The sequence below is a fragment of the Brevundimonas sp. genome (assembly GCF_030656255.1).
In the GTDB taxonomy this organism is placed as follows: domain Bacteria; phylum Pseudomonadota; class Alphaproteobacteria; order Caulobacterales; family Caulobacteraceae; genus Brevundimonas.
In genome coordinates, this window is record NZ_JAUSOE010000120.1 from 1 (window position 1) to 42,252 (window position 42,252).

The 42,252-nt window shown below is 65.9% G+C and carries 40 protein-coding genes and 2 pseudogenes; 14 read left to right on the forward strand and 28 right to left on the reverse strand.

Translation table 11 applies throughout. The features are described 5' to 3' along the window. From Q7J26_RS12405 to Q7J26_RS12425, 5 genes and pseudogenes are all read left to right on the forward strand, one after another. Positions 1 to 400, forward strand: a pseudogene (locus tag Q7J26_RS12405) (chromosome partitioning protein ParB); the annotation flags it as partial. 154 nt (positions 401 to 554) lie between these two features. Further along, positions 555 to 1,505 carry a nucleotidyltransferase and HEPN domain-containing protein gene (locus Q7J26_RS12410; protein WP_304936720.1) on the forward strand — a complete coding sequence of 317 codons (951 nt, stop codon included), beginning with the start codon at positions 555 to 557 and terminating at the stop codon, positions 1,503 to 1,505. Between the two features lie 334 nt (positions 1,506 to 1,839). Next, entirely contained in the window at positions 1,840 to 2,565 is a 726-nt protein-coding gene (locus Q7J26_RS12415; RefSeq protein WP_304936721.1) for a hypothetical protein, read from the forward strand. A gap of 577 nt (positions 2,566 to 3,142) precedes the next feature. Continuing rightward, positions 3,143 to 3,436 carry a DUF736 domain-containing protein gene (locus Q7J26_RS12420; protein WP_304936722.1) on the forward strand — a complete coding sequence of 98 codons (294 nt, stop codon included), beginning with the start codon at positions 3,143 to 3,145 and terminating at the stop codon, positions 3,434 to 3,436. A gap of 72 nt (positions 3,437 to 3,508) precedes the next feature. After that, positions 3,509 to 4,399: an ArdC family protein gene (locus Q7J26_RS12425; RefSeq protein WP_304936723.1), complete on the forward strand. Its 891-nt coding sequence runs from the start codon at positions 3,509 to 3,511 to the stop codon at positions 4,397 to 4,399. A gap of 9 nt (positions 4,400 to 4,408) precedes the next feature. Here Q7J26_RS12425 and Q7J26_RS12430 read toward each other — a convergent pair whose 3' ends face one another. After that, positions 4,409 to 5,743: a hypothetical protein gene (locus Q7J26_RS12430; protein WP_304936724.1), complete on the reverse strand. Its 1,335-nt coding sequence runs from the start codon at positions 5,741 to 5,743 to the stop codon at positions 4,409 to 4,411. 228 nt (positions 5,744 to 5,971) lie between these two features. Here Q7J26_RS12430 and Q7J26_RS12435 point away from each other — a divergent pair, with 228 nt between their 5' ends. Together Q7J26_RS12435 and Q7J26_RS12440 are read left to right on the forward strand one after the other, a co-directional pair. Further along, positions 5,972 to 6,490, forward strand: a complete 519-nt coding sequence (locus tag Q7J26_RS12435; RefSeq protein WP_304936725.1) for a MobC family plasmid mobilization relaxosome protein — start codon at positions 5,972 to 5,974, stop codon at positions 6,488 to 6,490. Further along, a complete protein-coding gene (locus tag Q7J26_RS12440) occupies positions 6,490 to 7,509 on the forward strand; it encodes a relaxase/mobilization nuclease domain-containing protein (RefSeq protein ID WP_304936726.1) in 1,020 nt (339 codons plus the stop codon). The genes Q7J26_RS12435 and Q7J26_RS12440 overlap by 1 nt, the downstream gene beginning before the upstream one ends. A 257-nt stretch (positions 7,510 to 7,766) precedes the next feature. Here the strand turns inward: Q7J26_RS12440 and Q7J26_RS12445 are convergent, their stop codons facing one another. The 22 genes from Q7J26_RS12445 to Q7J26_RS12550 all read right to left on the reverse strand — a co-directional run bounded on the left by Q7J26_RS12445 (position 7,767) and on the right by Q7J26_RS12550 (position 29,179). Further along, a complete protein-coding gene (locus tag Q7J26_RS12445) occupies positions 7,767 to 9,650 on the reverse strand; it encodes a UvrD-helicase domain-containing protein (protein ID WP_304936727.1) in 1,884 nt (627 codons plus the stop codon). 2 nt (positions 9,651 to 9,652) lie between these two features. Next, positions 9,653 to 11,635 carry an ATP-dependent endonuclease gene (locus Q7J26_RS12450; protein WP_304936728.1) on the reverse strand — a complete coding sequence of 661 codons (1,983 nt, stop codon included), beginning with the start codon at positions 11,633 to 11,635 and terminating at the stop codon, positions 9,653 to 9,655. A 151-nt stretch (positions 11,636 to 11,786) separates the two neighbouring features. Continuing rightward, on the reverse strand, positions 11,787 to 12,440 hold the full coding sequence (locus tag Q7J26_RS12455; protein WP_304936729.1) for a hypothetical protein: 654 nt from the start codon (positions 12,438 to 12,440) through the stop codon (positions 11,787 to 11,789). Then, positions 12,440 to 15,538 (reverse strand): class I SAM-dependent DNA methyltransferase, encoded by a 3,099-nt coding sequence (locus tag Q7J26_RS12460; RefSeq protein ID WP_304936730.1) that lies wholly within the window; start codon positions 15,536 to 15,538, stop codon positions 12,440 to 12,442. Before Q7J26_RS12460 ends, Q7J26_RS12455 begins: the two co-directional genes overlap by 1 nt. Further along, complete coding sequence (locus Q7J26_RS12465) at positions 15,535 to 16,011, reverse strand: hypothetical protein (RefSeq protein ID WP_304936731.1); 477 nt, start codon at positions 16,009 to 16,011, stop codon at positions 15,535 to 15,537. The genes Q7J26_RS12460 and Q7J26_RS12465 overlap by 4 nt, the downstream gene beginning before the upstream one ends. Before the next feature lie 272 nt (positions 16,012 to 16,283). Further along, entirely contained in the window at positions 16,284 to 16,904 is a 621-nt protein-coding gene (locus Q7J26_RS12470; protein WP_304936732.1) for an LPD7 domain-containing protein, read from the reverse strand. After that, positions 16,901 to 18,757 (reverse strand): type IV secretory system conjugative DNA transfer family protein, encoded by a 1,857-nt coding sequence (locus Q7J26_RS12475; protein WP_304936733.1) that lies wholly within the window; start codon positions 18,755 to 18,757, stop codon positions 16,901 to 16,903. The genes Q7J26_RS12470 and Q7J26_RS12475 overlap by 4 nt, the downstream gene beginning before the upstream one ends. Beyond that, positions 18,723 to 19,730: a P-type DNA transfer ATPase VirB11 gene (virB11, locus tag Q7J26_RS12480; RefSeq protein WP_304936734.1), complete on the reverse strand. Its 1,008-nt coding sequence runs from the start codon at positions 19,728 to 19,730 to the stop codon at positions 18,723 to 18,725. The genes Q7J26_RS12475 and virB11 overlap by 35 nt, the downstream gene beginning before the upstream one ends. Then, complete coding sequence (virB10, locus tag Q7J26_RS12485) at positions 19,730 to 20,887, reverse strand: type IV secretion system protein VirB10 (protein ID WP_304936735.1); 1,158 nt, start codon at positions 20,885 to 20,887, stop codon at positions 19,730 to 19,732. Before virB10 ends, virB11 begins: the two co-directional genes overlap by 1 nt. Then, positions 20,884 to 21,669, reverse strand: coding sequence for a TrbG/VirB9 family P-type conjugative transfer protein (locus Q7J26_RS12490; protein ID WP_304936736.1), 786 nt, complete (start codon positions 21,667 to 21,669; stop codon positions 20,884 to 20,886). The genes virB10 and Q7J26_RS12490 overlap by 4 nt, the downstream gene beginning before the upstream one ends. 38 nt (positions 21,670 to 21,707) lie before the next feature. Continuing rightward, positions 21,708 to 22,391, reverse strand: coding sequence for a virB8 family protein (locus Q7J26_RS12495; protein ID WP_304936737.1), 684 nt, complete (start codon positions 22,389 to 22,391; stop codon positions 21,708 to 21,710). Then, the gene (locus Q7J26_RS12500) at positions 22,388 to 22,615 is read right to left on the reverse strand and encodes a hypothetical protein (RefSeq protein WP_304936738.1); all 228 of its coding nucleotides are present in this window, start codon (positions 22,613 to 22,615) and stop codon (positions 22,388 to 22,390) included. Before Q7J26_RS12500 ends, Q7J26_RS12495 begins: the two co-directional genes overlap by 4 nt. Then, on the reverse strand, positions 22,615 to 23,538 hold the full coding sequence (locus Q7J26_RS12505; protein ID WP_304936739.1) for a type IV secretion system protein: 924 nt from the start codon (positions 23,536 to 23,538) through the stop codon (positions 22,615 to 22,617). Before Q7J26_RS12505 ends, Q7J26_RS12500 begins: the two co-directional genes overlap by 1 nt. 9 nt (positions 23,539 to 23,547) lie before the next feature. After that, on the reverse strand, positions 23,548 to 23,760 hold the full coding sequence (locus Q7J26_RS12510) for a hypothetical protein (protein ID WP_304936740.1): 213 nt from the start codon (positions 23,758 to 23,760) through the stop codon (positions 23,548 to 23,550). Then, positions 23,757 to 24,461 carry a type IV secretion system protein gene (locus Q7J26_RS12515; protein WP_304936741.1) on the reverse strand — a complete coding sequence of 235 codons (705 nt, stop codon included), beginning with the start codon at positions 24,459 to 24,461 and terminating at the stop codon, positions 23,757 to 23,759. The genes Q7J26_RS12510 and Q7J26_RS12515 overlap by 4 nt, the downstream gene beginning before the upstream one ends. Then, the gene (locus Q7J26_RS12520) at positions 24,458 to 26,833 is read right to left on the reverse strand and encodes a VirB4 family type IV secretion/conjugal transfer ATPase (RefSeq protein ID WP_304936742.1); all 2,376 of its coding nucleotides are present in this window, start codon (positions 26,831 to 26,833) and stop codon (positions 24,458 to 24,460) included. The genes Q7J26_RS12515 and Q7J26_RS12520 overlap by 4 nt, the downstream gene beginning before the upstream one ends. Beyond that, entirely contained in the window at positions 26,826 to 27,161 is a 336-nt protein-coding gene (locus Q7J26_RS12525; RefSeq protein ID WP_304936743.1) for a type IV secretion system protein VirB3, read from the reverse strand. Before Q7J26_RS12525 ends, Q7J26_RS12520 begins: the two co-directional genes overlap by 8 nt. Continuing rightward, positions 27,154 to 27,333, reverse strand: a complete 180-nt coding sequence (locus Q7J26_RS12530) for a hypothetical protein (protein WP_304936744.1) — start codon at positions 27,331 to 27,333, stop codon at positions 27,154 to 27,156. The genes Q7J26_RS12525 and Q7J26_RS12530 overlap by 8 nt, the downstream gene beginning before the upstream one ends. Next, positions 27,333 to 27,632 carry a TrbC/VirB2 family protein gene (locus Q7J26_RS12535; RefSeq protein WP_304936745.1) on the reverse strand — a complete coding sequence of 100 codons (300 nt, stop codon included), beginning with the start codon at positions 27,630 to 27,632 and terminating at the stop codon, positions 27,333 to 27,335. Before Q7J26_RS12535 ends, Q7J26_RS12530 begins: the two co-directional genes overlap by 1 nt. Next, entirely contained in the window at positions 27,629 to 28,267 is a 639-nt protein-coding gene (locus Q7J26_RS12540) for a lytic transglycosylase domain-containing protein (RefSeq protein WP_304936746.1), read from the reverse strand. Before Q7J26_RS12540 ends, Q7J26_RS12535 begins: the two co-directional genes overlap by 4 nt. A 76-nt stretch (positions 28,268 to 28,343) precedes the next feature. Beyond that, positions 28,344 to 28,613, reverse strand: a complete 270-nt coding sequence (locus Q7J26_RS12545; RefSeq protein WP_304936747.1) for a helix-turn-helix transcriptional regulator — start codon at positions 28,611 to 28,613, stop codon at positions 28,344 to 28,346. Between the two features lie 83 nt (positions 28,614 to 28,696). After that, positions 28,697 to 29,179 carry a helix-turn-helix transcriptional regulator gene (locus Q7J26_RS12550; protein ID WP_304936748.1) on the reverse strand — a complete coding sequence of 161 codons (483 nt, stop codon included), beginning with the start codon at positions 29,177 to 29,179 and terminating at the stop codon, positions 28,697 to 28,699. Positions 29,180 to 29,444: 265 nt separating this feature from the next. Between Q7J26_RS12550 and Q7J26_RS12555 the strand changes: the two genes are divergently transcribed. The 5 genes and pseudogenes from Q7J26_RS12555 to Q7J26_RS12575 form a co-directional block, all read left to right on the forward strand. Further along, positions 29,445 to 30,041: a GntR family transcriptional regulator gene (locus Q7J26_RS12555; RefSeq protein WP_304936749.1), complete on the forward strand. Its 597-nt coding sequence runs from the start codon at positions 29,445 to 29,447 to the stop codon at positions 30,039 to 30,041. A gap of 88 nt (positions 30,042 to 30,129) precedes the next feature. Beyond that, positions 30,130 to 30,372, forward strand: coding sequence for a hypothetical protein (locus tag Q7J26_RS12560; protein ID WP_304936750.1), 243 nt, complete (start codon positions 30,130 to 30,132; stop codon positions 30,370 to 30,372). Positions 30,373 to 30,429: 57 nt separating this feature from the next. Continuing rightward, a complete protein-coding gene (locus Q7J26_RS12565) occupies positions 30,430 to 30,570 on the forward strand; it encodes a hypothetical protein (protein WP_304936751.1) in 141 nt (46 codons plus the stop codon). 26 nt (positions 30,571 to 30,596) lie between these two features. Then, the gene (locus Q7J26_RS12570) at positions 30,597 to 31,292 is read left to right on the forward strand and encodes a lasso peptide biosynthesis B2 protein (protein ID WP_304936752.1); all 696 of its coding nucleotides are present in this window, start codon (positions 30,597 to 30,599) and stop codon (positions 31,290 to 31,292) included. 134 nt (positions 31,293 to 31,426) lie between these two features. Beyond that, positions 31,427 to 32,908, forward strand: a pseudogene (locus Q7J26_RS12575) (asparagine synthase-related protein); the annotation flags it as partial. Between the two features lie 9 nt (positions 32,909 to 32,917). Here Q7J26_RS12575 and Q7J26_RS12580 read toward each other — a convergent pair. The 4 genes from Q7J26_RS12580 to Q7J26_RS12595 form a co-directional block, all read right to left on the reverse strand. Next, complete coding sequence (locus Q7J26_RS12580; protein WP_304936753.1) at positions 32,918 to 35,410, reverse strand: prolyl oligopeptidase family serine peptidase; 2,493 nt, start codon at positions 35,408 to 35,410, stop codon at positions 32,918 to 32,920. Next, a complete protein-coding gene (locus Q7J26_RS12585) occupies positions 35,410 to 38,364 on the reverse strand; it encodes a TonB-dependent receptor (protein WP_304936754.1) in 2,955 nt (984 codons plus the stop codon). The genes Q7J26_RS12580 and Q7J26_RS12585 overlap by 1 nt, the downstream gene beginning before the upstream one ends. A 71-nt stretch (positions 38,365 to 38,435) precedes the next feature. Continuing rightward, complete coding sequence (locus tag Q7J26_RS12590) at positions 38,436 to 39,431, reverse strand: FecR domain-containing protein (RefSeq protein WP_304936755.1); 996 nt, start codon at positions 39,429 to 39,431, stop codon at positions 38,436 to 38,438. A 10-nt stretch (positions 39,432 to 39,441) separates the two neighbouring features. Next, positions 39,442 to 39,924, reverse strand: a complete 483-nt coding sequence (locus Q7J26_RS12595) for an RNA polymerase sigma factor (protein WP_304936759.1) — start codon at positions 39,922 to 39,924, stop codon at positions 39,442 to 39,444. Between the two features lie 520 nt (positions 39,925 to 40,444). On the opposite strand from Q7J26_RS12595, the gene Q7J26_RS12600 reads away from it, so the two are divergent. Both Q7J26_RS12600 and Q7J26_RS12605 read left to right on the forward strand, forming a co-directional pair. Then, complete coding sequence (locus Q7J26_RS12600) at positions 40,445 to 40,684, forward strand: response regulator transcription factor (RefSeq protein ID WP_304936756.1); 240 nt, start codon at positions 40,445 to 40,447, stop codon at positions 40,682 to 40,684. 80 nt (positions 40,685 to 40,764) lie between these two features. Then, positions 40,765 to 41,163, forward strand: a complete 399-nt coding sequence (locus Q7J26_RS12605; protein ID WP_304936757.1) for a nuclear transport factor 2 family protein — start codon at positions 40,765 to 40,767, stop codon at positions 41,161 to 41,163. A 230-nt stretch (positions 41,164 to 41,393) separates the two neighbouring features. On the opposite strand, the gene Q7J26_RS12610 is transcribed toward Q7J26_RS12605, so the two are convergent. Further along, the coding region (locus Q7J26_RS12610) for a thioredoxin family protein (protein WP_304936758.1) at positions 41,394 to 42,252 on the reverse strand (859 nt) is incomplete at its 5' end.

Here is a 42,252-nt window from a genome sequence, read left to right on the forward strand (position 1 = left end):
GGACCAGTTGGACCTGATGGCCTGCTGCGCCGGGGTCGGCCTCTACGCCGTGCGTGACCCGCACGACCGGCGACCCGGCGCTCTGGCCCAGGCCGAGACGCTGGCGACGATGGTCGGCCTCGACATGACCCAGACGTGGTCGGCGACGGCGGCCAGCTACTTCACCCGCGTCCCAAAGACGCGGGTGCTGGAGGCGGTGACGGAGGCCGTCAACGCGGAGGAGGCGGGCCGGATCGCCGGGTTCAAGAAGGGCGACATGGCCGAGGCGGCGGAACGGCTGGTGGAGGGCAAGGGGTGGTTGCCCCCGGTCCTGCGGACGGTGTCCGATGCGGCGCAGCCGGAGGACGAGAGCGCGGACGAACCGCGCGATGACGACGCCTACGCGTTTGCGGCGGAATAGCCGTCGTTGAGAGACTGAAAACCTGCCGCGCGCCCTTTGGGGGCGCGCGGCTTTTTCATGGGCGCCGCCGTGCGGCGGCGAAGACCGCCATTAGGCACGGAACGACGCTCGCTCGCGAGGCGGACAGGTCGAAGACGGCGTATTCAGCCTTGCCGTGTGCGGCCGTATCGCGGAGACTCCAGCCATGAAGAAAAGTCTCGATCATCTGCCGCTGCGCAAACAGGCCGAACTCCGTCAGGTGGTCGAGACCGTGCGCGCGGCGTTCGAGGAGGCGATCTCGACCCGTCGCGCCGCGCGGCTCAAGGACGGCAAGATTCTCAAGGTCATCCTCTACGGCAGCTACGCGCGCGGCGACTGGGTGCATGACCCCGTCGGGCGCTACTTCTCGGATTTCGACCTGCTGATCGTCGTCGACCATGAAGACCTGACTGACGGCGAATTCTGGTACGAGGCCGAAAACCGGACCATGCCCATCGGGCCTGATATCCGCACCCCCGTCAGCCTGATCGTCCATTCGCTGGACGACGTGAATGAGCAACTCGATCGCGGCCGCTACTTCTTCGCCGACATCGTGCGCGAAGGCGTGCTGCTCTACGACACGCCGGGCGCCAAGCTGCACAAGCCGGCGGACCTCAAGGCGCGCGTGGCGCTGGAGGAGGCCGAGCGGCACTATGCGAAGTGGACGGCGAGCGCATTGGACTTTGCTGAGGTCGCGGCATTTTGCGTGAGCCAGCAGAAGAACAACTTAGCCGCCTTCAACCTTCATCAAGCCAGCGAGCACCTTTACCACTGCGTTCTGCTGGTCGTGACGCTCTACAGCGGCAAGGCCCATAACCTCGCCTTCCTGCGCAAGAAGGCCGAGGCCATCGACCCACGCCTCGCCGAGGCCTGGCCTCGCGAGACCAAGTTCGAACGCCGCTGTTTCGAGCTCCTTCGCGAGGCCTATGTGAAGGCGCGCTACTCCGAACACTACAAGATCAGCGCCGAGGAACTGGCTTGGCTGACCGAACGGGTTGATGTGCTGCGCGGGCTGACCGTGGCGGTCTGTCAGGAACGCCTTGGCCAGATGCGGGACGAAGCTGACGGCGCCGATGATCAGCCATAGGGCTTAGGCGCGTGTCCGGTCAGACTGAGCTTCCCCGCTACAGCGGTGCAGCCACGATCATTCGCTACGCCGTTTACGTTCATCGCGGGATCATCCCCGCCGAGGATTTTGTGAAACCTTCGACGGTGGCTCGGTCCTCGTCACCTCGTCTCCAGAACGCGCGATCGCGGAGGGGCTGCCGCCTGCGGCGCATCGGCCGCCCATCGGCTCGATTTTCGGCGGTCCGCTTCCGCCGGCCTGGAGCGCCGACATCGCGGTCGAACGACTGAGGGCGCGGCTTCGCTCGGGCGGCGCCGTCTGTATCCGTCTGGAGCGTGCGTGCAGCCAGGTCGACATGACACTGGGCTGGCGCGAGGCGGTCGGCCTCGGTTTTCCAATCGGCGCGACCGAGGCCGAAGTGGCCGATCTGGTTTCCGAAGAGACCCGGGTGCTCACCGCACTCTCCCTGAGCATCCCCGCTAACTATTCCCCCGAGTTCGGCCTGTTCGATCGTACCACCCTTGTGCGCATTCCGACGGACGACCGGCCTGTGAGCGTCGTGACAATCACGCCGCCTACGGCCAGCGCCTGGGTCGCGGGGCGCGAAAACACGGTCGATCGCGATCGTTTCCGACGCGTGCTCGCGGCTGAAACGCTGTCCGACCTGGGTCTCGTTCATACCGCTTTCGATCACAAGGTGAGCCCGCTGCCCGGCTTCCTGGCCGCGTGGGCGGCCATCGAACGGATCATCAACGGCGCGTTTCAGGCCAACCTTGCAAAGATCGAACGCGGAGCGCCGGGCATGATCCATCCTCTGATCGCCAAGGTGCTCGAGCGGCGCACGGCGGAAGACTACCGACCCAGCATCACCGACAACTTTTTGCTGACCTGTTTCGGCTGGGGATCGGACGATCTGGAGGCCGACGCGCGGACCTTCAAGCAGGTCAATCGCCTCAGACAGGGCATCTATCATCGCGGCGATCTGGCGGACCTCCACCGCGCGCGTGATGAGGCATCGAACCTGCTGCGACGTCTTCTGACCCTTCAGACGACCACCTCGACATCGCCTGAGGACTCCTGAAAAGTCGTTTCGACTGTCCCGCCGACGGCTCTTTTCGGCGACCTGATCAAGGATGGCGCCTGCGCCATGCCGATCACGGAGCGGGAGCGGATATCGTCCCTGCCACGGCGGCCGGATCGTGCTTCTGCGGCCCGCGGCGGGTGCGGCCTGGCTCGATCTTCAGCGACCCGGGTCTGATGCAGGGTCGGCTCTGCCCACAGGGCGCCTCGACGTCGAGACAGTCTTCCCGATCACGGCCTGAGCCTGAACGACCGAGGGGGCCTGAGCGACCGGTCGTGTGTCGCCAGCGGTGTCGGAGGTAAGACGGCGGCCACCGTCTCGCATCCTTTTCGCGCCAGCCGGCGCGGCCTCTCGATGAGGCGGATCTGACCGAAGCCCGGTCGGCTGGTGCAACCGCTTTCGCGACTTTCATCCCCGGCCTGACGGCCTTCCTCGCGAAACAAGAAAGTCTCTCATCGCGGTCCTTCGCTTCGCTGCGGGGGCTCGCTTCGCTCTCCCTGCGCGCCGCCCGAACTTCGGTCTGCCGATCGCCATCGAGGCCGCGGCAGGCGTGGCCCGAAGCAAAGGAGAGACTGACATGGCCACCATCGGCACCTTCACCGCCCAAGGCGACGGCTACACCGGTTCGATCAAGACCCTCACCCTCAACGTCAAGGCGGCGGTCCTGCGGCCCAACGAGAAGAGCGACGACAAGGCCCCCGACTACCGGATCTTCGCCGGCCAGACCGAGTTCGGCGCCGCCTGGAAGAAGACGAGCCAGCAGAACCGCGACTACCTCTCGGTCAAGCTCGACGATCCCAGCTTCCCGGCGCCGATCTACGCCTCCCTGGTGGAGGTCGAGGGCGGACACAGCCTGATCTGGTCCCGCTGACCCAAGAGCCGCGGCGGCGCGGAGATCGCGCCGCCGCTCCTTCTTCCAACAATCCGTTTCGAGGAGGCCGCGATGAAGCGCCCCGCCGATCCCGCACACCCGGACATCCACGCCCGGATCACCCAACAGATCATCAGTCAGCTCGAAGCCGGGGTCCGCCCCTGGACCCAGCCCTGGAAGACCAAGGCCTCCGTCAGCCGCCCCCTGCGCCATGACGGCACGCCCTACAACGGCATCAATGTCGTCCTGCTCTGGGGCGAGGCGGCAAGCCGCGGCTTCAGCCGGTCGACCTGGATGACCTTCCGCCAGGCGCTGGCCCTCGGCGCCCACGTCCGCAAGGGCGAGCGCGGAGCAACGGTCGTCTACGCCAACCAGATCGTCCGCGACGAGACCGACGATACGGGCGCGGATGTCCAGCAGCGCATCCCCTTCCTGAAGGCCTATACGGTCTTCAACGTCGACCAGATCGAAGGCCTGCCCGATCGCTACGACGAGCCCGAGACGGTCGAGATCAATCCGGATGAACGGATCGCCCGCATCGACGCCTTCTTCGAACACTGCGGCGCCGAGGTTCGCCACGGCGGAGGCAGCGCCTACTACGCGCCGGGTCCGGACCATGTGCAGATGCCGCCGTTCGAGTGCTTCGAGACGGCGGACGCCTACTACAGCACTCTCGGTCACGAGATGACCCACTGGACCCGGCATCCCACTCGCCTCGACCGGGACTTCGGTCGCCAACGCTTCGGGGGTGCTGGCTATGCGCGCGAGGAACTCGTCGCCGAACTGGGCGCGGCCTTCCTTTGCGCCGACCTTGGGTTGGCGCTCGAACCTCGGGAGGACCACGCCGCCTATATCGCCAGTTGGCTGCAGGTGCTGAAGGACGATGTGCGGTTCGTGGTCTCGGCCGCTTCCCATGCGCAGAAGGCTGTCGATCACCTCAAGGCGCTGCAGCCTCCGCCCTGAACTCGAATGCTAAACGTTCGCCGGTCGCGCGGCATCCCCGGCGACCGGCCCAACGCCCACGATGCGCCGGATGAGGGCGCGCATCAGATCGGCGAGCGCGATGAGCGTCTCGTCGTCTTCCTGGCTCGAATACGGAGACACGAGGTTTCCGTGCATGACCGCATGGCGGACTTTCTGCCAAGCCTTGACCTGATCTCGGGTGATCGCGGCGTCGGCGACGAGCGCGCGCATCGCGATGGCCGTCGTGACTTCGGCCGTTCTCTGCACGGCGCGGATGGCCGCCTCCTTCAAAGCGTGGTCCCCGGACCAGGCGCGGATGTGGCAGATCAGTTGTGTATTGGCGTCAAGATCGGCGTCCTCCCGCCGGGTTCCGCGAGAGTACAGCATCGAGACCAGGCCCTCGATGCTGCTGGCGAGGGTCATGGCCCAGACCCAACGTGACCCGCGCGCCGCCTGGATCACCTCCTCATGGAAGTGGGTGACCGGATTTGCCTCGAAGTTTCGTCCATCTCCCGTCCGCGCCGAGGCGACATGCGTCAGGAGCGCGGCGTACAGGGTCCAGAACCCGGCCTTGTCCCATCCCGCGGTCCCGTCGATCCACAAGGCCGTCCAGTCGGAGTCCCGTGTCCAGGGAGGGGAGGGCCTTACAGCGAGCATCGCGTGACCGTCCGATTGAACGCGGGCGACCATGCGTGGAAACACCAACTGGCCGAACAGGATACGCAGAGGTTCGCCCAGCCAGTTCTCCGTGTAGGTCAGCGGGAGCGACTCCGAGGCTGGCGTTGAAATCGTCAGCATGGACATGGCGCGATCGAACCTGAAGGTGACGGTCTGGCCCATCACCTCGAGGTCGAATCTCGGTTCTGGCGGCAGGCGGTCACGAGGGGTCGTGACGAAGTGCGCCAGCATTTGCGCGGCGTGATGCCTGGTCGGGATGAGGAAGCGAACTTCTGTCGATCCTGTCGGCGTCAGTTCAGAGCGACCGCCCCCCATGAAGGACTCGGTTTCGCCCTCGAAGGTCCAGGCGCCGTCGCCAGTGCGGAAGCTTGGGACGGTCCATCCGCCCGCGTACTCAGTTCCATCGTCGTCCTCGAGCACCAATCGGAACCGCGATAGGCCGTCATAGCGGTCAGCCTTCTGTCGCCGCATCTGTTCAAACACATAGGCGGGGTTCTCGGGCTCCCCGATCAGGGTGAACTCGAAGCGATTGCTGGTGACCACCCTGAGTTCGCCCGAACCGGCGACCAGATCCGGCTCATGGTCACGCGCCATCAACCGCATCTTCGGAAAGACGTGGACGCTCGAGATCGCGGAGAACCGGGAGAAGTCGTCGAGAAGCGACACGGGTGCGGTGATCCTGAGACAGGTTCGAGGGAGTGAAGGAGGTGGCGGTGGAATGCGCGGTTGTCCAGCACCCGCCCGGCTGGGGCGCCCTTCAGGGCGGAGGGCGAGCGGCCGGCTTCGGACGCCGAGGGGAGGGAGGACAGCACCGGAGGCCTACGGGGCGAGGATGGTGACGGTCTAGGGCAGGATAGGCTTTGCGCCGGCATTGTCAGACACACCACCTCGCTCATGGACCGCCTCACCGTACGCCTCCCGATCGATCTGATCCGACGCTTCGACGCCGCAGCGGCCGGGCGGGGCGGTCGGTCGCGTCTCCTGCGCAGTCTCATCGAGGCCGCTGCACAGGCCGCCCTTCCAGAGGTCGCCGCACCGTCCGTGGATCGGCTCGACGCCAAACTGTCTCTCCGTCTGACCTCTGACGACATGACGCTGCTGGAGCTCGAGGCGGCTCGCACGGGCCTGTCCCGCACCCAATGGACGGTCGCCTTGATCCGACGGCGCCTCCATGAGCGGCCTCACCTTTCGCCGTCCGAAGCCATCGCCTTCATAGGCATCCAGCGCGAGTTGCGGCGCATCGGCGTGAACGTGAACCAGATCGCCAGGGCGATGAACACCGCCGTCCTCGACGGCAAGGTGCTCGATCTGGAGGTCGCTCAACTCGCCGATTTTGCAGTCGAGATCCGCGCCCATCTCGGCGGGGTCCACGACGCCTTCAAGGGCAACCTCCACTATTGGTCGGACCGCTGATGGCGGACTTCGTCCAGGTTCGTGGGTTCGAGGAAGCGGTGCGCCCACCGGTCCGGCAAAAGCGCGCGCGCCTGACCGATCAGCCAGGGCAGATCGCACGGTCCCGCCCCGACATGGCCCCCCGCGCGCGGCTCGATCGGATCGCCCGACGCGTGCCGGAGGTGATGGTCAAGGTCACGGGGCGGACCCGCGACGGCGGTCACCTCCAAAACCATCTCGCCTATATCGGGCGGAACGGAAAACTTCCGCTTGAGGGGCCGGACGGCGAGCGGCTTCAGTCCCGGGCCCAGGTCAGGAGGCTCGTCGGAGATTGGATGGCGGAGGTAGAGGCGGATCCGCGTCGCCGCAAGGATAGCGCGGTCACCCTGTCCATTGTGCTCAGCATGCCGCCGGGCACGGACCCGTTCCGCATGCACGATGCGTCGCGGGCCTTCGCCGGCCAGACGTTCGGCGACAGCCATCCCTATGTCTTCGCCTTCCACACCGATGAGCGACATCCCCATGTCCATCTGACGGTTCGGACCCTTGGCCACGACGGACACAAGCTCAACCCGCGCAAGGCCGATCTCGAACAGTGGCGGCAGGCCTTTGCGGCCGCTCTGCGGGATCGCGGGGTTGAGGCTGAGGCGACGCCGAGGCGGACGCGAGGCGTCGTGCGCAAGGCGGAGCAGGGGGTTCTCCGGAGAATTCGGTCTCGCTTCAGCCAGGGCCAGGGCGAACCGCCCAATGTCGACGTGGCGGCTGCGCGGGAGGCGCTCGACAAAGCGAGAAAGACGCCGTGGGTCGAGGTGGGTCGCGCGAGACAGGCGGATGTCCGCCGCTATTTCGCTGCCCAGGCCGTGGCCTTGTCCCGTTCGGACCGAGACGAGGATTGTAAATTGAGTGCGGCGCTCGCGGCGTTCGTGAAAGACATGCCGTCCGTCCGGACGCGAGGCGAGGAGATTTCCGTGAAGATCGACCTCCGTCGGCAGCTTGAGGAGGACAGCGAGCGGCTCGCTGAACGATCGAGACAGCGCTGACGGAGAATCCGGCGTTCCCGGGCAGCAAACGCAAGGTGGATCTTGGCCGCGTCTCCTCCGAACAAAGGAGCATCAGCAAGCGCTTGATGATTTCCGCACTGGCGCGACCATCGCTGAACCACTGCGGTAGTTGAGAAGGTCTGCTCTAATATGTCGGAGTTGACTGAGATTGGTGGGCCAGCTGTACCGGAACTTACGCATAGGCACCTTGGCTCGTCCGTACGCAACGGTCAGGCTCCTGCGGCCGCAGCATCGGATTATACCGCAATCTCGGGCACACCGGCGGCCGTGAGGAGGTGATAGAGTTCAGCCACATTGTTTCGGTTTCCGCGTTGTTGGCAGAAGGCGAAGATGGCGCGCTGCTTCGCCCTTGAGAGGGCGACGAAAAACGCAGCGACTCCTTCGGAGTCGCCGGGGGTGTGAGACCACCAAGCCCGGTCATCGAGGCCGACGAAGATGATGGTGTCGTATTCCAGCCCCTTGCTCTTATGGACGGTCATCATCGGGATCTGATTCACCCCCTCGAAAGCGTCAAGGCACGACGTCCAGTCCGGCACGCCGTCGGCGCAACGGAAGAAGTGGATGCAGAACGCTTCGAGGATGATCTGGAGCTGGTCGCCGACGCCATATTCGGCAAAGGTTCGGGCGATCGTATCTAGGTCCAGATAGTCAAAAACTCTCGCGGCGAAGTCGGCGGCGCTTTGCTCCGACGGAGGCGTGGCGGCCATGTCGGCGCGCAGCGCGGCGAGGAAGGCGGTCAGGTCTGTCTCGACCTTTGCCGCGCGCACGTCATCGTCTTGCCCGACGGCGCGGAGCGCCAGAAGGGACGATGAGACCAACTGCCAGGCGGCCGGCGCGCGGCGGGACGCGCCAAGCCGGAAGATCGCGATCGCAAGCCGGCTCAACTCGTCCGAGAGCAGATCCTGGAGCGAGGTTTTCCCGAGAGTATGGCTCTCGTTACGAATCCGGAGACCCTGAGCGGCGAAGGCTCCAGCTAAGTCCTGCTCATAGTCATCGGACCTCTGCTTCACGAGTAGGGCGTAGTCGCGCGGTGCCCGGCTGCGCGCGGCCATGTCGTTGGCGATCCATTGCGCCAGGTGGGCGGCTTCGGCCGCCTTGGTCTGGCTGGACCAGACTTGCGCCACGTCGCCATCGACCTGGCGCGCGGTCTGGGCGACCGTTTGAGCGGTGTTCGGGTCGAGGGCGCGGGCGACGACGTGCTGGATGGCGACGAGGTCTGGCGAGGAACGGAAGTTGAAGAGGAGGGGGAAGCGGGCACCGCCGAAATCCGCCTGCAGCCGCTGAAAGGCATCTTGGCGCGCGCCGGCGAAGACCATGATCCGCTGCTTGTCATCACCGACGCCGGTGATGATGGTCTGTCCGCCCGAGAACGCCGAATGCAGGAAGTCGTATTGCGCGTAGGTCGTGTCTTGGAATTCGTCGACGAAGACGAAGGGGTAGGTGGCCACGAGCGCCCGGCGGATGTGGGGATTGGCGCGAATTAAAAGCTCGGCGAGGCGGTTGAGGCCCACGAAGGTCAGGCCGGACGGCTGCCCTGGCCGCAGCTGCGTCGCCCACCAGCGTGCGATGGTGAACTCGGCGGCGTTCTGGGGCGCGATAGGTCCCGTCGGCAGGCGGTAGCCGCCGACGATCTTGGGTTCAAAGTCGCTCGCGCTGTAGCCGGCGATCTCGGCCTGCCATTGCGGCGGCGCGCTGAGCCGGGCAAGCGTGAGGAAGCCTTCAATCGCCTTAGGTTTGGGAAAGGCGATCTCGTAAGGCCGGGTCGGGCGCCAATCGGCAGGGATGGCGTTGAGAAAGCGATCGACCAAGCTCTTGGTAAAGGCGTCAAAGGTGACGGAGACGAACCGGTAGGCGAATCCCGGAGGGCATCGTTTGCGGACGCGAGCGGCGAGATTGTTAGCGGCATCGCTTTTGAACGAAATCGCCAGCACGCGGTGCGGCGCCCGGCATAGTCCCGTCTCAAGGAGATAGTCGGCGCGCTGGGCTAGGAATTCAGTCTTGCCGGCGCCGGGACCTGCGACCACGCACGCCGATCCGGCGTGGCGCAGGGCGTTCCACGCTGAAGATTCGAGATCGTCGATGCCGGTGGGGCGCCAGTCCTCTGGCCGAATGAGGCGCATGGTCACAGGCCCGCAAGCGGCGGCGGCGGCGGCGGGGGTGGCGTCAGGCGCGCGACAATCGAGGTCAGGAGCGCGCGTAACTCTTCGGGCGCGCCCGCCGCGAGCGCGACGGGGTCTTGCGAGCTCAGCACCCGGACGTGGGTGCTCGGCTTGCCGCGCCCCAGGAACAGATAGCGATACCAACGCATCAAGACGTCCTGGTCCGCACCGTAAAGGTGAGGCAGGCCGTCGTCGCCCAGAACCGATGTGCGAGGTTCCCCGGCGGGTGACGGCCCTTGGCGGCCGGGTTCGACGACCTGATAGGCGACGGGAAACGCCTTCAGCATCGAATAGTCGAGATCGAGGGGCGTGCAGAAGAAGACGTTGAAGCGGCGCAGCCAATTCGCCCACTGGGTGAGATGCGCGAAATCTGTCGGCGGCAGAGCGTCAAAGGCCACCAAGTTCTCCGCTGGCCCCAGCGGGAGCAGGTGCGCTCCGAAAATGGCCTGAGGCGTGACGTTGTTCGCGAGCAGCTGCGTACAGGCTGTCTTGATACGGCCCCAGCCTCCTCCGGAACGGCCCCAGTCGAGATCCAGCAAGGTGGCGTAGGGAATGTCGAGGTCGGTAAGCAGTCGCCACAGGTGGTTTACATGGCGACCGCCCAGGGGAACCACCGCGACGAAGGATCGATCGATGTCGAGCCCCATGACGTCGGCGAGACGAGGAAGAACGACTTCCTCGGACGCGCCTTCCCCCAGCACGACGAAGCGCGCGAAATAGAGTTCGGGATAGGTGCGGACGGCCTCGCGGATGAATTTTGACGCTTCTTCCCCGCCGATGGGGAGGGTGATCGGACGGACGCGAGCCGTTCGATCTTGCGGGTCGAGGCGGAAGTGCCGGACTTGGGTAGGATCGACCCGGGCGAGGATGCTCGGGGAATGGCTGGAGACCACGGCCTGCGCCTGCGGCGACTTCGTCAGGTCTTGGATCTGCCGAATGATACGGGAGAGATAGAAGGGCGCGAGGTTGTTCTCGGGTTCTTCGATCGCGATGAGGGTCAGCGCTGGTAGCGGAACGCCGCCGGCCTGGAAACCAGCGCCTGCGGGATCGGCCACGATCCCGGCTTCGACATCCAGCGTCGCCGCGGTCATCGCCAGATGGAAGAGCGACCTCTGGCCGTCGCTGAGATCATCAAGCGCCCGCTCGCGGCCGGCTTCGTCGGGGCGAAAGACAACCTCAACCTTGCGGATGAAATGCTCAAACCGCAGATCGAGCGGACGGAAGACCGGCGTCGTGTCGGTCCCGGCTGTGTAAACTTCCTGCCATCGCCGCGTCACCGCTGCCGCGATCACGTCGACGGCCGGCTCCCCGGCGAAGGCGCCGTTCAATGTCGTACCGGCATTTGTGAACGTGTCGCGGACACCCTGCGACCAGTTGATAGCGCGCCACAGCCTGCCGCGCAGGAAAGCCGTCACCTGAGAGGCGCCATCCCGCGTGGCCGGCACGTAGATCATTTGGATCCGCGCCCGGTCGGTCGCTTTCAGCTCGGTGCAATCGGCGTCGGTGAATGCGCCGAAGGTCCGGATCGCCCAGTATTTATGCTCAATCGCGCCGTCGAGCGAACCGTCATCGGTCCAGGTCGCTTCGAGACGCAGGCGGCATTTCAGCTTGCCTGCGTCTTCAGCGGCCATCTGGTGGAAGAATTCGGGAATGGCCGCGCCGCCGGCGCCGTCAGCGTCCAGTTCCGGAAAGGCGACAATCGCCTCCAGCAAGAAAGTTCGCTGAAGCGGCGCGACCAGCTCGGCGGAGGGGACATGGAAATCCTGGCGCCGTAGGCGTCGCTGATCTCCGGTCACGCCGAACAGGCGCTGGAGGGCCTGCATCAGGGCAGTCTTGCCCGCGCCGTTGATGCCGACGAAGGTCGTAAAGCCCGAGGTTAGATCGACGCTTGTCACTTCAGGTCCAAAGCAACGGAAATTCGTCAGACTGAGCCGCTCAATAAACATGTATCCGACCTCCCCATATTGGTGGCCGATCGCGTCAAGTTTCCCTTGATTGGCAGTCGCGGCCTTCCATGATTACGTAACTTGTACTTCATGGATAAGTACAAGGCGCGCTTAAGCGTCAAAAAAGAGCCCCGCATTCGCGCCGCTTTCGTCAGGCGTTTGGCGCGGCCGCCGATGGCTTCGAAAATAGCGCGTGACGAAGCTCGATAGACGATCCGGCTGGGCGTGTGTGCCGCGTGCGGAAGCGCTCGATCGTTTGGATCGCGGCCAGGGGCGCAGGTCCCTCCGCCAACGCGAGAGGGACATGGCCGCCGATAGCGTCGGCAATGCGCGATTGGGCGAAGGGCACATCGCCGTCGAGCACATAGCCCAGCATGCACCCCACCGGCAGTTGCTCGGCATACTGCTCGGTGAGAAAACGCATCATGCCTTGGGTGACGTACACAGTGGCCAGGGAACTCCGGCTTCCGCCGTTGATCACGTTGAGCCGCTTGCACTCATAGGCGAGGTATCGCTGTCGATCCCAGTCGAAGAGCACGGCGATGTCGATGATGCCCTTGCTGAATTTCGACCCATCGGCCGCAAGACCGAATGGTTCGAACTGATATTCGACCCAATGGCACAACCGACGCACCACGACGTCTTTGGCCAGGCGATCGACGAGATTGATGGTGATGTCATCCTCCGCTGGCTGATCGGGAAGAACCGCCATGCACGCTGGCCAAGCCGCGGCGATCCTCTCCAGGAAGCGATCATCAAATGAAACGAAGTTGTCGACCCATCCCTGCACATCGCCGATCAGCATCAATCTGCGCCCCGCTGTTGGGGCAGGGCGGCGGCTTGCTGGAGGTCGAGCGCTATTCCGTCGGCGTCGGCGAGCGCGGTGGAGCGTAGCCAGAAGCGCATTTGCATGGGCTTGATGAGGTAGAGGCAGTCGCCGAGGAAAACGCGCAGGTCCGGCATGAGCTGGAAATTGCCGTTCAGGGGCCTGTGGATGTGGGCTGCGAGTTGCTCGAGTACGTCGCTGAGCTCGCCCCCCGCATCCTCGGCATAGTCTTCATGGCCGCCCAGATGCAGACGAAGTATCGCCAGGTCGGTACCGCGCGCGACGAGGCGAGCATCGATCTTTTTGCCTTTGAACCAGTCCGCGAGGCTGGCCGCCAATGTGTGGGCGTATTGCGCTCGCTGCCGTTCGTCCGGCGCGCCCCACAGTTTCGGAAAGTGGCCTTCATGGGGCTGAAGCGCAGGCAGGATCGCCTCGACGGTATCATCGATCAGGGCGATTTCATCGGGCGACAAGCAGAAGTATTGGTACGCAAGTCGGTCGATTGTCCGAAGGATGTCCCCCTCGTCGATCTGCATCGAGAAGGGTTCCTTGGAGCGTTCGTATGCGTCGTCGACGATCGCAATCAGCTCAAGGGCGGCGTGAGCGGCCGCAGCTTGGTCGGGGACATCGTCGGGTGACGGGAACGGCAATCGCAACAGGTCCGCTTGCTTGACTTCCGGGCGATCCGAACCGAACGACGCGGTGCCATGAAAGGCGTACCAGACCGCGATGCGACTATTGAGGATCGCCGTGAGAACCTTCGCGCGGTCGCTTTGGCCGACCGGCACCACGATCGCCTGCAAGATATCCTGGAAGGTCAGCGGCTGATCGCAGTATGCGGCCCGAAGGCGGTTTTGCGACGTCTCCACCCCACGCGGAACAAGGATGCGCGAGCCATCGAACCCGGACTCGAACCCGCGGCGGCGAACCGTTGATGACGGGGCCGGCAGCAAGCCTTCCGCCGCCTGAGCCAGGCGCGAATAGGCTGCGATCGGCAGGTCAGGCAGTCGACCGACATACTCGCTGGCGAGCGGAGGCGCATCGCTTGCGCTGGCCTCATTGAAAGGCTGATAGCCTTGCCCGATGACCCATCGATCGCCCGGTTTTTCGCGACGACGGCTCAGGCTGCCGTACTCGCTGATGAAGGCTCCTAGTTTGGGAAGCCTCGCGAGGTAGGCGAAGAGTTTGGCGTCCGGCTCGCGCATCCAGAGGCGCTGCTTGAAGATGAGCGGGTTATCTAGGACCGCGCCGACCCCGAGGGCCGCCTTGTCGGCGCTGCTCAGCGTGATGACGCGCTTGATGCGCAGATTAAGGTCAGCCTTTGGCGCCCAGTAGTCGAAGCGATACGGGAAATTATCCGGATTGGCGCTGCCGTAGATGATCAGAGCGGTGGGGCGATGGGCTTTCTCGAAAAGCTGAAATCGAAGGTCTGCGAAGTTGATGACGCGGCGGACCTGGGATTTTCGGAAGAACGAATCACGGGCTTCGATCGTATTTGAGGCGTGGTTATGCAGAAACCCCATCGCCGGCAGCAGGAAAGCGATCAGGCCGCCGTCGGCGAGATGCGATAGCGCCTTCCAGCTGAATGCCCAGGCGTCCTCGCCACCTGGCATGGGATGCCCTGTCTTCTTGCTCCACTGCACGGACGAACGCGCCGGACCGCGGCGGCTGGTCCATGGCGGATTGCCGATGATGACGTCGTATCGGGCGCCATCCGGCGATACTTCGAAGAAGTCGCGGCAGACAAGGGTCTTGCCCCAGAGTTCCGGGAGGAGTTTTCCCCGGGTGATGAGTTTGCGGATGTCGCGTGGCGACACCTCCTCGAGGAGGGCGACATAGAGTGAGAACACGGCGACCCGAACCGCGCCGCCGTTCAGATCCCAGCCATGGATCTGGCTTAGCAGCGACAGCAGCGTCTTCCAGGAAATCGTCTGCGTCTTGTGCTTGGCGCGCCAATGCTCACAGAGTCGCTGGAAGGAGCGGACGAGGAAAACGCCTGAACCGCAGGCGGGGTCGAGGAAGTTTCCTGTCGTCCTTGTCGCATCCGGCAACATCTCCCACGCTTGGGAAACGACGGTGTCGGCAAGGTACATGGGCGTGTAGTAGGCGCCGTTGGCGCGGCGCTCGGCCTCGCGCTCACCCAGGAAGCGATCGTAGACGGCGCTGACGAGCTCGATCGGGATATAGCGGAAGTCATAGCCCCAGAACCGCTGCTGTCCGGAATGGGCCATTTCTTCACGGCCTGACCGGAACCGCGCCAGGATCGTCAGATGGGCGGGCGTGACTTCCGGCGCCTCGCCCGTGGCCTCGAAGGAGCACGGCGCGACGAACAGATCGCCGTTAAAATCGGCATGAAGTGTCCGGAAGAAGGACCGGAAGAGATCGACGTCGCCCGTTTCCAAGAGCGCCGAAAAACTCTCTGAACTCTTCTCGGAGACGGCGGCAAAGTAGGCGGGCGTTACGATCTTCCGGTCTTCAAGGTAGGCGATAAACATCGCCTGTATGAGCAGGGCCTGCGCCGCATCGGGAGCGAGCGCGGCCTTTTGCAGGAGGTCGTGGGACGCATTCAGATTGTCGAGGAGAACCTGATCGATGCGCTCCTTCGGGGGGAAGTACTCGCCGTAGTCCTTCCAGAGGCGTCCGGATTCCGCGCCGTAGATCAGATTCTGAAACCGCAGCGCTTCGGTCGTCAGGCTGAGGCTATCGATGAGGCAGCGGCGCTCGAAGGCCTCGCCTGGATCGCTCAACGGAGTACGGGCGAGCGAAAACGCTCTGAGCGTATCGTCAGCGATCACCAGCAACAGGCTGGCCAGGCCCTGATTCCAGAGCGCGCCGTGAAGATCGATGATCGCAGCGCGGTCGTAGTTATCAGCTTCCAGAATCGCGACAGTCGGGACGCCTTGGACGCAGAAGATCGCCGATACGCCCATTTCGGTCAGGGCGGCTCGGATAGCCGGCGCGTGCGGCACGTCGCTGACGGCCTCGGCTGACTCGTAGAGTTCAGGCGAGCGCCGATGTGTGAGCCCCAAGCGGTCTTTCCACTCCGGCGCCAATGCGGATGCCAGGGTGGTGGTCATGCGCGTTTGCTGCGCCGTTCAGGCTGCATGCCCACGGAGGTTGGGGGGAACTGCAGATGTCCCTGCACTTGATCCACTTCGGTCGCCGTGAGTGCCGCGCGCAGGCGCGCTATGATTGGCGCGCACGGTACGCAGAGGGTGGAAGCGTCCGGCGAGCGGCGATGGGCAAGGCTTGCATCGACCAGGCGGAAGTTGTCGGCTTCGATCAAGGCGACGCAGTTTTCTAGTGAGAGCCAGGATTTCCCCCCGCACTCCTTGAAGAGCTGATCGAAACGATCGCCGACCGTCCCGACGCGCACGCCGAAGTCCCGGACAAGTTCGGCGACGATTGCCATGGCTACGACGTCCCCAGGGGTGAAGCTGGGGGCATGGCCTTTGTGCAGAGCTAGGGCGGGAATGGCATCCCGCCACGTGCGGAAAGCATCCACCGAGATGGAAAGCAGTTCGCGAGTCTGGCTCTGAGTGTAGCGCATTAGGATGTCCTAAATCGGAAATTCCCTCAGATCAATGCGGGGTCGACCCCGGGTCAGTCGGCGAAATTTTCGCTTTCGGCAATTAGATCAAAACTTCAATGACCAAGGCGCTTCCCCATGGTTGCCCACTAGTGCGAGGTTAGTACTGGAACAGGATATTGACCCTAGGGCCGCTCTGCGGCCGGAGCCAACGGCTCCTGCTGGCACATTCAGACTTCAGTGGAGCAATACGACCGCGTCGAAATGGACGTGAGTTCATGGGCGGGACATTTTCAAGAACGTCGGTCGCGTGAGCCGTCTCGATCTCGCGTACGGGCGGGGTCAACCAGGTTGTGCAGACGTTGGACAGCGCGCTCCATCAGCCGCGTCCGGGCATCCGGATCTTCGATCAACCGTTTGACCACGACCGAGGCCGCGCGAAGCCGGTCCTCCACGGCTCGTTCGTCGAGGTGTCGGCTTGACGGAGATCGGGCGACGGACGGTTCGCCGGCCGCCTGACGATCCCGATCGCGCGGCCGGTAACCCTTGACTTCGACCCCAAGAGACCGCGCCTGGATCCAGGCCTCGCGACGGAACCCTTCGTCTCCGGACACCCGCACTTCGGTCCAGCCACGATGCTGCGCGATCTTCAGCATGTCGGCGACGCTGTCAGGATAGGACTGCGTCGTCGTCAGCTTGCGGCCCTCGTCCCGAAACATCGGTTCGGTGGCGCGGTGATCGCGGTAGAAGCGCGCTGGGCGACCCTGACGGTCGCGTTCGATCAGATAGCGATCCAGTATGGCTTGAGGCGCGTCGCCCCGGGTACGAGATCGAGCGCCGCCCCCCTTCGCCGGGGTCGGCGCCACCGTGTTATCGGCGGACTGTTCTGGCGCTTTGGCAGGGCTTGGGCTCATCGGTCATCGTCCCGATCAGGGGCGGGCACGATGGCGTCGATGATCTGGTCCAGCCAGTCGGCGACTTCGGTCTCGGTGGCGCCGATCTCGGGCGGCGGGCAGCCCTGTTCGGTGAAGGCCTGAACCACGGACTCATAGCTCATATCAGTATCCTCTAGCGCAGGGGGCGGTGGGACGGGGATGGCGGAGGCGAGCTCGGCCGCCACGGGCCGTCTCGGCGGGATCGGCGCCGGCCGTTGCCGGCGAGTGAAGACCCGCTCGCGGAAGAACCGGATCTTCTCGCCGCGCGCCGGCGGCATTCCGGCCTTGAGGACGATCAGGGTCCGGTCAGGAAGCTGCATCAGCTCCTGGGGCATCATCAACGCCCGGCGTTGATCGGATGACGTCGTGCTGCGCCGGCCGGAACCGAGGCCCATCGGACGGCTGCGGCTGCGGGCCTGATAGGTGTAGTAGCCAAGCCGTTCGCTCAGTTCCTGCGCCACCTTCAGCTCCTTCGGCGCGAAGGCGACCTCGATCCCGCAGTTGGTCAGGATGTCTTCGGTCACGTCGGGTCCGTAGAGGGCGCGGAGCTGCGACGGGCTCTGGATCACCGGCAGAAGGCGAAAGCCGTAGCCGGCGAGGTAGGAGAAGGCGGCGGCGAGAACGGGAGCGCGGCCGAGCCGGGCGAACTCGTCCAGCAAGACCAGCACGGGGCGATCGTCAGGGCGGGGCAGCCCGCGGCTGTTCAGGTCGACGAGTTGCTGGAAGAGCAGGCTGTAGAGCGGGGCGACACGCAGCATGTTGTCGGGCGACGTCCCCAGATAGAGCGACAGCCCACCCCGGCGCAGATCGCGCAGATCGAAATCGCTGACGGCGGTCGCCGCGTCTACGGCGGGGTTCAACCACAGCCCCATGCGGCTGGTGATCGTCTGGCGGATGGATGCGAAGGTGTTTTCGCTCGAGCTGCAGAAATCCGTCAGGGCCGAGGCGCATCCGGTGGACAGCGGCGCTCCCGCCAGCGCCCGCGCCTTGATCAGGCCCGGGAATCGCTCCCTCGGATCGCCCTGGGTGAGTTGCCGGAAGATCTCACCGAGTGAAAAGGGCAGATCGGCTGTCTCCGCGACAAAAGCCCCGACGCCGATGAAGCCGGTGCGGGCGGCTTCCGACCAGAAAGGGTCAGCGTGATCGTGGCCCGGGAAGAGCATGACGGCCATGCGCTGGAGCTCGTCCAGGACGGCGGAGGTCGAGGATCGCTCGATGTGCGCCAGCGGGTTGAAACGCGCGGTACGGCCGTCCGGGGCGAGGGGGTCGAACAGCAGCACCGTCTGACCGGCGGCGGCCCGAAACCCCGCTGTCGCGGCGTGGTTTTCGCGCTTGATGTCGAGGACCACGACCGAGCCCGGCCAGGTCAGGAGATTGGGAATGACGATCCCGACTCCCTTGCCGGTCCGTGTCGGGGCGTAGAGCATCACATGCTCCGAGCCGCCGGCGATCAGCCATGAGCGACCGCGCCGACCGAGCAGGATGCCTTCGCGCGCGGCAAGTCCGGCCGCCTTCAGATCGCGTGAGGAGGCCCAGCGCGCCGCGCCATGAAGCGGGCGGCGAACGCCCAGCGCAACCGCCGCGACGATGATGAGGGCGAGCAGCGTACTGATCAGGCCGCCGATCCTAAGCCAGCGCTGAAGGTCGGGGTCGGCGCGGTAATGCCATAGCCAGGCGGGAACACGGACGGGATCGACCTCCGGGGACAGGCGCCCGACGCCGGCCAGCGCGATCATCGCGGTCGAGGTTCCGGCCAGAAAGAGCAGGACCAGGACACCGCCGACGACGAGCGTCGTCCTAGCGGCCGGGCTGGCGTTTTCGAACCGGGTCATGCCAGACCTCCGTCACCCGGAACCGACCATCGGTCTTGCGCATCTGGACGACGATATCGACGAGCAGGTGCAGCAGGGCTCGAATGTCTTCCCGCGGCAGATCGCGACCTCCCTCCGACTCGCGGACCAACAGCGTGAGTTGCTCGAAGGCCAGGGAGGCGCTGTCGGCATGGACGGTCGTGATCGAGCCGGGGTGGCCGGAGTTGACGTTGCGCAGATAGAAGAAGGCCGTGCCGTCCCGTAGTTCCTGCAACAGGATCCGGTCGGGCCGCATCCTGAGGGCGCTTTCGAGCAGAGATTTGGCGGTGACCTGCGCGAGACCCTGGCCTTCCTTGGAATAGGTCAGGTGGACGACGTTGCGGTGGGGCACAACGAGCTCGCGCGTGTCCTCGATCGTCAGCAGCCTCTCATGGTCGGGGATGGCCTCGACCAGACCCTTGGCGAAGGTGGTCTTGCCGGAGCCGGTGGCGCCCGAGACGAGGATGTTGCGCCGTGAGACCACGGCCAGTTTGAAGAAGGCCGACCAGTCTCCCGATCTTTTGAGGGCGAGGAGTTCGGCGTCGACTGGGTCGGCAGACGCGTCATCCGCCGCGACGACCGCGTCGAACAATCCTCCGGTCGCAAAGGCGTCGAGACCGAACTGCCGGCGCGAGGGCTTGCGGATGGTGAGGGACACCGTGCCGGTCGGGGCCGCAGGCGGAAGAACGATCTGGCATCGTTCGTCGCCGGGCAGGGTCGTCGAGCAGATCGGGCGGGCGTCGCTGACATCCTGTTTGGTGAAGGCGGCGGCGGCGACGGCGAGCGTCCTGAGCCAGGCCTCGGTGAGCAGCGGCTCTTCATGCCAGCGCCACCGGCCGCCGTGTTCGATCCCGACCTCGCCGGGGCGGTTGATCACCAGTTCGGTCACGTCATCTGGCGCGAGCAGGGGTCGCAGCGGCGCGAGGTAGTGTTCCAGCACGGCGGTGTCGTCCATCACCTTGCGCTCAGCCGATAGACACCGGCGAAGTTCAGGTCCTGGGCCACGAAAATAGAGACCTCGGCGCCCTGGGGTTTGCGCAGGGTCGCGGGGATGTCGACGGAGTTCTGCAACGCGACGCCGGCCGCGTCCGACGGAACCCGCGCGGTCTCGCGCACGGCGTCGTCACGTCCGACGGCGGCGTAGAGACCGTCGTCCACCAGCGACAGCAGGAGGGCGCCGCCAAACCGGTCCCAGAAATGGGTGTCCACGCGGCCGTCGAAGCCCGCGCGCCCGAGGGCGTCGGCGGCCGGAGACGCCAGGCCCACGGTGACGCCTGCGGGCGTGACGGCGCGGGTCCACAGAACGAAGAGCCGGTTGCGGCCCTGCTGCAGACCGCCCTGGTATTCACCGAGCACCCGGGTGCCGCGCTCCATCAGCACCACGGTTCCGCTCTCCGAGTAGACATCGCGCGGCAGGATGCAGCTGACAAATCCCGGGGTCGCGCTGTCCATCGCCGTCTGGAGGAGGCAGGGGATCGAGGCGCCCGCCGTCAGCAAGAGGTTGCGATCCCCCAACTGGCCGGCGCGCGCCTCACGGATCGGCGAGGTCTGGCGCAAGCCGTCGAGCGGCGTGACGCGGGCCTGGATCGGCGCAGGGGGCCCGGGCGCAACGGCCGTAGCGGTCAGGCTGCCGGTCGGTGCGACGCCGGAGCCTTGGCGGCTATAGGCGAGGACCGGGGACCGCCTCGCCTCGTCGATCAGGGTCTGGCGCCGTTCGGCTGCCGAGGGGCCGTTCGATGAAGAGGAGGGCGAGGTCTCGAGCGCCGGCATCTGTTCGCCCGACGACGTCAGGACCGGGGCGTCCGGATCGAGAGACTGATCCGTCAGCAGGGGCGGCTCGGCGTCACGGCGTGCCGGTTCGAACGGAACGACCTGCCGGGCCGGTTCGTCCGCCGCCGCCTTCTGGTCATCCCCCTCGCCACGATCCCATGTGGCGAAGAGGAAGACCGCGCAGCCGAGGCCCAGGGCGGCCAGGGTGACGACCTTGGACCCGCGGCCGCCGAAACGGCCGGCGATGGGCGATATGCCCCGGTCGGTCGTCGGCGGCAGACCCTGGCCTTCAGCACGGGCTTCCGCCGCGGCGTCGTCCGTTGGTTCAGGCGAGGCGGTCATGGTTGGGCTCCTTGCGTCACGCTCCGATCCACCATCGGCGAGGCCGTTCCGGTCCCGGTGGCGACACCGCGCGGTTCGTAGGCTTCGTTGAAGATGCACAGCACCGAAGCGCCGCGGCGCAGCCGCAGGCCCGGAACGACCGCGTGGATGACCACGAACTCGCCGCGTACATCGAAGGGGACCAGGCTTTCCTCGCCCTCGGCGGACACAGCGAAGATCGAGGGGATGGGCTGGTTGGCCGGAAACCTCAGCACGGTGAAGCGGCCGTTGTCGGTGACCTCGCTGGGTTGCAAGTCCGACGCGCCCTGGACGCTATAGGCGAGGTTGCGGGGGCCGGAGAGGGCCGCCTGGTCGAGCGCCAGATCGATCACGCGGTCTTCGATCGCCTCGGCGGCGGCGTCGAGCGACGCCACGGTCGCGGCCTGGAGGTCGGCCGGGTAGCGGAACCGGATCTGGTAGGCGATGGAGGATCGGTCGCGAGCGTCTCGCGCCGCCAGTTCAAACGCATAATGACGCGTCGCGCCTCTGCGTTCGGTGACCACAAGCAGATTGGTCGCCTGCAGGCGTTCGCGGGGTTTGAGGAAGAGGACGGACCCCTCGGCCGCGACCTCCCAGCTGACGCTGTCACCGATCGCGACATGGCGGATGGCTTCGTCCGGACCGAACACGATCTGGGTGGCGGTGCGGAAGGCCCCGGAGATGCGGTAGACGGCGCCCGGGGCGTAGTCGACCTCGACCATCCGGGCGTCGCGGTCTTCGGTCCAGGCCGGCCCCGACGTCATCAGCGCAAGGCCTGCGGCTAGGGCGATCAACTGGGCTCTCATCGGACCACCTCCGGGTCGGCGCGGTACGAGGTCACCTGGAATCCGAGCGGATTGCGCAGGCGATCCGGCTCCGACATCGGCGCGCGCGTATAGGTGAAGGCGATGGTGGCGATCCAATCGCTCTCGACGATCTGCTGGGCCTGACGCACCGTGCGGTGGAAGCGCACATTGGCGACGCCTTCGTTGATGAAGCCAATGGCGCGGATCGCGATCACGGCCTCCGCCTCAGGTCCGTAGAGATTCTGGGGACTGGTTGGGTTGGAGCCGCGATAGAGGTCGGCCCAGCGGCGTTGCTCCGTTGCGCCCGACAGGATCGACACCAGGGCAAAGCTTTCCTCGGCGGCGGGGTCGAGATAGCCCTCCCGGGCGCGGACGTACTGGCCGAGGAAATATTTGCTGACGGCCTCGTCATAGGTGGCCGGGCCTTCGGCCGAGGACAGACCCCGCACCACATCGACCGCGCCGGTGGTCTGGTCGACCCGCACGACGAAGGGTTCGGTGGTCTTGAGCGGGGTCAGCACCACCACCGCCGCGACGGCGACGACGGTCAGGCCGGCGGCCACAGCCGCCACGGTCCAGGCCAGCCGCCGCGATCGTATGGCGGCGCTGAGCCGGTCCTGATCCCATCGCCGCGCCTCGGCGAAATAGGCCTTCAGATCGGAGGAGGGAACGCCGGTCATACGCAGCCTCCTGCGCCAGGATCGATGGGCGAAGACGCGTCGGCCGCGGGCGCGGGCGTGTGCGGCGCTGCCGGGGAGAGGATCGAGCCGTAGGGATTGGCGGGTCGACGATGGCGGCCGTCGCAGACCGGCGGATCGGCGGTCCGGAAGGTGGCGCAGGCGGACAGGGCCTGGACCGCCAGGGCGATCGACACGACGCGGGACGATGTTCGTAGGGAAAGCATCAGCTGGCTCCTGTGGGACGGATGGATCCGCCGCCGCGCGGCGGTTGACGGCTGGCCTCGAGAGGACCGCGCGCGACGGCGCTGGGGCTGGATCCCAGGGAGGCGGCGTTGGCGAAGTCAGCGAGCCCGGCGCTGGCGCCACCGGCGATGCCGGCCGCGATCGCGGGCGTCTGCAGGAAGAAGATCGCGCCAAGCAAACAGAGGGCGATGAAGATCAGGCCGCCAACCATCGGGTCGCCGCCCTCTATCGCGCCCCACTGATCCCGGACCAGCGACAGGACGAGCTGGAAGATGGTGATGATCAGGGCGAACAGGACCAGGTAGTTCACCGCCTGGGACAGCCAGCCGAAGAAGAAGCGTCGCGTCGCATCGAACAGGGCGCAGGCGATGAAGATGGGGCCAAGGGTGACCAACAAGGCCAGAGCCAGTTTGGCGACGAGAACAACGCCGAAGCCGAGCGCGCAGGCCAGGGCGCCGACGATGAAAACGACCGCGGCGACGATCCAGGGCGACGGGTCGAAGGCCGAGCCCTCGCTGCCGATCTTCTCTCCGAGATAGCCGGCGTAGGCGAGGAACTGGTCGAAGGCCGCGCCGACGTTCGGCGTCTCCGCGCCGCTGATGGCCCGCGTCAGAAGGTTCGGCAGGTCGCGAAACAGGGGCTCGGTGACGAAGTCCGAATAGGCCGGGGTGGTGGCCAGCACATAGATGAAGAGAAGTTTGATCGCCCGGATCGCGAAGTCCATGACCGGTTCGCTGATGGCTCCCCGGAAAATCGCGAAGCCGTAGAGGACGATGTAGAGAACCAGGGCGATCCGCAGCGGGCCTTCGACCTCGGCGATCACCGCGCCCAGCCGGTCGCCGAGGAAGGCGTTCAGCCGTTCGTCGAGGAAGACATAGGCCGGCTCGAAGACCCGAAACGACATGGCGACCTCCTAAAAGCCCTGCCGGTAGGCGGCTATCCGGTCGGCGCGCCGGACCTCGGCGAGACGCGCCTGGGCGGCGTCACAGCCTTGCTGGCGGGCGCCGCGGTCGCAGTCCTCGACAGTCGCCTCGAGGGCGGCGCGATCCAGGCGCGGCTCAGCTCTGGGCGCTTCCGGCTCGCCGCAACCCGCGAGCAGGCCGAGCAGGATAAGGACGGCTTTCACTGAAAAGCCTGACGGTAGGCGTCCATGCGGGCCGACCGTTCCGCGGCGATCCGCTCCCGTGCCCGCTGGTCCTCGAGACGGGCTTCGGCCGCCTGGGTCAGGGCCAGGCCCTGCAGCCGGACCTGCTCGTTCTGGATCAGGGCCTGTTCCGCCGCGAGCCGGGCGTTCAGGTCCATCACGGCCCGCGCGTTCGGCGCGGTGTCGAGCGCGCGACGGAGCGTCTCCAGGCCTTCGAGACGATCGGTCGCCGATCGGTCGAGGGCCTCCCCGATCGCCAGATCACGGGCGGTCCGCGCGCCGGACCGCTCCAGGGCGTCGGCGGCGGCGGACGGCGCGTCAGGCGTGTAGGCACGGGTCTCTCTGCGGATCGCGTCGGCCCGCTCGGCCAGTTCGCCGAGCGCCGACAGATCCCCTTCGGCGGCCGACCGGAGCGTCGCCATGTCGGGCAGGGGATTGCGAATCTCGGGGAGGCCCAGCCTTTCAGCGATGGCGTTGACGTTGGACAGGTCGTTAAGGCTGGCGAACAGTTCCTGGCCCTGCTGGACCTGCGTCTTGAGGCTGTCGAGCTGTTCGATCGCGGTCCTCGCATCCTTGACCATCTGGGCGAAGGACGTTGGGTCGTAAACAACCTGCTGAGCGTGGGCCGGGACAGCGGTCGTCGCGGCCAGCGCGACGGCGATCGAAAGGATGGAGCGTCTCATGTCAGTCTCCTCTGGGAATGGAAGGGGCCCCGCCAGTCGACGTAGTCGTCCCCGGTCTCGGCTCTCAGCCGGTCGAGAAGGGCGACGGTTTCGGATCGTCCGGACAGGACGGCCAGCGCGTCATCCAGTCCCTTGAGGTCAAGTTCCACGACCACGCTGTCGTGACCCTGTTTGACCAGGAAGCGATGCGACTCCGGCGTCAGCTCGTCCCGGATCAGTCGGAACTCCTCCTCGCTCAGGCCGAAGCCTTCGACATAGTCGCGGGCCTGGCCGTGGGCGTTCGGCAGGAAAATCTTGGTCGCGCACTGTTCGAGGATGGTGTGGGCGATCGGCGAGCGCAGCGCGTCGGCCGGGGACTGGGTGCCGAACACCATCAGGGCGTTCTGCTTGCGCCAGGTCTTCAGGCCGTCCTGGGCCAGGTCGGTGAAGGCGGCGTCGCCCAGCACCTTCCAGAACTCATCGATGTCGAGGACGAGCCGACGTCCATCCACCCGCTGGGCGATGCGGTGGAAGAGGTAGAGCATCATCGGCGTGCGGACCTCGGGGTGGTCCAGAACATCGGTCATGTCGAAGCCGGCGAAGCGGGCGTCGAGCGACAGGGCGTCGTCGTCGCCGTCCAGAGCCCAGCCGAGCGGCCCGCCCCGGATCCAGCGCTCCAGCCGCGCCCCGACGCCGCCGACGTCCGATTGACCGAGCAGGCTGCGCAGGGCCGAAAGCGACCGTCGCGCGCGCGGGAGGGCCTCAAGCGCGGCGACGGCTTCGTCGATGGCGCGCGCTTCCGGGACCGACAGGGTCTCGTTCGGTCGGGCGACCAGGGTTCGCACCAGTCGGCTGAGGAAGGCGCGATTGGCGGGTGACGGCTCCAGCGCCTTGAAGGGGGCGAACCCCGTGGGCACGCCGTTGCGCAGGGCCAGATAGGTCCCGCCGCAGGCCCGAACGAAGATCTCGGCGCCCCGGTCCTTGTCGATGAACAGCTGCTGGGCGTCGAACCGCTCCAGCTGCGCCAACATGAAGTTCTGGACGACCGTCTTGCCCGACCCGGATGGTCCGCAGATGAAGGTGTGGCCGAGATCGCCGACGTGGAAGTTGAAGTAGAAGGGGGATCCGGCTGTCGTGCGCAGCGTCGCCACCGCCGGTCCCCAGTGATTGTCGTGTGGCTTTCCGACGGGATAGGCGTGGAAAGGCGCGAGGGCGGCGAAGTTGCGGGAGGTGATCGCGGCCGGACGCGTGCGCCGCGCGAAGCCGCCCGGAAACTGGGACCAGAAGGCCGCTTCGAGGCCGAGGTCCTCGCGGGCGACGACCAGGCCGGAGTCAGCCAGATGGGCCCGCGCTTTCGAAAGGTGGTCGGCCAGGGCGGCGGGCGTGTCGCCGTAGACCAGGACGGACGCCTGGTGTTCGCCGAGCACGAACCGGTTGCTGACGAGATCGTCCAGAGCGTCCGAAAGGCCGTCGATCTGGGAAGCGGCGCGGTCACGCGCGGAGACCATCTGGTTCTGCTTGCGCTCCATCACCGATCGCCCGGCCGCCTTGGACAGGAAGGCGAAGGACTGGGTCATGACGAACCCGAAGGGCGCGCTCAGCAGCGCGTTCCACAGTCCGGGCCGGGTCGAGGCCGGATATTCCTTGATGGCGAGGACGCCGGCGTAACGGCCTGCGTCGACGTCCCGAAGCTCCAGGCTTTCGCGTCCGAAGATGACCCGCACCGTATGAACCGCGGATCCGAGATGGCCGTAGACGATCGGGACGCGTCCCGGCCGGCCGGTGAGGACGAGCCGGACCAGCTCCGTCGGTTCGGAGCACCAGATGTCTCCGTGTTGGTACAGGCCAAGACGGCGCGGCGCATAGCGGCCGAGATACTGTTCAAGATCGCGCGCGGCGTCCTCGAGCCGCTTGATCTGTTCGGGGGCGACCTCCGTGTCCTGGCGGCGGGCGGTTTGCAGGCGACGCATGAGCGCCGCAGCGCGATCGCCGGGATCACGGCCGGGATGGAGCACCAGGGTGACAAAGAGTTCGTTGACGAACAGCCGCCGGCCTCCGAGCCGTGCTTCGTAGGCCTGGCTCAGATCGCGGGCGAAGCCGGAGCGGAACCCGTCCATGACCTCGGGCTGGACCTCGCGCCGGACGATGTGGTGCCAGACCGCCAACCGGTCGTCGGCCAGGTTGCGCCAGGTCTGGTTGAGCTTGACGTGCCAGTCGTTCAGGTCGCGCGGGTCGGCGGTCTCGAACGCCGCCCCCTGAAGCTGGAAGGCGATCATCAGCGCCCCGCTGTCGAGCGTGACGATGTGGTCCGAGGCGTGGCGCGCATAGGGCAGGCCGGCCAAGGCGTCGCCCTCCCTGCGCAGGCGCGACGGCGAGAGACGGAGCTCACCCACGGATCAACTCCCTTGCGTCGTAGCGCCGGACCAAAGGAAGAGGTGTCGCCGAGCTGCCGCCCCATAGGGCGCCGTTCCTGGACCGGCCCTTGGTGTCGACGAAGACCAGCAGAAGCCGGAAGGCGTTGTGGTCCACCTTGCAGATCGCCCGGAAGACCAGATGCAGGGCCGGGGCGATCAGCAGATAGAGCAGGCTGCCGCCGACGAGAAAGGCCAGGCCGGAGATCATGACATTGACGCCCATGGCTTCCATGGGCACGCCCAGGATCATCGCCGGCCGGGTGCAGGCCAGGAACAGAGGCTCTTCGATCAGTCGTTCCTCAGCCATGGTCCGCCCCGCTCAGGACGAGGGCGGCTTTCGCCACGGCGAGACCGACCAGACCGCCGCCCAGAGCCTGGGCGTAGCGGGCGGGCGAGATCAGCCGGACGCCGAGCATCAGCGTCAGCGCCAGGCCGCCGGCGATCCCCGCGACGATCAGACAGGCGTCGGCCCGGGCCATCAGGCGCCGCCCGTGATCAGGCCGACGATCTCGGCGGCGCCGAAGACCACGACGATGCCGAGAATGACGATGGCGGCGCGCCGCAGATCGAACAGGCCAAACATCCACAGGATGCCGACGATGACGACCGCCAGAATGGCCAACAGCCTGGCCGTATTGCCGGTCAGCATGTCGACGACGTTCTGCAGCAGGCCCTCGACATTGGCGGAGGCAGCGGCGGGCTGCACCGCCATCAGGGTGGTCGCCAGGGCGATTGCGCCGACCGCGCATTGGCGGCGTCGAATGGGGGACAGGGTCACGGGTTGACGCTCCAGGTCTGGGGCTGTGAGGCGGGGGTGAACAGGACGACGGCGCTCGCGCTGGCGCGCGCGAACACGTCCCAGGCGGCGGGTGGCGCGACGGGGTCGGGCGCCACCTGGTCGGGGAGTGAGTGTAATGCGGCTTCGGTGAGCGGCGGCACGGAGACGGCCAGGCCCAGGCGGGCGGCAGAGGCTTCGACGCGCGCGACATAGCCGTTGCGAAAGCCGCGATCCGGGTGGCCGGTATTGTAGCGTGACAGGGCCACGCGCAGGGCCTGTTGGCGGTCAGAGCCGGTCGATGCGGGATCGAAGCCGGCGCGCAGCACAATCCCTGCCGCGGTGAGGTTGCGGCAGGGGTCGAAGGCGTCCTCCACCGTAAGACGCAGCCATCCGAGATTGCTCGAATTGATCTGAGCGAGACCGAGATCGATGTTGGCGCCCGAGGCGATCAGCCGGCGCGCGACCCGCACCGCTTCGTCGCGCGTCCTGGGCTGGCGCACGGCGGCGCCGCGATTGACGCCGATCGCCAGGGTGTTGAAGCGGCTTTCCGTGTGCGCGATCGCGGCCAGGGTCTGGGGGGAAACGCCGGGCGCGCACTGGGCGGAAAGGGCGAGGACGAGGGCGAGATCGAGCAAGGCAGGGCTCCGTTGAGAGCCTTCAGCAGACCGCATCGGCCGCACACGTTCGATCCGTCAGGGCGCCACCGGAGATCTACGGGGTGAAACTACGGGGCTCGGCGGCGCGGCGATCGTCTCTCACCAGAAGCGCGACGGCCTGGACCCGGGTCCTGACCCCGAGCCACCGGCATCCCAGCAGGATGTGGTCGTCGACCGTGCGGGCCGACAGGCCGAGGCGACGCGCGATCTGACGCGATGACAGCCCCTGGCCGGCCAGGCGCAGACAGTCGGCCTGGCGATCAGACAGGCCGTCGCTGGAACGCGGTGGGGCGTGATCGGAAGGGAGGGAAAACGACTGGGTCATGGACTCAAGCCAGACCCGGATCCAAGTTTGCGGCAAGACCGCAAGGTTCGGACAGGAAATCTACGGTGTGAGGCGAACCCCGATCAGTCTTCCTCGTCCTTAGACGGCGTGACCAACCGCCCGATCCGTTCATCGAGCCAGGCCTTGGCCGCGTCATCCCGTCTCACAGCCTGCATTCCGAGATCCTTCAGGGTTCGGGTGAAGGCGTTGATGATCGAGCGTGTGTCGAGCTCCATGATCGCGTCGCCGACCTCCTCGTCGAACTCCTGTGTGACGACCCGAAGCGCGAGCATCGCCTTGTTGTCGGCGCAGCGGACGGCAAACTCAGGGGAGCCCAACGCCATGCAGTCGATAATGGCGTAAGGATCGCTGTCCGTGGCCTCCGCGAAGCGGTGGATCCGCTCGAGATTGATCTTTCCCTTCCCGGCCTCGAAGTGCTCGTAGGACCGCTTGGCCATGCCCATAGCCTCGGCGACCTCGGCCGGCTTCATCCGCCGATATAGCCGGATGAGGCGCAGCGCTGACGCCAGGATTTCGTTTTGAGAGCGGGGACGATCGCTTTCCATCTGCTCGGCTGCCTCGGGTTGTGGAGGTCAACGCGATTCTCAACGCCTTACTCCCGGTGGTTGAAAAATGCGGCAGTTGAGCATCAAATGAAAGACGGGAAGCTCACGGTGTCCCAAGTCTTGCGCAAGGTGCGCAAAGAACAGGCGGTGATCGTATGAAAACTGTTGGTCGGTTCTTGGCTGCTTATAATCTGTGGATGGAGTGGGTGGCGTCGGTGGCGAACGCACGAACCAATGGCCATGCGCCACGGCCGGTCGGCCTGTAATGCGTGAGCGGGATCAGTTCGCCGTGGCCCGAACCGCCTTGGCAGGGTACGCCGCAGCCGGGCGGTTCGGTTGGGGGCATCCGCTCGTGGCCACCAGCCTGGCCACCGAACTCGGCCTCAGCCCGACGCCCGTCCGTGAGGCCCTCGCCCACCTCGCCGGTGAAGGGATAATCGAGCATCGACCGGGCCGAGGTTATTTCGCGCCGAGCCCAACGGCGGCTGATATTGCTGGCTTATACGAGCTTCACCGTCAGTTCCTTCTTTGGTCCTCGACCACGGATGTCCCGCAAGAGGTGTCGCCCATGGACCCGCCGGTAGACGAGGTCCTGCGGATCGAAAGCGTCTTTGATTGGTTTGCCGCTAGAGGCGGTAACAGCGCGGTGCTCGAAGCCTACCGCCGGATTCGTCTCCAACTTAGGCCGATCCGTCGGATCGAAGTGTTGCTGCAGGATACCGGCTTGGACAGCGTTCTGCGGATTGAACGTCTTCGGCGAGAGGGGCAGTGGGACGCTATGGAAGAGACGCTCTACAAGTATCACGAACAAAGGATCGCCCTTTCGGCGTCTCTTGAGAAAGTGATGCGACAATCAGCGTAAAGTATATTACAAATATAGTTTGAAAATACGATGTTGGCGGCCCCTCCTGTAGTGACCGGTCATTCCGGCCGGATGAAGGAGGCAAGCCATGCTGAAGACAACGATGTCGAGCCTGATCGCACTGGGCTCTGCGCGGCGTGAAACCCGCGCCATTTCCGACGGGACTCACATGGAGCTCATCGGCGGCCAATTCTACACCAAGGCCGGTGTGGGATCCGAGGTCACGCGTCTGGGCTCCGCCCGGGAAGAAACCCGGGCGGTCGAGGACGGCAAACGGGCCGAACTCGTGCCCGAGCTTCGCTACGCCACGGCGGAAGTCCGCCTCAGCTGAGCGGTCGGCGGAGCCTCCGGCGGCGCCGGGGGCTCCGCTCGCCTCAAGGAGATGATTATGAAACTTCTCGCGTCGGGACTGATCCTTTGCGGCGCCGTTCGGCAAACGACCCGTGCCTGTGATTTCGGCGATCGAACCGAGCTGATCCCGCCCTATTTTTACAACCAGCCGACCTCGCTGCATGGGACGTCCCGCTGATGAGACCAAGAGCGCGGCTAACCGCCATGTCCGATAAAGCCTTGGGCCGAGAACCAGCGATCCCGCACGCTCTTCCAACGTCGCAGGACCAGACCGAGCGGTTTTTGAAAGCTGGCGTATACGGCGTGGCGGTTGGGGAAGATCTCGCCCTAATGGACATCGGCGCCGACGCCTATCTGTGTCTCCCGGGCGGCGCATCGGGGCTCGGCGGCGATGGCAGCGCCTTGCGCCTGTTCGGTCCGAACGCCGTCGCCGTCGTGGAAGCGGGGTTGGGGGCCGACCAAGCCGGCCCCGCAATCAGAACGCCGCCGGGCTTGCCGAGCCGGACCCTCATCCACGACACAGCCCCGACCGTCTCGCTGGGCGATGTGCTGAGGGGGCTTGGGGCTGTCCGGGACGTTCGTCGGGCGCTTCGCGGAGACGGGCTGCGCCCCATCCTCGCGGTCGCCTCAGATCATGATCGCGTGATGGACCGGGGGGCGGTCGCCCACGCGGCCAAAACATTCTGGCGCCTCTCGCCATGGCTGCCCATGGAGGGCGAATGTCTCGTTCGCTCGGCGCTGCTGATGAGCTATCTGCGGCGTGCGGGGCTATCAGCGGACTGGGTCTTCGGCGTTCGTCTTTGGCCGTTCGCGGCGCACTGCTGGGTCCAGGTCGACGATCTCTGCCTCAACGACGATATCGAACGTTTGGCGGCCTACACGCCGATCTATTGCCGATGAACGTCGCGACGCCCGATCGCCGGGGTTATGTGGTCATCGACCAGGATGGCGCCGATCGGGATCGCCCGGAGTGGGTCGAAGCCGTTCGCCAGCTTCTTGCTGCAGGGTGGCGCAAGGCGCTCGACATCAATGGGATGATCATCTTCCTGGGGCCGGACTCGCCCTTGAAGGTGACCCAGGTTCATCGGCAACACTTCCTGATTGGGGACTGGCGGGGAGGCGATGAGTTTCTATCGACTTTGATTGCGCTGCACCGATCTGACGCCGCCCTGGCGCAAGCCGTCGTGTCTCAGGGCTGGGGTCGTTACGTCCTCGTTTGGCGCGGCGATGACGGCGATCTGCGCCTTCTGCGCGATCCCAGTGGCGCGCTTGACTGCATCTGCTGGCGTTATGGCGCGAGCTGCGTCATCACCAGCCAACCTCCGGAGGCTTTGAACGCCGTCTTTCCAGACGACCTCGCGATCGATTGGACGGTTCTGGGCGAAATCATCGGCGCGGTGAACCTAGCCTCGGATCACCTCGCCCTGACGGGGCTGCACGCGGTGACGCCGGGGAGCCTGGCCCGGTTGGCTCACAGTTTCACTCAGGAGGCGATCTGGACGCCCGCCCGATTCGCGGCGACCGTCCGTGACTGGGACGACAGGCCGGAGGCCTTGGTGGGCGTCGTCGATCGGACCGTTGCGGCACTGGTTGAGGGCCACAATCGCATCGTCACCGAAATATCAGGCGGCCTGGATTCGGCGATTGTCGCCGCCAGCCTGGTGGCGAACGGTCGGGCCTCGAAGTCCAGATTCGTGAACTACTTTGACGACCAACCGGAAGGCGATGAGCGCGCCTTCGCCCGCGCGGCGGCTTACATGCTCGGCGTTGATCTCGAGGAGGTTCACAAGCCGGTTGCAGCCTTGACCCGACGGCAGTTTGATCCGCTCGGTCAAAGCGTTCGCCCAGCGCTCCACGGCATCGACATGGTCTATGACGCCGAGATGGCCGGCCGAGCGCGCAAGGTCCGCGCCACGGGGCTGCTCACGGGGCAAGGCGGTGACGCCGTCTTCTTCCAATCACCCGACCCCCTGGTCGTGGCGGACCGGTTCAAGCGCGAGGGCCTGAGAGGTTTGAAGCCGGGTTATGTGGCCTCCGTGGCGCGGTGGACCCGGCACTCCGTCTGGACCATCGCCAGACATAGCCTGTTTCCCAAGTCGCACCCGCCCGCCTCGACGCGACGCCATCGGTGGGTCGAAGGGGCGGAGGCGCTGCCGCCCGCGAAGGCGCGCCAGGTTCTGCAACTCGTCAACTGTCAAACCTTCTGGAGCGACTGCCTGCGCGCCCGCTCGGCGACCCTGCTGCATCCTCTGTTGACGCAGCCGGTCATGGAGCATTGTCTCGCCATCCCCACGGACTGTCTGACACGCGGCGCACGAGATCGCGGCCTGGCCAGGATTGCGTTTGTAGACCGGTTGCCGCCGTCGATCGTTGAGCGGCGTGACAAGGGCGATCTTAGCCGCTTCTATGCTTCGGTCGTGCGCCAGAGCGTGGATGTTGTGACCGACCTGCTCGTCGATGGACGGTTGGCGGAAAAGGGTTTGATCAGCGCAGACGACTTCGACAAGGCCCTCTCCGATGCCCATCTAATCTGGGATCCCGCGACCAATCGCTTCCTGATCCTCGGTGCGATCGAGGTTTGGGCGCGAAGCTGGGAGGGGCGTCTCGATCGGGTGCGACGGGCCAAGGTAGCGGTTGAGCCAGTCGAGAATGCGTAGGTGCAGGTCTCTAATGTTCGCAGGACTGGCGAATTCGTGGCTCTGCCCGAAGTAGGTGACGAGCTCCACTTCGCGATTGAGACGGTAGAGGGCGCCGAAGATCGAATCGAAGCGCGATCCGTCGAAGTCGCTTTGGAGAAGCAGGGTGGGCGTGTGGATCCGCTCCACCGCATAAAGCGGGCTGCGCTCGACGTAGCGGTTCGGATTCGTCCCCAGGGGCACGCCAAGGCCGCCCTGTCCGCCCTCCAGCCATCCGCTCTGGATGGCGACGCCCGCTTCTCCGCTCAATTGTGAATACAGGCGCGGCTCATAGGCTTCGCTGAGGTCGCCATAGCCGTTTGAGGCGATGATCGCCTTGAAGCCATCCGTCTGCGTCGCGGCGCGAAGGACGCCGTAGCCGCCGAAACTGTGGCCGATCAAGGCCGCGCGCGCGGCGTCGCAGCGGTCTGCCGCGCAGGCCAGCTGGACGATCGAGACGAGTTCAGGCCCAAGGTGATCGAGGTCCGAGGTGGGGGAGGCCTGCTGGGGCAAGCTGGGCATGAGCACGGCGTAGCCAGCTGCTGAAAGGATGGCCGGATTGATGTGCAGCTTGAGGGCGCCAGGCAGGAGTCGTCCGGGCGGCGTTGGGAAGGTCTGGCCGGGATAGGCGATAACGACCACCGGCGGAGGACTGGATGTCGGGACGGCGGGTAACAGTAACCAGCTGCGCAGCGGCTGCCCCTCCGAACCCGTGTGTTCTATGGGCACGACAGCGCCCCAGCTCCGGCGATCGAGTTCGTCATTGATAGAGGCCAGTTCGACCGCTCCGGTGTCAGTTCTTAGGCGGACCTGCGTCGCACCGCCCGCCGAACGGCGGCGGGTGACGACAAAGGTGGCGTCGGGGCTGGCCGCGACGACGGTCTCGTCGTCGTCGAGGGCGCCGATGCAGTGCGCCAGACCGCTGGCTCGTCGCAAACAGTCCTGCGCGTCCAGCAGGACAGACTGGCCGAGCCGCTCGGGCGCTGGATTTTGCGTGGCCCGCGCGCCGAGATCGCTCGCCGTCCCGGCATCGACAAGCCGTCCCTGAAGATCGACAGCAGAGGACTCTGTGCTGAGCGCCGTCAAACCTGTCGGCCGGGTGACGAAGGTTGCGCCGTCGAAGCGGACCAGGGCTTCGCCGTCATCGACCTGGGCAACGATCCGGCGTCGTCCGCGACGGTCGTTTGTCAGCCAGGCTTTCGAGCCGTCGGCCAGACGAACCTGAACGACGGGGCGACCGTCGTCCCAACTGGCCCGGGCGATGGGGATCGTCTGGCTATCGCCGTCGATCCACGGTGTGGTCGTGTCCAGATCGATCGCCTGTGCGGAGCCGCTGCGATCAAGCAGCCAGAACCGCCCGGCCTCGAAACGGCCCCCGGGCCGTCTCGCGAACGCGATCAGCCGGTCCGAGCGCGGCGACCAGGTCATCAGGTGGGATGTAAAATCCTGATCGGGCAAGGGCTCTACAGTCGACCCCGTTTCAAGGTCGGCCAGGAGGATCCGCCGAACCCGTTTCGGCGTTCCGGTGAAGAGCACCGTGTCCAGGCCGTACTGGATGTCCGCGCCGTCAAGCAGGGCCGCTGCCGTCCGTCCGTCCGGCGACAGCGAAACGTCGATGATGGCGCCTTCGACGAGGAGGGTCTCCCGCCCCGTTGTGAGATCGACCCGAAGGAGTTGAAGCGGCGTACCTTTGTCGCGGGTGTTGCGCGCCGGCCCACTCGAGATGGAAATTGACGATGGCGAATGTCCGGCCTCGGCCCGCCGCCAGAGTTCGGTCTGCTTCACGACCGACTGGGCGTAGACCCCGATGATATAGGGCAACACGCCATTTCGCCGGGCGACGACTAGGAGCTCGCTTTCCGAGCGCCAGACGACGGTTTCACCAAAGCGCGCCGGCTCCGGTGACAGGTCGAGCCACCGCACGGCGCCGGTGGCCAGCGTCATAACCCCAAGGCTCCAGCCGGTCTCAGAGAGCCGATAGACCACCATCTGCGCGCCGCTTGGCGAGAATGGCCCCGACACGAAGCCCTCCGAATGGCCTGGGTCCTCAAGGCTTTGACGAAGGACGCCGTCTGTCGCGGAGAAGACCTGCAGCCGGCTCAGAAGCGTCTCGGTGTAGAAGTCGTATTTGTAGGTGCTCGCCGTGTTCCACGGCGCTTGCCGCTCCAGAACAATCCAGCGACTGTCCGCCGAGATGCGAACATTGCCGATGCCTTCTTGTCCGACGAGGTCCTCAAGCGTGAAAGGCTGAGCGTCGCCGGATTGCGCCGAGGTTTGACAAAGGGACGGGCTTGCGGCGACCAGAAGGGTCGCCGCGGCCGCAAGGCCGAGGAACGGCTTCATCACCAGGCCCGCGTCAACTGGATGGAGATGAATCGGCCAAGAACATTGGTGTTTGCGGCGTCGTAGGCGACGCCCTCGGGAGCGTCGTAGAAGGGCGGATCGGTGTTGAGTAGGTTCTGCACGTTCACCGTCAACGTCGTCCCTTCGAGCGGTCCGCGCGTCGGCGCGTAGCGAAGCTGGACGTCCGCTGTCGTCCATGAGCCGATGGGGCGACCCGTGACGTCAGGGTAGCCCCCGACGTAGTTGGCCGCCGCCGAGGCGCCCCAGCCGCGACGGCTCCAACTCGCAGACGCGCGCGCCCGCAGGTCCACCGGCAAGTTGGGACTATTGATGCCGGACTGAACGGGCGCGGTCGGGGTCGCCTGCGTATCGAACCGGTCCAGATAGGTCAGGTTGGCGTCGAGGTCGAACGCATGGTCACCGATGTCGAAGGCGTAGCCGAGATTGGCGTCGATCCCTTCGAGCAGCACGCTGGACGTGTTCACAAACCGGGCGTCGACGATGGCGCCATAGGCCTCAGCGGGGAACAGATCGGCAAGCGCTGTCGTCGGCAGGTCCAGCAACGCCTGCATGTCGGCGCGGTCCTGCGCGTTGTTGATCGGATCGATGATACGAACGAAGGCGGACAGGGCGGGATTGGTGAGGGCGGTGGTCAGGGCCGTGAAGGCGGGCTGACCGATCTGGTTGTCGAAATCGATCCTGAACAAATTTAGCCCCACACGCAGGCCCGGAACGGCCGCTGGCCGATAGTCTCCGCCAAGCGTCCAGCTCTTGGCCTGTTCCGGTTCAAGGTCGGGATTGCCGCCGTACAAGATTTCGGCAAGCACCTGCTGCGATCCGCGCGGGAGGAACGTCGGGCTCTGGTCCGCCGTCTCGTTCAACTCGCGCAGCGCCGGCGCGCGAAAAGACTCGCCGTAGTTGGCGCGCAGCACCAGGTCGGAGTAGGGCTGCCACAGAACCCCGACCTTGGGGCTGGTCGTTTGACCGGCGTCGGAATAGTTCTCGAACCGTCCGGCGATCGATAGCTCAAGCCTCTCGAATCCAGCGCGGCGGTTTGCGGCAGTGAAGAAGGGGATGCGGACTTCCGCGAAGGCGGACGCCACCTCCCGGTCGAAAGCGACGGGGACGCCGACCGACGGCGCTACGCCTGATGTGAAGCTTGTGTCCTGACGTTCGAAGGTCTCGCGGCGGAAGGCGACGCCCGCGGCCAATTTGGCGTCCCCGGCAGGGAGGGTGAACAGGGACCCGTCCGCCAGGGCGTTGATGGATGAAACCGTCGTCTCCCCGACCCCGCGCGCCCAACCGGAGCCAATGAAGGCCAAGGCTGCCGGCGAGCTGTTCGAGCCATCGGCGAAGGGATTGAAGTATCCATCGCGCGGGGCGCTGTAGTTGGTCGCCGGATTATCGGCCATCGCGCCGAGCGCCTCGCGCAGGAAGGTGGAGTTCAGCTGATTGCTGCTCGAGTTTTCACCGTGTTCGCGCGCGTAGGCGGCATAAGTGTCCAGCCGCCAGCTTCCTGCCAGATCGATCTTGGCCCCGATCGAACCGCCCAGGCTTTCGGCGCGGCCTTCGATCCTTGGATTGCCGAGATCGCGGCCGAAATTATAGGCGATGATGTGTGATGTCGCGCCTGTCGGAGACACAAAATAGGGGTTCGCTGCGGTCACGGTGAAGGTCGTTGGAAACCCTTGAGACACCGCCTCGAACTCGCGCAGGCCATAGCGAACATCGGCGTTGACCGAGACGCGGTCGCCGAGGTCCTGATTGAGGACCAGATAGGCGCTGTGTCGGGTTTGCTCGGGCAGGACGTTCAGGCCTTCGCGGTGATTGTAGAGATTGCCCTGACCGGCGATGAAGTCGCTCGGGCTCAGGCCTTCGCCATTCTGCCCACTGGGGATGGCGTAGGTAGGGACATAGCCGCCGGCTGCGGCGTCGAAGACAACGATGTTGCCGGGGTTGCTGAAGATGCGACGCCGGTCGGAGCCTCCGAACCGCCGCAAGTCCGCGTCGTTCGCCCGGTCCCGCTCGGATGCCGCCAGGCGGCTGCGGTCATTGTATTCATAGGTGCCCAGGATCGAGCCTGACGACCAGCGGCTCCCGACGGTGTGGGCAATCTGGAGCTCGTCGCTCGCCCCATCCGAGGTGACGCCGTACCGGACCCGCGTCTCGGCGCCGTCATAGTCCTCACGAAGGATGATGTTGACCACGCCGCCCACGGCATCCGCTCCGTAAAGCGCTGACGCACCATCGAGCAGCACGTCGATGCGGGCCACGGCGCTGGTCGGTATTGTGGAGACATCGGCGAAGTCGCCCTTGTTTCCTGTGCCCGCCATTCGTCGCCCGTTGACCAGAACGAGAGTCGCATCGCTGCCCAAGCCGCGCAGATTGACGCCCGAGGCGTAAAAGCTGTTCGTACCCGTCCGGTCGCCGCCGTTGCTCATGGCGGCATCGTTACCGGTGCCGCCAAAGTTCTGGGGCAGGGCCGCAAGCGCTTGGGCGACCGTTCCATGTCCTTGCCGGTCGATATCGTCCCGGGTCACGGTGATGACCGGCGACGGGCCGTCAGCGACGCCGCGGATCAAACTGCCAGTAACGATCACTTCCGCGATCTCGACCGCCTCGTCCGTCGCCTCTGCACGGGCGGTGGGATCGAAGACGACAAGCGTGTTGGAGCTCGTCCGACGGGCCCTTAGTCCGGTGCCTTGCAGCAAGGCGGTGAGGGCTTGGTCCGTCCCAAGCGCGCCATTGACGCCGGGGGACTGGCGGCCTGCGACAAGGTCAGTGGAATAGAGAATTTGCTCTCCGCTCTGGGCCGCGAACAGGGGCAGTGCGGTTTGCAGCGGGCCGGCGGGAACGCGGAACTGCACGGCAGGGGATTGCGCCTGGGCGATGACAGGCGTCGCCGCCGCCAGCATCAATACGCCAAGCGCAGTGGAACAAGGACCGATACGCATAACACTCCCCCGAAATGGATACCCGCACAGACGCGGGTTGGGGAAGAGACGAAGGAGCGCGGTAAAACCCCTCAGCGCCCCGCCGCATTTTTCGCAGGAGCGTCGCGAATGACGATCTGACCAGTGGGTGTCCGCTCGGCGACGACGGGATAAAGCTCGACGAGCGCGGAGACGAACCCCTCGACATCGCCCGTGTTGAAGGCGCCGCTGACGGCGATGCGGGAGATGGCGGGCGCGTCGAGAACCACCTTGGTGCGACTGTAGCGGTTCACCTCTGCGACGGCGGTTTCGACGGTGTCGCCAGCGAAGATCAGTCGCCCCGCCGTCCAACTCGTTTCCGAGGCGACGTCCACGGTTCGGACGGCGGGACGAGGCGAGGTCGTGACGATCTGTTGGCCCGGCGTGAGAGACCACCCCTGAGAGACCGCAGAACGATCGCTTACATCGACCTTGCCCTCGACGAGGGTCACCTGAGCGCCGTCTCCCGAGCGACGCACGTCGAACCGGGTGCCGACGGCGGTGATGTCGGTGTCCCCGGCGCTGACGATGAACGGGCGCGCACCACCGCCCCGAACCTCAAAGAAGGCTTGACCGCTCGCCAGTTCCACGGCGCGCCGCCCGCGGGTCAGCTTCACGCGGATCCTGGAGGCGGTGTCCAGCGTCACCCGCGATCCGTCAGCCAGAACCACCACCCGGCGCTCCCCCAAATCCGTCTCGTAAGACTGAGGTCGGCTGGACCATAGGGCGACGCCGACCGCGAGCGCAGCGATCGTGGCGATCGCCCCCAAGGGAACGACACTTTTGGCCAACCGACTTTGGGATTGACGCGACGCGTCGGCTCGGGCGCGCGCACCCTGCGTCAAGACGGCGATGTCGGCGTCGCCTTTGAGGCTGCCCGCCGTCTCCCACATCGTTTCGATGCGGGCGTAGGCCTCGGCGTTCTTTGAGTCGCGGCGCCATTGGCTGAAGGCTGTGACGTCCGAGGCCGTCACACGCTTCTGATTGAGGGTCGCGAACCATGACGCGGCTTCACGACGTCTCGCGTCCAGGTCTTTATCGGCAGTCATCGTTCGTGCCTTAGACGTCCAGTTGCGCCATGCAGTGCTCAACAGCTTTCGCCATGCGCCGTTCGACGGTAGCCAAGCTGATCCCGTGAGCCAGAGCAATCTCCGGATATGTCATACCGTCAAACCGGCTCAAGACGAAGACGTCCCTGTAGAGAGGCGGCATCGTCTGGAGGACCTGCTTGAGGTAGAGGCGGTCGACAGGCGCGTCGGCCACCGCGTCCAAGCTCGGACCCGTACCCTGCAAGGCGCGCTCGCGGCGCACAAGACGGCGCCGCTCGTCGCGGACGAGATTGAGCGCGACCCGGAGAAGCAGCGCTTTCGGATGGCGGATGTCTTCGAGAAGGTACGGCGTGAGGCGAAGATAGGTTTCCTGCACCACGTCGTCGGCTTCATCGACGCCGATGCGTCCACGAAGCCGCTTGCCCAGCCATCCCGAATAGCGGCGGTAGAGCCCGTTGAGGCTCGCCGCGGCGCCCGGATTCAACTCCTTCACATCGCTCAACGCGACCTCCAGCCGGCTGTCAGACGGCGGGAATCCGAGAGCGCGACCGCGTTTCGTCCGGGCGCACGCAAAGGTGCGCCGCAGGCGATGGCGGACGGACGCCGCGCGTCAAGGCGCGGCCGTTAAGGTTGAGCTTCGCACAGGGGATTCCCGGCCCCTATCGACGCGGACGCCGACAACCGACAATGAATCAATCCGAGTCGCGGTGCAAGGCGGAGGGGTCGGGCGAGGAATCCTCTGCGAAGAGGCCCGCTACTTCAGGATGAAACGCCGCCTCCGCCATGGGCAGACCCCGGCTCAAGTTCCGCCCCTATATGGCGGCGCCCGACGTCTAACGATTTAGGGCCCCGTAGCCGGAAGGGCAAGCGATGCGTGGAGTGCGACGGAGGCGCGGCGCTGCTGGAGCTCGCTCAGACGTTTCCGCAAGTTTGTTGCGGACTCTCCGCAAATCGACGGCGTTGTTCAGCTTCGCGGACCGCGCCAACGTGCGCCTCTAAAGGCGAGTGATCTCATGACACCACACCGTCAGACAGACGTCGGAACGCAGAGCCTCGCCTTGAGCCCGCGAGAACTCGAATGCCTCATCTGGGTTTGCCGCGGCAAAAGTTCGGGCGACATCGGCAGCATCCTCGGACTGTCCCCCCGCACGGTCGATAGCTATTTGGAAAAGGTCGCTGCGAAGCTCCGGGTCCGGACGAGAATCGAGGCTGTCGCGGTTGCGGTCCGGGCCGGCTTGATTGAGCCAGACTAATGGCGGCCCCACACGCGGCGCGCGATATTTGATCGAGAATCGGGTCATGATCGATCATCTGAACCGTGATCAATTCATCCATGCCCGGAGACGTCGTTCAAGCTTTCGCCAGGGAGATCGCGTTTCGCGACGTCCGACGGCTTGAGTCTCTTGTCGCAGACGATATCGACGCCCGGTTCGACGTCGCTGGCGTCCTCGTCGGCAAAGCCGCGCTGCTCGGGTTCTGGCGGCGGCTGTTTCAAGCCTATTCGCTCGTCGAGCTCCATATCCTCAAATGCGTCGTGGAGGAGGATCTGGTCATCGCCGACAGCGCCTACTTCCTGGCCGCCCGCCGGGGCGGTCTGGTGGACGTGCGCGCGATCAGCATCTTCGAGGTCGACCAGGGCGTCATCACCCACTGGCGGGATCATGCCGATCTGGCGGAGGTGCCCAAGGCGGAAACGGACCTCTGGCGCCGCTTGGGCGGAGCGCGATGGTAGCCGCATTCAGACCGTCGGCAGGGTGGAGGGGGCGGGCCGGGAACTTCTGTGTGAAGCTCGACGTCTTCACCCGCGATCGCTGCCGACGCATTGCGTCCCCTGGCTCCAGATCGAAGGCTATCCGGACGAGGCCCGCCGTCCGACATCCTACGCAAGTGACACGGAAAGCCAAGCCCGCCTTGGGCCGGGATTATGGGCGGATAGCGGGGGCGCTCATTCGAAGCCAAGGGTCAAGGCGACCCGTGAGCGTGTCGGGCGGCCAGGACCGATTCCGAGTATGACGTCTCGCCAGGCAGGCGCGCCTTTGGCCCGCGCAGCGCATTCAGCATCACCAGCAGGGAACTGGCGGTCATGGCGACTGCGGCGCCTAGCGGCGACAGCAGGCCCAGGGCCGCCAGGGGCAGGACGATGATGTTGTAGGCGAGGGCGCTCTGCAGGGCGGAGGCGACGTCTTGGGCCGACATTTCTCCGATCAGTCGGCTGCCCGGCGCCTCGGTGGCCGAGGGCGACAGGAAGATCATTGTCGGCGGCCCGACCACCCCGTGCCGCTCAAGAAGCGCGCGCGCCTCGGGCGTGCTGCGCGTGACGTCGACCTTGATGAGGTCGGTGTTCGAAAGGCCGGCGATGACGGCGGGGTCCTCGAACACCGTCCGCTCGATCACCTTGCAGCTGACGCACCAGTCAGCGGTGAAATAGACCAGGGCGGGACGTTCGCGCGCGCCGGCATCGGCGACGGCCCGGTCCAGCGCCGCCTGATCCAGCACGACCGCCGCGGTTTCGACCGGCGCGGCGGCTGCGACTCCGGCGGGACGCGCCAGGGGCTCAAGCGGACGCCAAGGGTCGTCCGCCCCGAGGCTGAGGCCGACCAGCAGCAACAGGCCCCAGGTCGCGGCCGCCAGGCCGGCGACACGGGCGACGCCGTTTCTCAGGTTCGGGCTGAGCGGCTGGAACAGGCCGAGAGCCGCCGCCAGACCGAGCGCCAGCGCCGCGCCGAGAGCGAGCGTCGCCGTCGGCGGCAGGATGCGGCTGGCCAGCCACCAGGCCATGCCCAGGAAGATGAAGCCGAACAGCATCTTCACCCGGTCCATC

Bases quoted from the DNA above. Each gene is read 5' to 3' on its own strand.
- Q7J26_RS12475 (WP_304936733.1), bottom strand. From the start codon at position 18,757: ATGACCCGGTTCGAAAACGCCAGCCCGGCCGCTAGGACGACGCTCGTC.
- Q7J26_RS12560 (WP_304936750.1), top strand. From the start codon at position 30,130: ATGCTGAAGACAACGATGTCGAGCCTGATCGCACTGGGCTCTGCGCGG.
- Q7J26_RS12435 (WP_304936725.1), top strand. From the start codon at position 5,972: ATGGACCGCCTCACCGTACGCCTCCCGATCGATCTGATCCGACGCTTC.
- Q7J26_RS12490 (WP_304936736.1), bottom strand. From the start codon at position 21,669: ATGACGTCGGGGCCGGCCTGGACCGAAGACCGCGACGCCCGGATGGTC.
- Q7J26_RS12515 (WP_304936741.1), bottom strand. From the start codon at position 24,461: ATGAGACGCTCCATCCTTTCGATCGCCGTCGCGCTGGCCGCGACGACC.
- Q7J26_RS12500 (WP_304936738.1), bottom strand. From the start codon at position 22,615: ATGCTTTCCCTACGAACATCGTCCCGCGTCGTGTCGATCGCCCTGGCG.
- Q7J26_RS12415 (WP_304936721.1), top strand. From the start codon at position 1,840: ATGACACTGGGCTGGCGCGAGGCGGTCGGCCTCGGTTTTCCAATCGGC.
- Q7J26_RS12545 (WP_304936747.1), bottom strand. From the start codon at position 28,613: ATGACCCAGTCGTTTTCCCTCCCTTCCGATCACGCCCCACCGCGTTCC.
- Q7J26_RS12465 (WP_304936731.1), bottom strand. From the start codon at position 16,011: ATGCGCTACACTCAGAGCCAGACTCGCGAACTGCTTTCCATCTCGGTG.
- Q7J26_RS12530 (WP_304936744.1), bottom strand. From the start codon at position 27,333: ATGGCCCGGGCCGACGCCTGTCTGATCGTCGCGGGGATCGCCGGCGGC.
- Q7J26_RS12585 (WP_304936754.1), bottom strand. From the start codon at position 38,364: ATGCGTATCGGTCCTTGTTCCACTGCGCTTGGCGTATTGATGCTGGCG.
- Q7J26_RS12600 (WP_304936756.1), top strand. From the start codon at position 40,445: ATGACACCACACCGTCAGACAGACGTCGGAACGCAGAGCCTCGCCTTG.
- Q7J26_RS12580 (WP_304936753.1), bottom strand. From the start codon at position 35,410: ATGAAGCCGTTCCTCGGCCTTGCGGCCGCGGCGACCCTTCTGGTCGCC.
- Q7J26_RS12590 (WP_304936755.1), bottom strand. From the start codon at position 39,431: ATGACTGCCGATAAAGACCTGGACGCGAGACGTCGTGAAGCCGCGTCA.
- Q7J26_RS12605 (WP_304936757.1), top strand. From the start codon at position 40,765: ATGCCCGGAGACGTCGTTCAAGCTTTCGCCAGGGAGATCGCGTTTCGC.
- Q7J26_RS12495 (WP_304936737.1), bottom strand. From the start codon at position 22,391: ATGACCGGCGTTCCCTCCTCCGATCTGAAGGCCTATTTCGCCGAGGCG.
- Q7J26_RS12445 (WP_304936727.1), bottom strand. From the start codon at position 9,650: ATGCGCCTCATTCGGCCAGAGGACTGGCGCCCCACCGGCATCGACGAT.
- Q7J26_RS12425 (WP_304936723.1), top strand. From the start codon at position 3,509: ATGAAGCGCCCCGCCGATCCCGCACACCCGGACATCCACGCCCGGATC.
- Q7J26_RS12460 (WP_304936730.1), bottom strand. From the start codon at position 15,538: ATGACCACCACCCTGGCATCCGCATTGGCGCCGGAGTGGAAAGACCGC.
- Q7J26_RS12505 (WP_304936739.1), bottom strand. From the start codon at position 23,538: ATGTCGTTTCGGGTCTTCGAGCCGGCCTATGTCTTCCTCGACGAACGG.
- Q7J26_RS12470 (WP_304936732.1), bottom strand. From the start codon at position 16,904: ATGAGCCCAAGCCCTGCCAAAGCGCCAGAACAGTCCGCCGATAACACG.
- Q7J26_RS12565 (WP_304936751.1), top strand. From the start codon at position 30,430: ATGAAACTTCTCGCGTCGGGACTGATCCTTTGCGGCGCCGTTCGGCAA.
- virB10 (WP_304936735.1), bottom strand. From the start codon at position 20,887: ATGACCGCCTCGCCTGAACCAACGGACGACGCCGCGGCGGAAGCCCGT.
- Q7J26_RS12455 (WP_304936729.1), bottom strand. From the start codon at position 12,440: ATGCTGATCGGCGATGTGCAGGGATGGGTCGACAACTTCGTTTCATTT.
- Q7J26_RS12550 (WP_304936748.1), bottom strand. From the start codon at position 29,179: ATGGAAAGCGATCGTCCCCGCTCTCAAAACGAAATCCTGGCGTCAGCG.
- Q7J26_RS12555 (WP_304936749.1), top strand. From the start codon at position 29,445: ATGCGTGAGCGGGATCAGTTCGCCGTGGCCCGAACCGCCTTGGCAGGG.
- Q7J26_RS12420 (WP_304936722.1), top strand. From the start codon at position 3,143: ATGGCCACCATCGGCACCTTCACCGCCCAAGGCGACGGCTACACCGGT.
- Q7J26_RS12440 (WP_304936726.1), top strand. From the start codon at position 6,490: ATGGCGGACTTCGTCCAGGTTCGTGGGTTCGAGGAAGCGGTGCGCCCA.
- Q7J26_RS12570 (WP_304936752.1), top strand. From the start codon at position 30,597: ATGTCCGATAAAGCCTTGGGCCGAGAACCAGCGATCCCGCACGCTCTT.
- Q7J26_RS12450 (WP_304936728.1), bottom strand. From the start codon at position 11,635: ATGTTTATTGAGCGGCTCAGTCTGACGAATTTCCGTTGCTTTGGACCT.
- virB11 (WP_304936734.1), bottom strand. From the start codon at position 19,730: ATGGACGACACCGCCGTGCTGGAACACTACCTCGCGCCGCTGCGACCC.
- Q7J26_RS12525 (WP_304936743.1), bottom strand. From the start codon at position 27,161: ATGGCTGAGGAACGACTGATCGAAGAGCCTCTGTTCCTGGCCTGCACC.